Source organism: Shewanella sp. SG44-6 (genome assembly GCF_014164185.1).
GTDB lineage: Bacteria > Pseudomonadota > Gammaproteobacteria > Enterobacterales > Shewanellaceae > Shewanella > Shewanella vesiculosa.
The window spans coordinates 1-42,659 of the sequence record NZ_JACJER010000027.1; the positions used below are offsets into that span (position 1 = coordinate 1).

Annotated in this window: 42 protein-coding genes; 19 read left to right on the top strand and 23 right to left on the bottom strand. The window is 40.3% G+C overall.

Going from position 1 to position 42,659, the window contains the following annotated elements:
- Positions 1-1,044, bottom strand: a 1,044-nt coding sequence (locus H5185_RS06960; RefSeq protein ID WP_182741691.1) for a lytic transglycosylase domain-containing protein, incomplete at its 3' end; no start/stop codon positions are given.
- 498 nt (positions 1,045-1,542) lie between these two features.
- Between H5185_RS06960 and H5185_RS06965 the strand changes: the two genes are divergently transcribed.
- Both H5185_RS06965 and H5185_RS06970 read left to right on the top strand, forming a co-directional pair.
- Positions 1,543-1,902: a DUF2750 domain-containing protein gene (locus H5185_RS06965; RefSeq protein WP_182697124.1), complete on the top strand. Its 360-nt coding sequence runs from the start codon at positions 1,543-1,545 to the stop codon at positions 1,900-1,902.
- A gap of 238 nt (positions 1,903-2,140) precedes the next feature.
- The gene (locus tag H5185_RS06970) at positions 2,141-2,815 is read left to right on the top strand and encodes a hypothetical protein (RefSeq protein WP_165870077.1); all 675 of its coding nucleotides are present in this window, start codon (positions 2,141-2,143) and stop codon (positions 2,813-2,815) included.
- Positions 2,816-2,864: 49 nt separating this feature from the next.
- Here H5185_RS06970 and H5185_RS06975 read toward each other — a convergent pair whose 3' ends face one another.
- Positions 2,865-3,806, bottom strand: a complete 942-nt coding sequence (locus H5185_RS06975) for a chemotaxis protein CheV (protein ID WP_124015834.1) — start codon at positions 3,804-3,806, stop codon at positions 2,865-2,867.
- 258 nt (positions 3,807-4,064) lie between these two features.
- On the opposite strand from H5185_RS06975, the gene H5185_RS06980 reads away from it, so the two are divergent.
- The 5 genes from H5185_RS06980 (at position 4,065) to H5185_RS07000 (ending at position 7,620) form a co-directional block, all read left to right on the top strand.
- Positions 4,065-4,574 carry a lipocalin family protein gene (locus tag H5185_RS06980; RefSeq protein WP_220492705.1) on the top strand — a complete coding sequence of 170 codons (510 nt, stop codon included), beginning with the start codon at positions 4,065-4,067 and terminating at the stop codon, positions 4,572-4,574.
- 58 nt (positions 4,575-4,632) lie between these two features.
- Positions 4,633-5,223: an LON peptidase substrate-binding domain-containing protein gene (locus H5185_RS06985; RefSeq protein WP_124015833.1), complete on the top strand. Its 591-nt coding sequence runs from the start codon at positions 4,633-4,635 to the stop codon at positions 5,221-5,223.
- 159 nt (positions 5,224-5,382) lie between these two features.
- Positions 5,383-6,045 carry a sigma-70 family RNA polymerase sigma factor gene (locus tag H5185_RS06990; RefSeq protein ID WP_124015832.1) on the top strand — a complete coding sequence of 221 codons (663 nt, stop codon included), beginning with the start codon at positions 5,383-5,385 and terminating at the stop codon, positions 6,043-6,045.
- Entirely contained in the window at positions 6,038-6,724 is a 687-nt protein-coding gene (locus tag H5185_RS06995) for a ChrR family anti-sigma-E factor (protein WP_124015831.1), read from the top strand. Before H5185_RS06990 ends, H5185_RS06995 begins: the two co-directional genes overlap by 8 nt.
- Before the next feature lie 722 nt (positions 6,725-7,446).
- On the top strand, positions 7,447-7,620 hold the full coding sequence (locus H5185_RS07000) for a hypothetical protein (protein ID WP_124015830.1): 174 nt from the start codon (positions 7,447-7,449) through the stop codon (positions 7,618-7,620).
- Positions 7,621-7,846: 226 nt separating this feature from the next.
- Here H5185_RS07000 and H5185_RS07005 read toward each other — a convergent pair whose 3' ends face one another.
- A complete protein-coding gene (locus tag H5185_RS07005) occupies positions 7,847-8,818 on the bottom strand; it encodes a 1-aminocyclopropane-1-carboxylate deaminase/D-cysteine desulfhydrase (RefSeq protein WP_182741692.1) in 972 nt (323 codons plus the stop codon).
- Positions 8,819-9,015: 197 nt separating this feature from the next.
- Between H5185_RS07005 and H5185_RS07010 the strand changes: the two genes are divergently transcribed.
- Positions 9,016-9,429, top strand: a complete 414-nt coding sequence (locus H5185_RS07010; protein ID WP_182697118.1) for a YccF domain-containing protein — start codon at positions 9,016-9,018, stop codon at positions 9,427-9,429.
- Between the two features lie 156 nt (positions 9,430-9,585).
- Positions 9,586-10,053 (top strand): EVE domain-containing protein, encoded by a 468-nt coding sequence (locus H5185_RS07015; RefSeq protein WP_182741693.1) that lies wholly within the window; start codon positions 9,586-9,588, stop codon positions 10,051-10,053.
- A 149-nt stretch (positions 10,054-10,202) separates the two neighbouring features.
- On the opposite strand, the gene H5185_RS07020 is transcribed toward H5185_RS07015, so the two are convergent.
- Together H5185_RS07020 and H5185_RS07025 are read right to left on the bottom strand one after the other, a co-directional pair.
- Entirely contained in the window at positions 10,203-10,991 is a 789-nt protein-coding gene (locus tag H5185_RS07020; RefSeq protein WP_124015826.1) for a TIGR00266 family protein, read from the bottom strand.
- A gap of 187 nt (positions 10,992-11,178) precedes the next feature.
- Complete coding sequence (locus H5185_RS07025) at positions 11,179-12,108, bottom strand: LysR family transcriptional regulator (protein WP_124015825.1); 930 nt, start codon at positions 12,106-12,108, stop codon at positions 11,179-11,181.
- Between the two features lie 219 nt (positions 12,109-12,327).
- Between H5185_RS07025 and H5185_RS07030 the strand changes: the two genes are divergently transcribed.
- The 3 genes from H5185_RS07030 to H5185_RS07040 all read left to right on the top strand — a co-directional run bounded on the left by H5185_RS07030 (position 12,328) and on the right by H5185_RS07040 (position 15,319).
- Entirely contained in the window at positions 12,328-13,488 is a 1,161-nt protein-coding gene (locus H5185_RS07030) for a homogentisate 1,2-dioxygenase (RefSeq protein WP_182741694.1), read from the top strand.
- Positions 13,489-13,556: 68 nt separating this feature from the next.
- Positions 13,557-14,597: a 4-hydroxyphenylpyruvate dioxygenase gene (gene hppD, locus H5185_RS07035; protein ID WP_124015823.1), complete on the top strand. Its 1,041-nt coding sequence runs from the start codon at positions 13,557-13,559 to the stop codon at positions 14,595-14,597.
- Between the two features lie 104 nt (positions 14,598-14,701).
- Positions 14,702-15,319: a LysE family translocator gene (locus tag H5185_RS07040; protein WP_182741695.1), complete on the top strand. Its 618-nt coding sequence runs from the start codon at positions 14,702-14,704 to the stop codon at positions 15,317-15,319.
- A 45-nt stretch (positions 15,320-15,364) separates the two neighbouring features.
- Here H5185_RS07040 and H5185_RS07045 read toward each other — a convergent pair whose 3' ends face one another.
- A complete protein-coding gene (locus tag H5185_RS07045) occupies positions 15,365-16,537 on the bottom strand; it encodes a GNAT family N-acetyltransferase (protein WP_182741696.1) in 1,173 nt (390 codons plus the stop codon).
- Positions 16,538-16,649: 112 nt separating this feature from the next.
- Between H5185_RS07045 and ggt the strand changes: the two genes are divergently transcribed.
- The 5 genes from ggt to H5185_RS07070 all read left to right on the top strand — a co-directional run bounded on the left by ggt (position 16,650) and on the right by H5185_RS07070 (position 24,864).
- The gene (gene ggt, locus H5185_RS07050; protein WP_182741697.1) at positions 16,650-18,401 is read left to right on the top strand and encodes a gamma-glutamyltransferase; all 1,752 of its coding nucleotides are present in this window, start codon (positions 16,650-16,652) and stop codon (positions 18,399-18,401) included.
- 441 nt (positions 18,402-18,842) lie between these two features.
- On the top strand, positions 18,843-20,459 hold the full coding sequence (locus tag H5185_RS07055) for a methyl-accepting chemotaxis protein (RefSeq protein ID WP_182722744.1): 1,617 nt from the start codon (positions 18,843-18,845) through the stop codon (positions 20,457-20,459).
- 83 nt (positions 20,460-20,542) lie between these two features.
- Positions 20,543-21,766: a hypothetical protein gene (locus H5185_RS07060; RefSeq protein WP_124015818.1), complete on the top strand. Its 1,224-nt coding sequence runs from the start codon at positions 20,543-20,545 to the stop codon at positions 21,764-21,766.
- Between the two features lie 11 nt (positions 21,767-21,777).
- The gene (locus H5185_RS07065) at positions 21,778-22,173 is read left to right on the top strand and encodes a phosphate ABC transporter substrate-binding protein (protein ID WP_182722742.1); all 396 of its coding nucleotides are present in this window, start codon (positions 21,778-21,780) and stop codon (positions 22,171-22,173) included.
- 591 nt (positions 22,174-22,764) lie between these two features.
- On the top strand, positions 22,765-24,864 hold the full coding sequence (locus tag H5185_RS07070; RefSeq protein WP_182741698.1) for a bifunctional 2',3'-cyclic-nucleotide 2'-phosphodiesterase/3'-nucleotidase: 2,100 nt from the start codon (positions 22,765-22,767) through the stop codon (positions 24,862-24,864).
- A gap of 109 nt (positions 24,865-24,973) precedes the next feature.
- On the opposite strand, the gene H5185_RS07075 is transcribed toward H5185_RS07070, so the two are convergent.
- Both H5185_RS07075 and cobB read right to left on the bottom strand, forming a co-directional pair.
- Positions 24,974-25,423: an ATP-binding protein gene (locus tag H5185_RS07075; protein ID WP_182722829.1), complete on the bottom strand. Its 450-nt coding sequence runs from the start codon at positions 25,421-25,423 to the stop codon at positions 24,974-24,976.
- 31 nt (positions 25,424-25,454) lie between these two features.
- Positions 25,455-26,177 (bottom strand): Sir2 family NAD+-dependent deacetylase, encoded by a 723-nt coding sequence (gene cobB, locus H5185_RS07080; protein WP_182722740.1) that lies wholly within the window; start codon positions 26,175-26,177, stop codon positions 25,455-25,457.
- Positions 26,178-26,525: 348 nt separating this feature from the next.
- Here cobB and fur point away from each other — a divergent pair, with 348 nt between their 5' ends.
- Positions 26,526-26,957, top strand: coding sequence for a ferric iron uptake transcriptional regulator (fur, locus tag H5185_RS07085; protein ID WP_124015998.1), 432 nt, complete (start codon positions 26,526-26,528; stop codon positions 26,955-26,957).
- 161 nt (positions 26,958-27,118) lie between these two features.
- On the opposite strand, the gene H5185_RS23415 is transcribed toward fur, so the two are convergent.
- From H5185_RS23415 to sdhC, 10 genes are all read right to left on the bottom strand, one after another.
- Positions 27,119-27,715 carry an AEC family transporter gene (locus H5185_RS23415; RefSeq protein ID WP_404948447.1) on the bottom strand — a complete coding sequence of 199 codons (597 nt, stop codon included), beginning with the start codon at positions 27,713-27,715 and terminating at the stop codon, positions 27,119-27,121.
- 23 nt (positions 27,716-27,738) lie between these two features.
- Positions 27,739-28,044 (bottom strand): AEC family transporter, encoded by a 306-nt coding sequence (locus tag H5185_RS23420; protein WP_404948448.1) that lies wholly within the window; start codon positions 28,042-28,044, stop codon positions 27,739-27,741.
- Between the two features lie 117 nt (positions 28,045-28,161).
- On the bottom strand, positions 28,162-29,034 hold the full coding sequence (gene sucD, locus H5185_RS07095; protein ID WP_182741699.1) for a succinate--CoA ligase subunit alpha: 873 nt from the start codon (positions 29,032-29,034) through the stop codon (positions 28,162-28,164).
- Positions 29,034-30,200 carry an ADP-forming succinate--CoA ligase subunit beta gene (gene sucC, locus H5185_RS07100; protein WP_124015812.1) on the bottom strand — a complete coding sequence of 389 codons (1,167 nt, stop codon included), beginning with the start codon at positions 30,198-30,200 and terminating at the stop codon, positions 29,034-29,036. Before sucC ends, sucD begins: the two co-directional genes overlap by 1 nt.
- 75 nt (positions 30,201-30,275) lie before the next feature.
- A complete protein-coding gene (odhB, locus tag H5185_RS07105) occupies positions 30,276-31,469 on the bottom strand; it encodes a 2-oxoglutarate dehydrogenase complex dihydrolipoyllysine-residue succinyltransferase (RefSeq protein ID WP_124015811.1) in 1,194 nt (397 codons plus the stop codon).
- A 28-nt stretch (positions 31,470-31,497) separates the two neighbouring features.
- Positions 31,498-34,320 (bottom strand): 2-oxoglutarate dehydrogenase E1 component, encoded by a 2,823-nt coding sequence (sucA, locus tag H5185_RS07110; protein ID WP_182741700.1) that lies wholly within the window; start codon positions 34,318-34,320, stop codon positions 31,498-31,500.
- A 203-nt stretch (positions 34,321-34,523) separates the two neighbouring features.
- Complete coding sequence (locus H5185_RS07115; RefSeq protein WP_124015809.1) at positions 34,524-35,231, bottom strand: succinate dehydrogenase iron-sulfur subunit; 708 nt, start codon at positions 35,229-35,231, stop codon at positions 34,524-34,526.
- Between the two features lie 16 nt (positions 35,232-35,247).
- Positions 35,248-37,014: a succinate dehydrogenase flavoprotein subunit gene (gene sdhA / locus H5185_RS07120; RefSeq protein WP_124015808.1), complete on the bottom strand. Its 1,767-nt coding sequence runs from the start codon at positions 37,012-37,014 to the stop codon at positions 35,248-35,250.
- Positions 37,015-37,362, bottom strand: a complete 348-nt coding sequence (sdhD, locus tag H5185_RS07125) for a succinate dehydrogenase, hydrophobic membrane anchor protein (protein ID WP_124015807.1) — start codon at positions 37,360-37,362, stop codon at positions 37,015-37,017.
- On the bottom strand, positions 37,356-37,730 hold the full coding sequence (gene sdhC / locus H5185_RS07130) for a succinate dehydrogenase cytochrome b556 subunit (protein ID WP_124015806.1): 375 nt from the start codon (positions 37,728-37,730) through the stop codon (positions 37,356-37,358). The genes sdhD and sdhC overlap by 7 nt, the downstream gene beginning before the upstream one ends.
- A 429-nt stretch (positions 37,731-38,159) precedes the next feature.
- Here sdhC and H5185_RS07135 point away from each other — a divergent pair, with 429 nt between their 5' ends.
- Positions 38,160-39,446: a citrate synthase gene (locus tag H5185_RS07135; protein WP_124015805.1), complete on the top strand. Its 1,287-nt coding sequence runs from the start codon at positions 38,160-38,162 to the stop codon at positions 39,444-39,446.
- A gap of 124 nt (positions 39,447-39,570) precedes the next feature.
- On the opposite strand, the gene H5185_RS07140 is transcribed toward H5185_RS07135, so the two are convergent.
- The 5 genes from H5185_RS07140 to H5185_RS07160 all read right to left on the bottom strand — a co-directional run.
- Complete coding sequence (locus tag H5185_RS07140) at positions 39,571-40,155, bottom strand: hypothetical protein (protein WP_182741701.1); 585 nt, start codon at positions 40,153-40,155, stop codon at positions 39,571-39,573.
- On the bottom strand, positions 40,149-40,922 hold the full coding sequence (locus H5185_RS07145; protein ID WP_182741702.1) for a ChaN family lipoprotein: 774 nt from the start codon (positions 40,920-40,922) through the stop codon (positions 40,149-40,151). The genes H5185_RS07140 and H5185_RS07145 overlap by 7 nt, the downstream gene beginning before the upstream one ends.
- 52 nt (positions 40,923-40,974) lie before the next feature.
- Positions 40,975-41,418, bottom strand: a complete 444-nt coding sequence (locus tag H5185_RS07150) for a hypothetical protein (protein ID WP_182741703.1) — start codon at positions 41,416-41,418, stop codon at positions 40,975-40,977.
- Entirely contained in the window at positions 41,418-42,236 is an 819-nt protein-coding gene (locus H5185_RS07155; protein ID WP_182741704.1) for a TIGR02594 family protein, read from the bottom strand. Before H5185_RS07155 ends, H5185_RS07150 begins: the two co-directional genes overlap by 1 nt.
- 129 nt (positions 42,237-42,365) lie before the next feature.
- Positions 42,366-42,659: hypothetical protein (locus H5185_RS07160; RefSeq protein ID WP_182741705.1), on the bottom strand; the 294-nt coding region annotated here is incomplete at its 5' end.

Genomic DNA, 42,659 nt, shown 5'->3' on the forward strand with positions numbered 1-42,659 from the left:
TACTGCACGGGTTAATACCGCACCACCATTTATACGATCGGCTAAATGTCCCACTGAAATGGCATAAAATTCAGAACGATTCCAACGCATTATCACATTAAAGTTGTCATATCCTAAAAAAGCAGGCCCTGTGTGCCCTGCTGGCAAATATAACGCTGCTTGCATATCTGGTGTAGACAAAGGCTGACCATTAACTTGCTTAACATTAAGCTCACGCCACTTAACCAGTGGTAGAGGATGTTTACCGCCTAAGTAAGCAAAAGAATAATCGCTAGGAATCAACACTTCACGCCCCCATCGTTCATCTGCTTTCCAACCTAGATGCTGTAAAAAATTTGCCGCAGATGTCAGTGCATCATCAGTACTGTTCCATAAATCAGCAACACCATCGCCATCGCCATCTACCGCATACTTTCGATAATTGGTTGGCATAAATTGAGTATGCCCCATAGCTCCGGCCCATGAACCAACCATTTTACTGTCGGCAAAATTATACTGCTGCTTTAAGGTCAACGCTTGCAGTAACTCACCAGTAAAATAATCACTACGCCTTGGATCGCACGCTAATGTTGCTAATGAATCGAGCACAGGCATGCTGCCTTTATAACTCCCAAAATTAGTTTCTAGCCCCCAGAAAGCAACAATGTATTGCCCTGGTACGCCATACTCTTTTGTGAGCTTAGCTAATAATGATTTATGCTCAGCCAACATTTTTTTACCCTGCTCAACTCGCCACGCAGTGACACGTTTATCAAAGTAATCACCAAAGGTGGTGGTAAATTCAGGTTGCTGATTATCTAATTCAATCACTCTAGGGACATACTTTAAATTTGCCACTGTAGTGTCGATAATCTGTTGTGAAATCCCTGCGGCTTTAGCTTTTTGCTGTAACGTAACGACACAAGTGGCAAAATCAGCTTGCTCTTGAGCAGGAGCAACATCTGCAACAGGATCGGGTGATGCCGATACCGCACAAGCACTTAATAAGGTACTAGATAAAAACATTGAAGCAATAAACACAGATAAACGTCTTTTATGGGCCATGAACAACACTTAATTTACGCAAAATGAATATTGAATATCGTGACGCATCAGCCTTAAGGAAACAAGAGCTGTTAACATTAAACCCTGTTTATTTATGCTAAACCGAAGTGAAAAATGAAAAATCTGCTAACAAGTGCGCAATCATGGTAAACCGACTCAAAACCACAGCAGCATGTAAAATAGCCCCATGGTTTATCCATTATGAATACCTCATAAAACCAAGCAATCATCGCATTTAAACGTTAGTTTAATAAGAGCCATGCCATAAAGACTGGCAGCAACCACAACGAGCCACTAGCTATTATCACCAAAACACTTTTGATGTGTCTATTATCTATGCTGCTCTCATTTACCGCAGAGTCACAAGATAATGAGTCAATTTAGCCTTTAAACACTGCTTAAGTCTCCAGCTAAATATAATTGTCATTAATTAAGCCTTTTCCTTATTCAATGAGTCCGTATAATGACATTAATTCTAACTCATTTGAGCGATTAATCATGACAGAACAAACTGCAGCATTATCAAGCTTTATCGAAAGCGTAAAACAACATCAAGTCTTATGGGGCTTACAAGATGAAACTGGTGAGGGTTGGGTAGTATGTGACTCATCAGAATTTGAAGAAACAGATGTTATGCCACTTTGGTCAAGCGAAGCTGCAGCAAAAAGTCACTGCACTGATGAATGGGCTGACTATAATCCGGTTACTATTACGCTAACGGAGTTCTTAGAATACTGGGTGAGTGATTTAAATGACGATGGCGTTCTAATCGGTGTTAATTGGGAAGCAGAACAAGAGTGCTTAGAAATTGATCCTATCGTACTCGCTAAAGAATTAGTCGATTTTGAAAAAGAATAATCGTCACTAATTTAAGCTGAATAGGGAATAAAAAGCGCACTTTAAACAGCGTCTTTACCTTTTGTTAAGGTTATTCTTTACACTAGGTTCGACTTTGTCGGTCATTCAAAGAGCGCCATACGCAGCGATAACTCACAAGCCACAGCTTGGTGTTATCGCTGCGTATGATAATCCTAAGCTCAGATTAATTTACGCTTAGCCACTAAGTTCAGCCATCATTTCACTGCTCATTAATAGTATTGCATCCATGCCTACACAGATTGATATTCCTTTTGATAAACGTCATACATGTTGGTTTTGTAACGAGCCAAGTAATCAATTGTTTGATTATTATAGAATGACTCACACACCCCACCCCTCTTTAACGATTCCGGCGTGTAAAGAATGCCATATGCTAGCCAAGAAAAATCTGCTGACCTCTATTTGGGATTGTCGAGATGCAGTAAAAGACAATTTAATGCATTTATACCGTAAAGACTTGGCCATTGGAATTAACTGGACTGAAGAAGAACTCGAACAATCAGAATTTGACTGTATGATTTTTGGAGGCTTTAAAAAAAGTGCTTGGATGATGTACCAAATTGCACAAAGTCGAATGAATGCAAGAGGTTGGCCATTAAGTCTGGAAGGTATATTACTCGATGGCGAGATTGCTGGCGATGTGAGTCAATATCAAACAGGTTTTGAATTTGACGGCATTGTGTTTACGTCACTCACTAAAGCCATTAGCCACTACAGCCAAACATTGTCTTTAGACAGTATTTTTTTACAGCAGCTCATTACGCTATTGGGTAAAGCCCAATTTGGCCATGCGGTCAAAATAGCTCGGCTCAATATTGGTATTACCCCTGGAAACCAGCGTCGAATTCTTGATGAGTTGATCGAAGATATGGACCAAGGTGCGGCTCAATAACTCAATCCACTCTGGATACGTGCCTCTGGTTAACGATTTATGCTATTGCCTATGAAAGAATAGCACGTAAACGATCTTGAACAACACTCACTAACAAGTCGGGTTGAAATTTAGAAATAAACTCATTGCAGCCGACTTTTTTCACCATAGCTTGGTTAAAACTGCCGCTTAAAGAAGTATTGAGTGTAATAAATAATGCCGCCATTCGGGGATCATTACGGACTTCATGAGTCAACTTATAACCATCCATCTCAGGCATTTCTGCATCGGTTATCATCATAAGCAATTCTTCGGCAACGTTTTGACCTTTATCGGCCCACGATTGTAATAACCGTAACGCTTGTAGCCCGTCTGATGCCTCAAGGATCTCAATGCCTAACTTACTTAATGTGTCCCTCACTTGCTTGCGAGCTGTGGAGGAGTCATCGACGACTAATATCTTACGCCCTGGCATATGAGAAGTCAGAGATTCATCAAGCACACCATCTGACAACTTAACATCATAGCTAATGATCTCAGCTAAGACTTTCTCTACGTCAATAATGGATACTAATCGTGATTGACCTTGGTCTTCTATTTTAGTTATCGCGGTTAAGTAATTATGCCCTCCAGAGGTTTTAGGCGGAGGCATAATATCACTCCAGGTCATGTTAACAATATTCTCAACTTTACCGACTAAAAAACCCTGCACACTGCGGTTATATTCAGTAATAATCAAGTTACTGTCTTCAGTCACCGGCATAGGTGAAAAACCAATTGCTTCACGCAAATTGATCACAGGGATCGACACCCCTCTAATATTAGCGACACCATAGACGTTGTGGTTACTGCCAGGCAAGTTACTTAGCGGAGGTAACTTAACCACCTCTTTAACTTTAAATACATTAATGGCAAATAACTGGGTCGAGTTAATGCGAAACAGCAATAGTTCTAAACGATTTTCGCCAACTAGCTTAGTCCTTTGATCAACCGTATCGAGCACTTTTCTCATGGACGAGTCCCACCTACAAACAACGTAAAAATGTATTATTAACGCTAATTATACTTAAAAAAGATTTATTAACAGTGTTAAAACAAGATTTATCCCCCAAAAAAAGAAAAAACCTTTAAACAAGATCAAAAAGCGTCCTTAATTCGTATCATATTTTATTAGAGAAGCAAGCTGTTGCATCTCGCAAACTTTCAGCAAAGGTTATACATGATAAATATCACCCAACCTCTGAGGCACTTAAGCATATGGCTCTCAATAATGAGTTTATCTGCTTGTACCTTAATCGATAAACCGGTCACTGTTGTAAAACCGTTTGAACTAAATCTGTACTTAGGAACTTGGTATGAAATCGCCCGCCTCGATCACTCATTTGAGCGAAATATGTCCCATGTGACCGCACAATATACACTTCAAGGAAGCAAGGTTGTGGTGACTAACCGTGGATTTAAACAAGATGAACAGCAATGGGATGAAGCTAATGGTAAAGCTTATTTTATTGATGGAAGTGACCAAGGCTTACTTAAAGTGTCATTTTTTGGTCCTTTTTATGGCGCATACCAAATACATGACGTAATCCAAGCTCCTAATGGTCAATATACCGATGCTCTAGTCATTGGCCCTAACGCGCAATATGCATGGATCCTCTCAAGAACAGCTGTGATTAACTCCAACACCAAACAAGGTTTTATAAACAAACTCTCAGCATTGGGGATTAACACCAACAATCTAATTTGGGTGGATCAAGGCGCATTAAAAGATGATCGTTAAGCTCTTTTTACACGTACATTAAGTAAGTTTATTTGTTATATCTGATACAGGTGCCGTTATGAATATCCCATTATTTCCACTACCCGTTTGCTTATTGCCTCAGGGATATACCCAATTACGCATTTTTGAACCCAGATACAAACGCTTAGTATCTGAATCACTAAAGAGTGGTATTGGGTTTGGCTTATGTATGCTGGCTGATGATAAAAAAACCATTCTACCTATTGGTACGTTAACCCAAATTATTGACTTTGAGACGCTTGACGATGGCTTATTAGGTATCAGTGTTCAAGGAAAACAAACCTTCACCATTAACCACATTAGCGTTGATGATGACGGTTTGAAACGAGGTGACGTCAGCTTAATTGATTCTTGGCCAAGCGATATCATTGAACAACAAATTGAACCGGCTCAAAGCAATAAGATTAACCGAAAAAAAGATAAAATACTGAGTCAAACGTTAAAGCAAATTTTACAGCAGTATCCGCAGCATCTGGCCCATTACTCTGAAGAAAGTTTTAATGATATGTCTTGGGTATGCCAGCGTTGGCTTGAAATTATCCCATTGAGTTCAAAACAAAAATATCAGTGTATAAATAGTCATGACCACCAATTAGCTAAATCATTCTTATTCGATATCATAAAATAATAACAAGAGTGATCTTAATTAAGTGAGCTTTCGTATACATGATTATAGCTATTGTTTGTCAATGAAGTTGCTAATGTCTTTTTAGGCCACATTAGCAACTGCATGGATAAGATAATTAATTATGCTTAATGAAGTAATTATTGGATGCGAGTGAAAATAATGGAAAATATTCAATCACAAAGCGCACAAAATCGTTATGATAAGGGACATCTTGCACAGAGATCCCTAATTAAACGAAGCGGTGCTATGAAATCAGACGAACCAAATCCAATGGCAGATGAACTCGCTGCATTAATGATGAAAGTCGCTAATCATCGATGCAAGACTTCTTTTGCCAAACTCTTTTCGCATTTTGGCCCTAAAATTAATTCTTTTGGCGTACAGCGTTTAAGTCAACAGGGCTTAGCAATGGATTTAGTGCAAGAGACAATGACTCGAGTATGGACCAAAGCACATCTTTATAATGCAGATAAAGCAGCTGTAAGCACTTGGGTTTTCACCATAATGCGTAATCAATGCTTTGACATGCTTCGCAAAGTGCAACATAACCGCGAAGATGCATTTGGTGATGACATTTGGCCATTGTTTGAATCTGATGATGCAGAAAATGACGACAATGACTTCTTATTGTCGGCTTCTTTGTTGCAGCATGTAGAGGAATTACCTCCCTTACAACGCCAAGTAGTACAAGGTATTTATATGCAAGAGCTGACTCAACAAGAGCTTGCAGACAAACTTAATATTCCAATTGGAACGGTTAAATCTCGACTTAGACTAGGTTTAGAAAAATTGAAAAGCTTTATGGAGAAACACTATGATTAATTACCACCCTGACCAGCACATGCTGTCTCTCCATGCTAAAGGCGAATTACCGCTGTCCATGTCGATTGCAATCTCTGCCCATGCTGAGTTTTGTCAGCATTGCCAACAGCAGCTTGACCAGATGACAATTGCCATGTCTGAACAGCAATTTGAATCGGCAGTAGCACCACAATTCGCTAACAGTAAAGATAATGATCAGTTAGACGCATTATTGAGCCAGTTATTAAATTCAACTCTAGATACATTAGCGGCCGAGCAGCCGACGAATATCGACAAGACAGAAGATAACAGTGTCAACATCAAAGGTCAGCATTACTCTTTACCAAGAGCATTTCGCAATCAAATCAATGCATCATGGCAAGGTATTGGTAAAGTGAGTCGTTTAAGACTTGATACCGGAGAGCCGCAAGCAAGAGCGAGTTTGTTACACATTGCTGCTAATGGTGAAATACCTGAGCATACTCATAAAGGTGCAGAGTTAACCTTGTTACTGGCAGGAGAGTTTAGCGATTGCTATAACACTTATAAACCAGGTGATTTTATGTTGCTTGATAAAGCGCACCAACATTCACCTAAAACAATTGATGGTTGTTTGTGTTACACCGTAGTAGATGCGCCCTTATACTTCACTAAAGGTATAAGTAAGTTACTAAATCCAATTGGTGATCTAATTTACTAAATATCAATATCCTTGCGAGTTATTTACTGCTCGCTGCAAAGATAGCTTACGTATGCCAACTTATCACTTAGCTGATGATGGCGGCATAAGTTAGATTATTAGTTTAATTTCTTCTAAAAGAATGATTTAGAAGATGGATGATGAGGTACCTCATCATCCATTTTTATGAGCTAAACTGTATAACGCAGTGAAATTATCCTATGAATAACCAGTAATGCCATTAGGATTAGCTATTTTTTAATCGAAAAGCACATTAATTTGATTAAAAATTGAAAAAGACTATTGCCATATGCAAACACTCAGTATATTATCTACACAGATTTAGTTTTCTTGTTAATTTTGGTTACCTACCTGTAAGTCTGCTCAACTTCACTTCGTAAATAAACCCAAGACAAGCTTCTGTACATTGTTTTAAATTCAATTGATTTCTGTTGATATGATAATTTCTATTGGCGTAATCTTATTGTCATAAAACTATGTTCAACTTACAAATTAAGTGCTGTATGTATTACTGTGATTTTAGGCTATGTGGCAACATAAAAGTTGTAGACACAAATTAGACCTTAATCAACTATTCACATAACAACACTTGATTAGTGAGTAAAAGATAGGTTAAGTTAAATCTCGAAACATTAATCTTTTGCAACACTAAAAAATGCCAAGGATATTTTATTGAACAATTGTCTCACCTAATGGGTGAATATATAGAAGGAGTGTGGCCAATGTCATACAACATTAATGGACACGAAATTTCAGTTAGCTTTCCAGTTAATTCTATTTCGTCAAACAAAAACTCAATTGCTTTTACCGACAGCCTAGGTAAAAACAAAAAAACCTTTTCAAAGCGTATTGAAGCAATAAACTTCATGAAATGGTTATTATCAGCTAATAAGTAATCCCCCCTAACGCTTTGCGTTAATCATTTACTCTGTTATTTAATAAACTCATTTCTCGGTATTCTCCTCTCAATTACCGATGTTTATTAAAACAGAGTAAAATGAATAGCTCACTAGCTTATTTTCAAGTTACTCTTCAATTTTAAACCCCAAGTTAACCATCTAAAAAACCTATTTCTCTTACTATCAATACCTTGTAGCAAAAATGTATCCTGCACTGGTGTGATCAAACCGAGTGAGGAAATTTTCGTTGGTATCTTGGTAACATGGTTTTATTGCCTAAGGCTCCCCCCTGATGTATGTAAAGAACATTGGTGGCACTGACAGCCTGACTATTTAAATAATGTTGTAATACTAAAAAGCCAACCGGATCATACAACAATTCAAATTCAATTCCCGACTGGCAAACTGTTTTCCACATATCAAAACAACGTTGTGATAATTTCCCAAAATGATATTTATGACCATCATTAATAATTCTAGGAAAATAAATCTCATCAACTAATTGTGAAAACTGTTGGCGTAAATATTTATCTCCGCCAACAGTACTGCAAGTTAACACCTCAATAGCAAAAACTTCCGTTAATGATAATTGAGTCAGTTGTTGAATAATTTGTTTATTTAAATAAGCCGCAGTGGTCCCCGTACCTGAGGGGAGAAATACCATCAATTCATTTAGTCGTCGGTCTTGAGCCCATTGAATAATTTCACTGGCGAGTTGTGTTATCCCGGTTTCGGCATACCCACAACGTCCACCTTCGGGAATAAATAGTAATTGATTTTTATCTGTGTAATTTGGGTGCGACGACACAATGTATTGCATCGCATCGTCTAAATGCATACCTTGAAGGTTTTCGGCATCGGCCAAATGACTGACATCAATAATATTGGCACCATTTTGTATGGCAGCAGCATAGTTACCCTGAGCATGTTGTAACAAGAATGTGTTGATATGACTTACATAGTAATCAAATTTCCATCCTTGCAGCTTTGCAAGTACAGACAAGGAGTATAATGAGTTGGCTTGTGCCGAGCCCGATGCCACTAGCTGGGTAACGTGTGAATAATCATGATGGAGGAAATGATAAAATTTACGCGCTTTATTACCACTAAAATCAGCATGTAATAGATCATCCCGTTTAATATAGATGCTGCGTCCATCAAAGTTCATCGCTTGTACTGGGCTTATCGAAAACATACATTGCCTTAATCAACTGTAATATGAGTATTTTAACTAAAAAATGATAAATCTCATCGATTCATTTGTATTACTCATCACACACACCTAATCATAAAGTAAAAAATTAACATTTAACCTATTATAATCAAACAGTTAAAAAGATGGCATGAATATCGCTATATTCTAAGTAATATTGACTATTGATAGGATTGAAAATGTCACTTTTACGCTTAATCTTTAATATTGCTTGGTTTCTTATGGGTGGTTTTATCATGGGCCTAGCATGGTGGTTGGTGGGGCTATTATGCTTTATCAGTATCATTGGTATCCCATTTGGCCGTGCATGTTTTGTTATTGGCGAGCTAGCTTTCTGGCCATTTGGGCAAGAAACGGTTAACCGAAAACACCTTTCAGGCCAAGAAGATATTGGCACTGGCACGTTAGGTTTAGTCGGTAATGTTATATGGTTTTTATGCTTTGGTATTTGGCTTGCGATTGGCCATCTAGTCCATGCATTGGCTTGTTTTGTAACAATTATAGGTATTCCTTTCGCGTTACAACATCTTAAGTTAGCCTTATTAAGTTTAACCCCTATTGGTCAAACTGTTATTGCCAAACCGACTTATTAGCATTCATTAATAACTGTTGAATGACCACTGTTATAAAAAGCCGATAGCACAGTGCTATCGGCTTTTTATTTGCCTAATTGTCTTCGCAGCGTGTACATTGCCATAATCAAGCACAGAAAAGTAATTCACTCTCTTTAATGACAGTAATGGAATCGCATGAACTATTGGTTAATGAAGTCTGAACCAGATGACTTTAGCATTGATGATCTTCAGATGTGTGAGCAGCAAACGGTTGCTTGGCAAGGTATTCGTAACTATCAAGCACGTAATTATATTCGCGATCAAATCGCATTGGGTGATCTAGTGTTGTTTTACCACTCTAGCTGCAAAGTACCTGCCATTGTAGGTTTAGCCAACATTAGCAGTCAGCCTCAAATTGATGTCAGCGCTTTTGATGACCGCTCAGCGTATTTTGATATGAAATCTGACGCCACTGCACCTCGTTGGTGGCAAGTGCATATTCAATTTATGGCCAAATTCTCTAACCCAGTCAGCTTGAAGCAATTGAAGGCAGATCCCTTACTGCAAGATATGGTACTAGTGGCTAAAGGTACTCGCCTGAGTGTTCAGCCCGTCACACAAGAGCAATACCAACATATTATGAAACTAACAAACGTAGATTAATAACCTTGAATTAACCACTGGGCAGCTGGTCGCTAACAGGTAACTATTCTTTTAAAAGCCGCTTCCTAAAGACGGCTCAGACAATTAGCGCTAAATCGTCTGAGCATCTAACTGCGAACGAAAATGAATAAGATCAGCCAATGCCCAGATTAGTTAATCATCCGCCCTATTCCACCAAGCACAGATCCTTCACCCTGATCTTTGCCACCACGAGATGGTGCATGAGCAATAATTCTGTCAGCCATGCGAGAAAACGGTAAGCTTTGTAACCATACTGTCCCATGACCTTGTAAGGTCGCAAGAAACAAACCTTCGCCACCAAACACCATTGATTTTAAAGAACCAGCGCGCTGAATATCATAATCAATCCCGGGCGTAAATCCGACTAAACACCCAGTATCAACTCGCAATGTCTCACCACGCAGTTCTTTTTTTATCAGTGTGCCACCGGCATGCACAAATGCCATACCATCACCTTTAAGGCTTTGTAGAATGAAACCTTCACCACCAAAAAAACCGGTTCCTAATCGCTTATTAAACTTCATACTCACTTGCGTACCTAAAGCCGCTGCTAAAAAGCTGTCTTTCTGGCAGATAAGTTCGCCTTGATGTTGAGCTAAGTCGATCGCCAAAATAGTCCCAGGAAACGGCGCAGCAAATGCCACTTTTCGTTTATGTTGACCTTCATTGGTAAAGTGAGTCATAAAAATCCCCTCACCCGAAATGGCACGTTTACCAGCCCCCAGTAGCTTGCCAAAGAAACCAGATTCAGGCTCAGAGCCATCACCCATTTTAGCCTCAAAACTAATATCTTCTTCGATATAGGTCATCGCGCCTGCTTCAGCAATCACTGATTCATTTGGATCAAGTTCAACTTCAACAAGCTGCATACTAGAACCGATAATTTCATAATCTACTTCATGGCATTTTCTGGTCATTTTCATTCCTTAAAAATTTATGATTGATTGTTGTCGCCTAACATTGTTGTCGCCTAACAAAGCTAAATAATTTCCCTGTAACAATGTTATAAAATAACAAAAGGATCCGCAATTTAACACGACAACTTTTCACTATGCTAGGCTGCCCAATAAATCTGTTGATGGCTCTCCAGACGTATGCCAATGATTAACCCAATCCTGCACCACTTAACCCTAATTGTTGCTGCTGCTGATATTGGGCAAATTCTTGCAAAATTAATTCAGTAAATAATTGCCCTGCTCGACCAAGTGGTCGTTCTAAAGTTGATACTAGTTGCGGGGTAAAACTAAACCGATTACCACCAATAAAATCAACTTCAATAAGTTGTCCTTGATGTAATTCTTCAGTAATTAAAAAATCTGGCATCCAGCCAAAACCTAGGCCTTTTAGTAAGGCATTTTTTTTCATGATAAAGCCCGACAAATAAAAGACTTTATCGCCGCCAAACTGCATTTCATCGCGATCACGTTTACCAGGAGATGAGTCTTCAATGGTCAACTCTACATGCTGCTGTAACTCAGGCAAACTAATCCTCTTAAGCTGACTTAATGGATGCTGTGATGATGCCACCAGCACACTGGTAATGGTAGGCAATGCTTTAGGATGATAAGAGGGTCCGGTACGATAGTCTTTCACTAGCATTAAGTCGGCTTGATCACGTTCAAATCGATGCTGTACTCCGCCTAAAAACTCCATATTGAGTTGAATTTTAGTGGGTATGTTATGCTCCGACATCCGTTTTAAAGCCGTCATAATCGGTTCCATCGGCAGTGCGCCGTCTATCACTAATTCAAGTTTAGGTTCCCATCCTTGACTAAAGCGACTGGCAAGATGTTCTATATTGGCTAAATGCTGTAATAAGCGCTGCCCTTCGGCCAAAATCACTTTACCTTCGGGGGTTAATTCCGCTCGATAATGATCTCGATTAAATAATGTTACCCCCAGATGTTGCTCCAGTTTTTTAATCTGATAGCTTACTGCCGATTGTGCCTTGTGTAACCGTTCTGAAGCTTTTGCAAAACTTCCTTCTTCAACAAGTACTTGCAGTACATTAAAGGCATCTATATCTATTCGCATAAGATTTCCACTGTCCCGTTATCCATACACAAATGTAAAGCTAACATAACAATCAAAAAAGTCGATTGAGTTGAGTTATTTATTATTCTTTTTTTTGTTGATCTTTACCACTAAATTGTTAGTTAGATCACATATTGGTTTAGCCAATGAGATTAGGCCATAACAATAAATAACATAAACGCCACGACACTCGCAGTCGATTCACCATAGGACAATCACATGCCATTCTATGTTAAGCAAGGTCAGATCCCGACCAAACGTCACATTGCCTTCGAAAAAGATAATGGTGAGTTGTACCGTGAAGAATTATTTTCGACCCATGGCTTTTCAAATATTTATTCCAATAAATATCATCATAATATGCCAACCAAAGCGATCGATGTTAAACCTTACGCTCTGTCACATGGCGAACAATGGCAAGATCCGCTCATTCAAAATTACAAATTAGACTCGCGCCAAGCCGACTGCCAAGGCAATTTCTTTAGTGCTCGTAATAAAATATTTTTCAATAATGATGTCGCCATTTACACGGCTAAAGTGACTGAAGACACTAATGAGTTTTATCGCAATGCTTATGCCGATGAAGTGGTGTTTATTCACCAAGGTGAAGGGCAACTATTAAGTGAGTACGGTGTTATCAATACTCAGAAGTGGGATTATTTAATTATTCCGCGCGGAACCACCTACCAGCTAAAATTTAACGATTATCAAGATGTACGTTTGTTTGTGATTGAATCCTCGTCAATGGTAGAGGTGCCTAAGCATTTTAGAAATGAATATGGCCAAATGCTCGAGTCCGCTCCTTATTGCGAGCGTGATATTCGAACCCCAACCTTAACCGAGGCTGTGGTCGAAAAAGGCGAATTCCCGTTAATGTGTAAGTTTGGCGATCGCTATCAACAGATGACACTTCAATGGCATCCATTTGACTTAGTCGGTTGGGATGGTTGTGTCTATCCATGGGCATTTAACATCAGTGAATATGCCCCTAAAGTTGGCAAAATTCATTTACCACCATCTGAACATTTAGTGTTTACTGCACACAATTTTGTAATTTGTAACTTTGTGCCACGGCCATACGATTTCCACCCTAGATCAATTCCGGCGCCTTATTACCACAACAATATCGATAGCGATGAAGTGCTGTATTACGTCGACGGTGATTTTATGAGCCGTACCGGTATTGAAGCCGGCTACATGACCTTACATCAAAAAGGTGTCCCCCACGGCCCGCAACCTGGACGAACCGAAGCCTCTATCGGCAAAACTGAAACTTACGAATACGCGGTGATGGTCGATACCTTCGCCCCACTGAATTTAACCGCTCATGTAAAAAATTGCATGAGTGATGATTACAATCGCTCTTGGTTAGAAAACTAAGACCACATTTATATCAATCCTAAGTCATCTAAGAGTGATGGTGTTGACATAAAATAAAGGAAAAAAAAATGGCAAGCGAACTAAACCCACTGGGCCTGTTAGGCATTGAATTCACCGAATTTGCCAGTCCAGATACCGAATATATGCATCAAGTGTTTATTGATTTCGGTTTTTCAATGTTAAAAAAAGCCAAAAATAACGACATCGTTTATTACAAACAAAACGACATTAACTTTTTGTTGAATAAAGGCCGCGCAGGCTTTTCTGCAGACTTTGCTAAATCACACGGCCCAGCTATTTGTTCAATGGGTTGGCGGGTTGAAGATGCTAATTTTGCATATACCGAAGCGGTGGCTCGAGGTGCAAAACCGGCAGATGATGCCAACAAAGACATGCCGTATCCGGCTATTTATGGCATTGGCGATAGCTTAATTTATTTTATTGATATCTTTGGCGAACAAAACAATATTTATCAAACTGACTTTGTTGATTTAGAGCAGCCTATCGTCACACCAGAAAAAGGCTTTATGGAAGTCGACCATTTAACCAATAATGTCTACAAAGGCACTATGGAAAAATGGGCTAACTTTTATAAAGATATCTTTGGTTTTACCGAAGTGCGTTACTTTGATATTAGTGGCGCGCAAACGGCTCTAGTGTCTTATGCTTTGCGTTCTCCAGATGGCAGCTTCTGCATTCCGATTAACGAAGGTAAAGGCAACGACAAAAACCAGATTGATGAATACTTAGGTGAATACAATGGCCCAGGTGTGCAACATCTAGCATTTAGAAGCCGTGATATTGTTGCTTCATTAGATGCAATGGAAGGCACTTCAATTAAGACTCTGGATATTATTCCTGAATATTACGACACTATTTTCGATAAGTTGCCACAGGTCACGGAAGATCACGATCGGATCAAGCATCACCAGATTTTGGTTGATGGTGATGATGACGGTTATTTACTGCAAATTTTCACCAAAAATTTATTTGGGCCAATCTTCATTGAGATCATTCAGCGTAAAAATAACCTTGGCTTTGGCGAGGGTAACTTTACCGCATTATTTGAATCCATTGAACGTGATCAAATGAAACGTGGTGTGCTGTAATTTTATAGACACTAAGTGATACATAAAAACCAGCAAAGTGCTGGTTTTTATCATTTTAGGCCATTACACTCTGCCATCCATATTGCTAACCAAAGACGTTACCCATGCCAGATTATGCTGTTCTTGCGGTTTTTATCCCTACATTCTTTTTTGTGTCTATCACCCCTGGGATGTGCATGACATTAGCCATGACCCTCGGCATGAGCATTGGTGTGCGTAAAACATTATGGATGATGCTCGGTGAATTAGTGGGCGTGGCATTGGTCGCCATTGCTGCAGTACTTGGGGTGGCCAGCATCATGTTAAATTACCCACAAGTGTTCGATATCCTTAAGTGGGTGGGTGGTGCCTACCTGGCTTATATTGGGATTAATATGTGGCGCGCCAAAGGCAGAATGGCCATCATTACTGGCCTTGATGTGAAAACCAACCGAATCAGTTTAATCAGTCAAGGTTTTATCACCGCCATTGCAAACCCTAAAGGTTGGGCCTTTATGATTTCACTATTGCCACCGTTTATTAATGTCGATTATGCCGTTGGCCCACAACTTGCGGTGTTACTCGGGATTATCATGATCACCGAAAGTGTCTCTATGTTGGCTTATGCCAGTGGTGGCAAAAGCTTACGTTTATTCTTAAGCCGCGGCGATAACATTCGTTGGATGAACCGTATTGCTGGCAGTTTAATGATCGTTGTTGGTATATGGTTAGCATTAGGCTAACCACACAATGCCATTGACTTAGCCATTTCACTACCGATATGTCTATTATTCTATCGCCTTATACGGCAGTTGTTCGCACATTTGTTGCATGTAGATGTCAATGTGCGCGCGTTCTTGCTGACAAAAATGACCAATCGCATCATTAAAACCCTCATGAGCAATAAAATGACTTGAGAAAGTTTTGACCGGACGAAATCCTCGCATAACTTTATGTTCACCTTGGGCGCCAGCATCAAATACCATTAATTGATTGGCAATGGCAAACTCAATACCTTGATAGTAACAGGCCTCAAAATGCAATCCATCACATTCAGTTAATGCTCCCCAATAACGGCCAAATAAGTGTGTATCTGACACGAAGTACAGCGCCGATGCCACTAGATTTCCATCAACATCTTCAATAGTCAATAAACGTATCGACGCGCCCATCGTTGCTGCTATTTGTTCGAAAAAGGCAGGTGATAAATACCCTGTATGACCGGAACGTTTTAAATAGGTATTTTGATAACAGCGAACAAAACCCTGCCACTGTTCAGGACTGGCCTTATCACCATCAATAAAACTAAATTGTAGCTGTTGTCTTGCAATGGTTCGCTCTTTGATGATGTTTTTACGTTTACGTGACGTTAATCTGGCAATAAAATCATTAAAATCAGCATAACCTTGGTTGTGCCAATGAAACTGGCACCCCAAGCGTTGCATAGCATCGGCCTGAGAAAACTGATGCTGTTGCGCCTCATGGATAAATAAACAATGCCAAGATGACCAGTTATGCTCAATGACAGTCTGCGACAAAAAGTGCTGAATGCTCTCGATTAAAGTTTGCTGTGCCGTGATCGACAAAGCAGCACTAAAACCTATACGCTGACCAGTGGTAGGCGTAAAAGGAATACTCGCGACAAGTTTAGGATAGTATTCAATGTGATTACGCTCATAAGCCTCTGCCCAAGCCCAGTCGAACACATACTCGCCCCAAGAATGCGTTTTAAGATACAAAGGCATTAAGGCGATAACATTATCAATATCCATCACCACAAGATGCATGGGAGTCCAGCCCGTTTCAGCACTAACACAACCGCTCATTTCGAGTGCGGATAAATATTCATGACGGGTAAAAGGATGGGACACCCCAAACATCTCATTCCATACAGAAGGATCTATAGTATTAATACTATTAACAAATTTATATTGATAACTTTGCTTTTGTGCTTGTTCCACCCACACCTACCCTATAATAATTAACGTTGTAAAGTTAAAACACATACCAATTATTGTTATCATGTGGCATGTTCTATCACAATATCTTTTCCATTCACGCCAAGGATTAATCGTGACACTATTCCCTAAATTAACACCGCTTCTGTTGAGCTCAGCCTTAACACTAACACTTTGTTATCCCGCCATTCATATTGCTAACAGCCAAGCAAACGAAGCCTCAATTTTTAGTGAAATGGCAACGGCTCAGCCAATCTATGCTAAGCATGGCATGGTTTCAAGCCAAGAAGCATTAGCAAGTAAAATTGGCGTAGATATCTTAAAACAAGGCGGTAATGCGGTCGATGCTGCTGTCGCGGTAGCATATGCACTTGCCGTGACATTACCTCGTGCGGGTAATGTTGGTGGCGGTGGTTTTATGTTGGTGCATTTAGCCGAGCAACATAAAACCATCGCTATCGATTACCGTGAAACAGCGCCAGCTAAAGCACACAAAGACATCTTTCTTGATGAACAAGGTAATGCTGTCGATAAGCTCAGCCGTGAGCACGGTTTAGCTGTTGGCGTTCCTGGTACCGTCATGGGAATGGAACTGGCTCTGACAAAATATGGCACCATGAGCATGGAACAAGTCATAAAACCTGCTATTAAACTGGCTAAAGACGGTATTTTAGTCACCTCAGATTTGTCTAACTCTCTTGCCGGCCTTAAATCGCGCATTACACAATGGCCAAGTTCAGCAGAGGTTTTCTATCATGCTGATGGCAGTAATTATCAGGTCAATGAATTATTCAAACAACCGGAATTAGCACAATCGTTATCGTTAATTGCAGAGAAAGGCAGTAAAGGGTTTTATCAAGGTGAAACCGCTGAAAAAATTGTTTCTGCGGTCCAGAATGCTGGTGGGGTGATGAGCCTAACCGATCTTGCAAACTATAAAGTGATTGAGCGCCAACCGGTTCGTGGTCAATATCGCGGTTATGAAGTGGTATCAATGCCGCCGCCTTCTTCTGGTGGCATTCATATTATCGAAATGCTGAATGTACTTGAGCAGTTCCCAATTGATAAATTAGGTCACAATACCGCTGATACCTTGCATCTTATGGCTGAAACCATGAAATATGCTTATGCCGATCGGAGTAAATTTTTAGGCGACCCTGATTTTGTTGACGTTCCGGTTAAACAATTGATCAGCAAAGAATATGCTAAGAGTATTGCCAGTAAGATCTCCATTAATAAAACCACCCCGAGCAGCGAAATACTGCCAGGAAAATTGGCGCCATATGAGAGCGATCAAACTACCCACTTCTCTGTTATCGATAAATGGGGCAATGCAGTTGCCAACACTTACACCCTTAACTTCAGTTATGGTTCTGGCTTAGTCGCTAAAGGCACTGGTATTTTATTAAACAATGAAATGGATGACTTTTCGGTTAAACCTGGTACACCTAACGGTTATGGTTTAATTGGTGGTGAAGCAAACTCTGTTCAAGGGAATAAGCGCCCTCTTAGTTCAATGAGTCCCACCATTGTAATGAAAGATGGTAAGCCATTCATTGTGACCGGCAGCCCTGGTGGCTCGCGTATTATTAATATTACTTTGCAAATTATTATGAATGTTATTGATCATAATTTAAATATTGCCGAAGCCACTGCAGCAGCACGTATTCATCATCAATGGTTACCGGATTTTATTTGGGTAGAGCACACCTTGAATAAAGATACGATTTCATTACTTGAAGCTAAAGGTCATAAAGTCAAAATTCAAGAATCAATTGGCAGTACTCAATCAATAATGATGACAGAACAAGGTCTTTTTGGCGCATCAGATCCAAGACGTGCAGGCTCTGCCGCCATCGGCTACTAGAGCGCTAATCAGCAAGTATAAAGAGGCAGCGGCTTTACACCATCTAAAGCCGCTATTACATATAATTAATACCAAGATATGCATTGATATCGACTATCATTTTACGCTTAATATTCTACCACTGTACTGGTGAGCAAAATTTGTTCAAAAATTTCAAACCTCATGTCCAATAATACTCTAAACCACTCCCCAGCAAAGCAATCCCCTGCTCTGCAGGATAAACAATGGCAATAATTAAATATAAGCTTGAATGTTATTTAGTCAGACTCATGCTAATCCTCAAACTGTTTAAATATTATTAAGATTAATGAACCACTTTGCTGCATCTGCTATTATTGTTAATAATTATATATCTCGAGTTAATCAAACGTTAATATTCCTAAGTCACAATCTAAGTTGTTATTATCTTTTTTTAGCTTAACTAAATTAACAAAAGGCCTCATGCAACTCATTAATTTAAAAATCAAACATAGAATTGCCCTACTCACCTTTGTCGCTATCGTGTCGTTTGTCATTTCGATTATCATCAATAATCAAACAGGTAAGAATAATGAACAACGCTTAAATGGGCTCCAAAATCAACTTTATCCAGCCTTAAATCTTGCAACGATCAACCAAGGCTTAATATTACAATTGGATCAAACAATCCAATCAGCAATTACTACAGGTGAAGAAGATGCGTTAGATGTGGCCAATAACATGGTATTGCAAATCTCAACTAATTTACGCCAACTTATCGATCTACTGCCAGCAGAGGCAGCTGCGGCGCAAAAAATGAACCGCGATATGAACATCTACTATGATAATGCTAGCAGTTTAGCCGCTGAGTTTATCAAAGATGATGTCGATTTTAGCAAAATACAGCTGCAAGCTGCTGAAAATGCAAAGCGATACCAAACATTGGTCAAACAATTTGCTGAAAAAAAATCACTTTTGGCAGAACAATTTCAACAAAGTATTCAAACGACGATTACCAGTTCAAAAAATGCGGAAAATAGTGTTCTGCTTATTGGCGTGATTGCTACTGCACTGATGATCATTATGGGATTACTGGTTAATCGCTCAATCATTAATACCATAGACAATGTCACTCAATCTTTGCGAAATATTTCACAAGGTGAAGGCGATCTTCGCGCACGGATCCACTATGCGGGCAAAGACGAAATAGCACAGCTTGTTTACTGGTTTAACCAATTTGTCTCTAAACTTCAATCGTCTATTGCCGATACAAAGAACACCACAGAAAACTTATCTGAAGTAGCTGCAACCTTACTCAGCGGCAGTCAATACAGTGAGCTCAACGTAAAGCAGCAAAATGAGGCTATTGAGCAGATATCACAAGCGATGAAAGAGATGTTTGTTAGTGTGACTCACATTGCCGAGTATGCATCCAGTGCAGCATTAGAGGCTGAAGATGCCAACACAGAGGCAAAACAAGGCCTTGTCATAGTTAATGATGCCGTTTCTACCATTAACACCTTGGCTGACGAAGTGCAGCAAACAGCCGTCGTGGTAAATCAACTCGACGCATTTACCCATAATGTTAATGACATATTAGACACAATCCGCAGTATTGCAGATCAAACTAATTTACTGGCTCTCAACGCTGCAATTGAAGCCGCTCGTGCGGGGGAACATGGTCGTGGTTTTGCGGTAGTAGCTGATGAAGTCAGAACATTGGCTTCTAGAACACAAACGTCGACCCAAGAGATCCAGCAAGTATTACAGGAATTACGTTCTACTTCTAAACAAGCGGTTGACGCTATGGATCGCGGTATTCACACAGCGGCCAAAGGGGTGCAATCAACCTCTTTAGCCGGTGAAGCATTACAACGTATCACAGGTAAAGTCAGTGCAATCTCTGAAGTTAATGATCAAATTGCTACTGCGACAGAAGAACAACACACCACTTCGGTGTTAATCCAGCAATATATAACTGAAATGGAAACCGGTTCGCAAAAAGTAAGAGTAACGACTGCTGATATGGGAGGTATCAGTGTTGATATTCAAAATATTAGCGAAAGACTGCAATCAATTACCAACCAATTTAAGGTTTGAGATTGATTGCATAGCTAGTATTAAAAACCAAAAAATATAAGCCTTAATGGCGTATTGATGAGTGATGTTCAAGGAGTAAAACCATGCAATTTAATTTAAAAGTGTTATCTGTTGCGATATCGATGGCAATGGTCCCTAGCCTGGCAACAGCTGATGAAGCTGCTGATGCTAAAATTGCTAAACTAGAGCAACAAGTACAAACCTTGCAGGCGCAACAAAATGCCAGCTTAGCAGACAAGGTCAAATTTAATGGCTTTATTAGCGGAGCCTATATTAGCTCTGATAATGATGCGGGTTATAACGGTGCAGACTCAAGCGCTGACTTTAGTGAAGACAGTAAATTAGGTCTACAAGGTACCTTCAACATTTCTGACAACACTCAAGCGGTATTGCAGTTAATGATGCGCGGTAAATATGACTGGGAAGTTGAAGCTGAATGGGCTTATTTATCTCACCGCTTTGAAAACGGTATCAAGGTTCGTGGCGGTAAACTGCGTGTACCTTTGTTCATGTATTCTGATTACCTCGATGTAGGATATGCACAACCTTTTGCTCGTCCGCCACAAGAAGTTTACGGTGCCATTCCGTTTTCATCTTACACAGGTGCTGGTGTATCTTATGATGTTGAATACGATGACTCAACCCTAACAATGCAAGCATTTGGTGGTGAATCAAAAGTTAAAAACACAGCGGTTGAACTCAGTAATCTTATGGGTGCTAACGTGAGTTGGACCGACGAAATATGGACTTTACGTGCCGTATACGCACAAGCCCAATTAGACGGACCCGTTGTGACAGAAGTAACCGTTCCTTTAGCGCCAGGGGTGAATACTCAAGCTAACTATACCCTATTAGAGCTTAACGATGATAAAGGCTCTTTTGTTGGTGTGGGTGCCAGTTATGACAACGGTGAAGTTATTGCAATATCTGAATGGACTCGTTCAGAAATTGATAATGCCTACCCTGATATTGATTCAGGTTACTTGACATTAGGCTATCGTATTAAGGCATTCACGCCTTATGTCACCGTTGCTTACTCGAAGACTCAAGACAATGAAGATCGTTTACCGCTATCAACTGCTGCGGCAACACAAATGATCGCATTCAATGCTGAGCGTATGGCTTACAGCTTAGGTTTACGTTGGGATGCAATTGATAATGTCGCGATAAAATTTGATGTCACCTACGCTGATGACTTTGGCAATACATCAGGTGGATTAGATACCAACAGCTTCGACGCATCAACAGGTAAATTTGCCTATGATGACACCTTGATTTACACCGTTAAATTCGACGCAGTATTTTAAGGGGTATGATAATGAACAAGTTACTGACTATTTTAGCGCTAAGTTTAACAGCCGTTACCTCAGCTAATGCAGCGGTTGTTGTCATTGGCAATCCTGCTGCTGCAGATATTTCAATTAATGATGTTAAAAAAGCGTTTTTGGGTAAAGGGGATTCTTCAGTCGTCGTTTACGAATTAGAAGAAGGCAATCCTGTACGCAGTGAGTTTCATCAAGCAGTAACCGGTAAGTCAGATGCACAGCTCAAAGCATTTTGGTCTAAGCAAGTCTTTACCGGTAAAGGTACGCCACCACCAGCAGTTTCTGGTGCGGGTGCAATGAAATCTGCGATTGCAAGCAATCCAAATGCCATTGGCTACATTGATGAAGCTGATGTTGATGCCACAGTAAAAGTCATACTGAAGCCATAGATTGATTACTACTGTGATTAACTCACCATAAAAACGTGAGCACATAATCACCGATCTTAGTTAATTGGAAGATGAAATATAAACCGAGTAATGATATTTATTGCTCGGTTTTTTTATGACTAACCTAATAAAAAATCAGCACCAAAACTTGTTTGGTTTATAACCATCATTTATAACGTCGAATTAGATGATGACGAGCAAAAGCAATATATCGCACTCTATCCTTAATAGCTTATCGAGTTAAATTTAACAATTCAATATTAAGTAAATTCTGGCGAATATAAAATACTCAATTATTCGTTGCGTTATTTCGCCACATTTTTGCCGAAGTAAAATAACACCACTTATTAACATTTACACCGTAACATTAACATTGTGTAGCCTGTTATCATTTCTGATGATGATTAATTGCGCAATCTCACTCACGAATAGATTTTATTTAGCCTTGTATCACAATTTATTCATTTACTATGCTTATAATCACCGCTGTATTTTCATCTTATTATCAATTAGATAAAAAGAAGTTAACACTACGTAAGAGGTAAAAATAACAAATATACCTCAGGGTCAAATAAAAATAGAGAGTAAAATATGTTAAATAAAAAACTACTTGCTGTCGTTATCGCGGGTGCACTAGGACTAGGCGGTTGCAACTCAAATAACGACGACCAAACAAGTACTATTGCTGCAGATATTAATTTACGAGTGATGGAAACAACTGATCTTCATACTAATATGATGGATTATAACTACTACTCAGGTAAAGAAGACAAGACTATTGGTCTTGTACGTACTGCCAGTTTGATCAATGCCGCTCGCGCTGAAGTAACGAACTCAGTGTTAGTAGACAATGGCGATTTATTACAAGGTAGTCCGATGGGAGACTATATTGCCAATAAATTTAAAACTGACAGTAACACGCTTACCGAGACCCATCCCGTCTACAAAGCAATGAATACTTTAGACTATGAAGTCGGCAATATTGGTAACCACGAATTTAACTACGGTTTATCGTTTCTTGAGCAATCTATATCCGGTGCAAACTTCCCTTATATTAACTCAAATGTCATTTGTGCTGATAAAGACGGCTGCTGGGATAATGTATTATTTAATGAGAATATGTTCACACCGTATATTATTAAAGACAAAGTGGTCCTTGATGTCGACGGTAATGAGCACACCATAAAAATAGGCTATATCGGTTTTGTACCACCACAGGTTTTACAATGGGATAAAGCTAACTTAGAAGGTAAAGTTGAAGTATTAGGCATAGTTCAAGCGGCTAATAAATTTATTCCGCAAATGAAAGCTGAAGGTGCTGACATTATTTTAGCCATTCCGCATTCAGGAATTGGGTCAAGTGAAAACCCTGGGGATCCATGGGCTGAAAACGCAACTTATGCACTCACCAATGTTGCTGGCATCGATGCTATCTTCTTTGGTCACAGCCACTCGGTGTTCCCTGCTGCAAGCTACAGTGATTTACCTAATACCGACGTAGAAAAAGGTTTATTAAATGGTATCCCTGCAGTGATGCCTGGTCGTTGGGGTGATAACTTAGGCGTTGTTGACTTAGTGGTGCGTCAAGTCGAAGGTAAATGGACCGTAATCCATGAAGAATCAACGGCTAAAGCACGCCCTATTTACGACAATGCCAATAAAATTGCCTTAGTTGAAGGTGAAGCAAGCTTACGTGATGCGATTGAAATTGAACACCAAGGTACGATTGAATACGTCAGCCAACCTATCGGTGTTGCTGCCGCCAATATGTACAGTTTCTTAACACTGGTGCAAGATGATCCAACTGTGCAAATTGTTTCAGATGCCCAAATTGCCCGCGTTAAAACATTAATTACCGATGATCTAAAAGATTTACCTATTTTGTCTGCTTCTGCACCATTTAAAGCCGGTGGACGCTATGCTGAAGGTGATGCTAGCCAGTATGTGCAGGTTGATGAAGGTAATTTATCTTATAAAAATGCCGCTGACTTATATCTGTACCCAAATACCATGGTAGCAGTTAAAGCGACTGGGGCTGAGTTAAAAGACTGGTTGGAATGCTCTGCAAATCAGTTTAATCAAATTGATCCAACCTTGAGTGCTCCTCAAAACTTGATTAACCGCGCCGGCCACCCAACCTATAACTTTGACGTAATTGATGGTTTAACTTACAAAATTGATGTGACCCAACCGAGTAAGTTTGATCGGGATTGCAAAGTCGTTAACCCAGATGCAAATCGAATTGTTGACTTGGCTTATACAGATGCAGACTCAAAGGTTATCACCGGTGATGATTTGGCTGCTATGTCATTTGTTGTAGCATCAAATAACTACCGTGCATTTGGTGGGGCATTTGCAGGTACAGGTTCTGATCATGTAGTACTTGAGCTACCTGATACCAACCGTGATGCATTGTCTGCTTATATTACTGAGCAATCAAAGCCTAATGCTACTGGCGGATATGATGCTAAGGTTGATCCATCAGCTGATTACAACTGGGACTTTAAAACCATAGATAATGCCACCGTGGCATTAGACATTCGTTTTGAAACTCAAGACAGCGATGTTGCCGACAAGTTCGTTGCTGATAACCAACAACGAAAAATGGTCAAGTTACCTAAAACAGCTGATGTAGTGTCAGGATTTGCTATATACAGCATCGACCTAACAACGCCGGTTGCTGCTAAGTAATAATTAACCAATAAAAAAGGCGCTATATGCGCCTTTTTCTTAATACCATTGCAAGATATAAGCATAACGTTATCACATCAACTGTATTGTCAGACAATTATTGTTCAAATCACCACTCCTCAAACAACTGGGCCATTTTTTGGATCTGTATTAATGGAACATGATGCTGGTTTCGTTGAGCGCAAAGCTGTTGATGCGGCTCATCTTTAGGTTGTCCAACTAATACTACATTAACTTTATAACCTAATGCTTTAGCCGCTGCCTCATAAGCCATAAATTCCCACTTGGCAATATTGGTATTATCGCAAATCACAATCGGTTCACTTCGGGCTAATGCTTGGATAAATGCTGTTAAATTAGCCTGATGATACTGCGCAATTTTTTGCGGATTAAAGCGATATTCACCTTGATAATAAAAATAGCGATCTGTTGAAAAGTAACCGTGTTGTCGAATATGAATCGCCTGCTCAATACCTTGAGATATAATAAATTGTTCAGCCCAATAAGACTTACCACTACCAGGTAAGCCACGCATGATAATGGCTAACTTTGGCACTATCACCTCATTGTTCGTCCCATCAACTAACACTTTACTCACTACCAATCACCTTACCCGCTAAAATATCTGCCACTAAACTTGGTAAAATATCACCTGCTTTACCGGTAAAATGATATTGGAACTGACTGTGACGATCAGCAGGATCGAGATTAACTTCTACCGTCTGTGCACCATGATGATTAGCGCTATCGACAAAACCGGCTGCAGGATAAACGGTACCAGAGGTGCCGATGGCTATAAACAAATCACAATTATCTAAGGCATCGTGAATTCTATCCATACCAAAGGGCATTTCGCCAAACCACACAATATGTGGTCTTAAACGCTTACCAGGAATACAACAGGTACAGCAATTGTCAGCGCCAAATGGCTCACGTAAAATAAATGTTTGTAATGATTGTGGACAGCGACCTTTAGCAAGTTCACCGTGCATATGCAGCAATCGTTTAGAGCCTGCTCGCTCATGCAAATCATCAACATTTTGGGTTATAACTAACAACTCACCCGTAAATTCGGTCTCAAGCTTGGCTAATGCTAAATGTGCAGCATTGGGAACAACATCATCACTGTGTAATTGTTGCCAGCGACTATTATAAAAACGCTCAACGAGTTCAATATCTCTGGCATAGCCTTCTGGAGTGGCAACATCTTCAATATGATGCTGTTCCCATAAGCCATGCTGATCTCTAAATGTGCTCATACCCGACTCAGCAGATATACCCGCGCCGGTTAGCACTACAATTTGCCGGTACATTGTTTATCCTTTAGTGTGATGATGTAAAATATAATGCCATATACTTTCAATACGATATCAAAAATACGCCCTTACGTTTCAAAATGTTGTGACTTGACGGCCTAAAAAGCCATTTTATCGATAATATAATCATATCGAATTAGCCAAATGGCACAATAATCCCTTAGTATAAGTAAGTTTATTGAGAGATTAGTAACAAATAATATCAACTTCAGCGAGTGTTTTGCTAAATATGCTCCATATAGGTTGATTAAGCACCTTAAGAGGTTTATGTTTTTAAACTCAAGACATATAATGATTAGAATATCCACCGATGAACCGATTGGTTCTGCAATCAAGAGATTAGCAATGACAGATGGAAATCAAGCGCTCAAAAAAGCCGGATTAAAAATAACCCTGCCGCGAGTTAAAATTCTAGAACTGATGCAAGAACCAAATAATCAGCATATCAGTGCAGAAGACTTATACAAAAAGTTACTCGAAATTGGTGAGGAAATTGGCCTTGCTACTGTGTATAGAGTATTAAACCAGTTTGATGATGCTGGTATTCTTAATCGTCATCATTTTGAAAGTGGCAAAGCGGTGTTTGAATTATCGACTCAACAACACCACGACCATTTGGTTTGTCTGACCTGTGATAAAGTCATTGAGTTTTCTGATGATGTAATTGAGCGTCGTCAAGACGAAATCGCCATGCGTCATAACATCAAGTTAACTCACCATAGCTTGTACCTTTATGGTCGTTGCACCAACGACACATGTGATCACGCTGACGAATAGTCTATATGTGGGCAACAAATAAACCAGCAAATTTGCTGGTTTTTTATTGCTTGAAATTTATCATCTGCATCTCTTTTTGGGGTAAAAAGTATAGAACAGGGAGTCGTGCATAGCACACAAGTGCGGATGGCATTGTAAAAAGTCTTATTAAATAAATACGGTTAAATTAACAGTGTTAACCATAGACTGAAACTCAGCACAGATAACAAGGTCGATAATACCACTGTGCTGCCCAAGGTTGATTCATGCTGTTTAAGCTCTGTAGCAATTAAATAAGCATTAACACCTAATGGCGAGGCGCTAAGTAACACTAACATGGCCGTATTTTGTAATGTTAACTGAAACACAAAATGCGCCATCACATACACTAATGCGGGTAACAAGATAATTTTCAAACTACTTGCCACTAATGCTAAACGCCAATGATCGCCAATCCGATAGAAACTTAAATTAGCGCCTAGAACAAATAATGCACAGGCTAATGCCGGTTTTGCGAGTAATGCTAGCCCTGCACTAAGCTGTTCCCCCAAGTTAATACTTATCGCATTAGCTAAAATGCCCAAGCTAATGCTCATCACCACCGGATTGAGTAGCATAGAGCGAGTAAATCGACGCCACGAAAAGCCTTGTTCTTGCGCGCGTGCCGCTAAGATAAATGTCAACGCAAACAAGGTAGCACTGTGAAAAGTAATGATCATAAATACCTGCCCGATCATCGTGTCGCCCAAGGCGGCGGTAATAATCGGTAATCCGACCAATACAGTATTAGAATAACTGCTGCCTAGGGCAAAACGGCACTGGCATCTCGGCTTTGTTGTGCTACGGGACTACAATATCGATTAATTAGATAACCAATGGTAAATACCACCACGACCGGTATATAAAAAGCCAGCAACGCAAGTGGATCAATACTTTGTGCCAGTGGCGCAGCTAACATATTGATAAATAAAAATGCCGGAATGCTGACATAAAAAGTGAATTTGCTGATGCCTGCAATATGTTCTTGAGTAAAAAAGCCCACTCGGGTTAAGCCATAGCCTAGGGTGACCATAAACATTAACGGGAAAATAATACTCACTATATGCATAACAACCTTACTAACGCTGAGGTAACCTAAACTTATAATACGTGATAACAATCTCAACCGTACTGAGAAAAAAGCAATAAAAAAGGCGCCTAAGCGCCTTTTTAAGCCGAGTAAATATTACCAGCCAGTACGAATACGTAATGCTTTACCGATATCAGCTAAAGAGCGAACAGTCGTAACACCAGCAGCTTCTAAAGCAGCAAATTTATCAGCAGCAGTACCTTTACCACCAGCGATAATTGCGCCAGCATGACCCATACGCTTACCTTCTGGTGCAGTAACACCAGCAATGTAAGACACAACAGGCTTAGTTACGTGTGCTTTGATATATTCAGCCGCTTCTTCTTCAGCGTTACCACCGATTTCACCGATCATTACAATCGCTTCAGTCTGTGGATCGTTTTGGAACATTTCCAATACGTCAATGAAGTTAGTACCAGGAATTGGGTCGCCACCGATACCTACACAAGTAGATTGGCCGAAACCTTCGTCAGTCGTTTGCTTAACCGCTTCGTACGTTAATGTACCAGAGCGAGAAACAATACCAACTTTACCTGGCTTGTGAATGTGACCAGGCATAATACCAATCTTACATTCACCAGGAGTGATTACGCCTGGGCAGTTAGGACCGATCATGCGAACGCCAGTTTCTTCAAGCTTCACTTTCACTTGCAGCATATCAAGTGTAGGAATACCTTCAGTGATACAAACGATTAGCTGAATGCCAGCATCGATTGCTTCAAGAATTGCATCTTTACAAAATGGTGCAGGAACGTAGATAACAGTTGCTGTTGCACCAGTTTGTGCTACTGCATCTTTAACTGTGTTAAATACTGGAAGACCAAGGTGAACTTGACCACCTTTTCCAGGAGAAACACCGCCAACCATTTGCGTGCCATAAGCAATCGCCTGCTCAGAGTGAAAAGTACCCTGACCACCAGTGAAACCTTGACAGATCACCTTGGTATCTTTGTTAATTAAAACAGACATTATTTGCCCTCCGCAGCTTTAACAACTTGCTCAGCCGCGTCAGTTAGACTTGTTGCCGCGATGATATCAAGACCAGACTTAGCCAATACTTCACGACCTAATTCGGCGTTAGTACCTTCAAGACGAACAACTACTGGCACTTTAACGCCAACTTCTTTAACTGCACCGATAATACCTTCAGCGATCATATCGCAACGTACGATACCACCGAAGATGTTAACCAATACTGCTTTAACATTGCTGTCAGAAAGAATGATTTTAAAGGCTTCAGCAACACGTTCTTTAGTTGCTCCACCGCCAACGTCTAAGAAGTTAGCTGGTTTGCCGCCGTGTAGGTTTACGATGTCCATTGTACCCATTGCTAGGCCTGCACCGTTCACCATACAACCTACGTTACCGTCTAAAGCAACATAGTTTAATTCAAATTTAGCAGCATGTGCTTCACGAGCATCATCTTGTGATGGGTCATGCATCGCTTTGATTTTTGGCTGGCGATATAATGCGTTGCCATCAATACCAATTTTGCCATCTAAACAGTGAAGGTTACCTTCAGTAGTGATAACAAGTGGATTGATTTCTAATAATGCAAAATCATGGTCGTTAAACATGTTCGCAAGACCCATAAAGATCTTAGTGAACTGCTTCATTTGTGTTGGGTTTAAACCTAACTTGAAGCCAAGATCGCGAGCTTGGAAAGCTTGCGGACCCGTTAACGGATCGATGATTGCTGTATGAATAAGTTCTGGCGTTTCTTCAGCCACTTTTTCAATTTCAACACCACCTTCAGTCGACGCCATGAACACAACGCGACGAGTGCTACGGTCAACAACTGCACCTAAGTACAATTCGTTGGCGATATCAGTACAGCTTTCAACTAGAATTTTAGCAACTGGCTGACCTTTAGCATCAGTCTGGTACGTTACTAAGTTCTTGCCTAACCAGTTTTCAGCGAATGCTCTGATTTCGTCTTTACTACCGGTAACTTTAACGCCACCTGCTTTACCACGGCCGCCTGCGTGTACTTGACACTTAACAACCCATAAATTTCCGCCAATGTGGCCAGCTGCTTCAACTGCTTCTTGAGCAGTATCACATGCAAAGCCTTCAGAGACTGGTAAACCATATTCGGCAAATAAAGATTTTGCCTGATACTCATGCAAATTCATGATGATCTATCCATATACTTCTAATCAAATCCAACTGGCTCAATATGAGCCAGCGACGAGGGTTTATCTACTGACTTATAGATCAAGCAGCAGACGAGTTGGATCTTCTAAGAAGTCTTTAATCGCAACTAAGAAGCCAACTGACTCACGACCATCAACAATACGATGATCGTAAGAGAGTGCTAGGTACATCATAGGCAGGATTTCAACCTGACCATTTACTGCCATTGGGCGATCTTTAATAGCATGCATGCCTAAGATTGCGCTTTGTGGCAGGTTCAAAATTGGAGTCGACATTAACGAACCGAACACACCACCGTTGGTGACTGTGAAGTTACCGCCAGTCATATCTGCAACAGATAGCTTTCCGTCACGGCCTTTGATAGCCAATTCACGAACTGCTTTTTCAATTTCAGCAAGACTCATGGTATCGGTATCACGTAATACTGGTGTTACCAGACCACGAGGTGTCGATACTGCAATGCTGATATCAAAATAGTTGTGATACACAATATCATCACCGTCAATAGACGCATTCACTTCTGGAAAACGCTTTAACGCTTCTGTTACTGCTTTGATATAGAAAGACATAAAGCCTAAACGAATACCATGGCGTTTTTCAAAAATGTCTTGATACTGTTTACGAATATCCATGATTGGCTTCATGTTGACTTCGTTAAACGTGGTCAACATTGCCGTTGAATTTTTCGCTTCTAAAAGACGTTTAGCAATGGTTTTACGAAGACGTGACATTGGAACACGCTTCTCACTACGACCTTCAAGTGGTGCAACAGGTGCAGCTGGCGCGGTTTTAGCTGGTGCAGACTTAAGAAATGCATCAACATCATCCTTAGTCACACGTCCGCCAACACCAGAACCTTTAATTTTGCTGGCATCAAGATTGTGCTCTGCAATCACACGACGTACTGAAGGACTCAATGCATCGTTAGATTCATCAGTAGCCGCTTCAGTAGATGCCGCAGCAGAAGGCGCTGACGCTTCAGCTTTAGTCACTTCTTGGCCAGAAACTGCACCAGCGACAAAATTAGCAATCACTTGCTCGCCTAAAACGGTGTCACCTTCTTGGAATAACAATTCAGAGATTGAACCGTCTTCAGGTGCAACCACTTCTAAAACAACTTTATCAGTCTCGATATCAACTAAGTTTTGATCACGAGTCACCTGCTCACCAGGTTTAACATGCCAAGTAGCAATAGTTGCATCAGCAACAGATTCTGGTAATACGGGTACCTTAATTTCGATACTCATGGAAAGCTTCCCTTATATAAATTATCTATTACGACAGTTTTAATGCGCTATTAACTAATGATTCTTGCTGCTGTACGTGCAAGCCAGGATAACCACATGCTGGTGCAGCAGACGCTTCACGACCGGCATAAGTTAATTGACCACCTGCAGGAATATTAGCCCAGAAATGATGCTGACTACAGTACCATGCACCTTGGTTTTGCGGTTCTTCCTGACACCAAACAAAATCAGTAACATGTTGATAAGTTTCTAATGCTGCACGAAGTTCCACATCAGGGAACGGATACAACTGCTCAACACGCACGATGGCAACGTTAGTGATATTCTCTTTGCGACGTTTTTCAAGTAACTCGAAATACACCTTGCCACTACAGAATACAACACGGTCAACTTTACTTGCGTCTAAGGTATCAACCTCACCGATGATATTTTGGAAAGTACCTTCAGCAAGCTCTTCTAAGCTAGACACAGCTAATGGATGACGCAATAAAGATTTAGGCGACATTACCACTAATGGACGACGCATCGGACGAACAACTTGACGACGAAGCATGTGATAAACTTGCGCCGGAGTTGATGGCACACACACTTGCATATTGTGGTTAGCACATAGTTGCAAGAAGCGCTCTAAACGGGCACTTGAATGCTCAGGGCCTTGACCTTCGTAACCATGAGGTAGCAGCATAGTGAGACCACATAAACGGCCCCATTTTTGCTCACCAGATGATAAGAATTGATCAATTACCACTTGGGCGCAGTTAACGAAATCGCCAAATTGCGCTTCCCAAATGGTTAACCCACCTGGTTCTGCTGTGGCGTAACCGTATTCAAATGCCAACACTGAAGCTTCAGACAATACCGAGTCAATAATATCAATTGGCCCTTGCTCATCAGCCACATTACGCAAAGGTAAATAGGTAGTGCCGTCTTTTTGGCTATGCAATACCGCATGACGATGGAAGAATGTGCCACGACCAGAGTCTTGACCAGTAATCCGCACACGCTTGTTGTCTTCAAGGATAGAAGCATAAGCTAGCGTTTCTGCGAAACCCCAATCAAGTAACTTCTCGCCTTTTGCCATCGCAGTTCTGTCGCCATAAATTTTGGCAACGCGAGATTGCAGCGGATGATTATCAGGAATATCGACTAACTTATTGGCTAAGTTTTGTAGACGGTCCATCGACATCGCACCGGCATAATCTTCATCCCATTCACGATTGAGATAAGGTGTCCAATCAACCGTATGCAGCGTCATTGGACGCCACTCTTTAACAACACAATCCCCGGCATCTAATGCATCACGATAATGATTAATCAAACCAGTCACTTCATCGGCTGGAATACTATTTTCAGCGATTAACTTATCTGCATAGATTTTACGTGGCGTTGGATGTTTTTTGATTTTAGCGTACATTAGCGGCTGTGTAGCACTAGGCTCATCAGCTTCGTTATGGCCATGACGGCGATAACACACTAAATCAATAACCACATCGCGTTTAAACTCATTACGATAATCAACTGCAAGTTGCGAAATAAACGCCACCGCTTCTGGATCGTCAGAGTTGACATGGAAAATTGGCGCCTGAACCATCTTAGCAATATCAGTACAATATTCGGTTGAACGAGTGTCGGCATGGTTAGATGTGGTAAAACCAACTTGGTTATTGACCACAATCCGAATGCTACCACCAATGGTAAAACCACGTGTTTGAGACATGTTAAACGTCTCTTGCACAATGCCTTGACCCGTTATAGCAGAGTCACCATGAATAGTAATTGGCATCACTTGCAGGCCATCTTTACAACCACGACGATCTTGACGAGCGCGAACTGAACCAATAACCACTGGATTAACGATCTCTAAGTGAGATGGGTTAAAGGCTAACGCTAAATGGACATTACCACCTGGCGTTTCAAAATCTGATGAGAAACCCTGATGATATTTAACATCACCTGAACCATGGGTATCAGCGTGTTTACCAGCAAATTCGTCAAACAATTCAGCAGGACGTTTACCTAACACGTTAATAAGCAGGTTTAAACGACCACGGTGAGCCATGCCAACAACGATTTCTTTGGTACCCGCTTCACCGGCACGGTAAATGATTTCACGCATCATAGGAACGAGCGAATCACCACCTTCTAGGGAGAAACGTTTAGCTCCAGGGAATTTAGCACCAAGGTATTTTTCGATACCTTCTGCAGCATTCAACCCTTCAAGAATACGCTTTTTAACATCGTTACCGTATTGGGCTTTACCTAATGTCGGTTCAAGACGTTGTTGGATCCAACGTTTTTCATCGGTATCAGTAATATGCATGTATTCAGCACCAATAGAGCCACAGTAGGTGCTCTTTAATGCATGAATAATGTCAGCAAGCTTCATGGTTTCACCGCCGAGGGCGAATGAACCAGTATTAAACTGACGCTGCATGTCTTCTACAGTTAAGCCGTGATAAGCAGGATCTAACTCCTGAACAACCTCACGCTTCCACAATCCTAATGGATCTAAATTGGCATTTTGATGGCCACGGAAACGATGGGCATTGATCAATTGCAGGACTTTAACTTGCTTCGCGTCTAGCTCTGGATCGGTTACGCTGTTTGCGTTTTTAAAACGACCTTCTAGGGCTAAGCTACGGAAATAGTCACGGACTTTAGAGTGGGCTGTTTCGGGTACGTCTACTGAAGCACCGTTAACGGGAGGGAGATTATCAAAAACAAGCTGCCAATCAGCAGTAACTGATTGCGGATCTTCTTGATAGGCTTCATACATCTCTTCTACGTAGGTCGAGTTCGAACCACTTAAATACGACGACTCGAGCCAAGCTTTCATGATGCCTTGGTGCATTGTTATTCCTTTCAAACTTGATACACGTGCTAGCCATAAACATAACAGTGAGTAACATAAGTTACATCACACGTAGACTGAAACTATCTTAAAAAGCCTAATTTCAGGAGGTATTGCATAAACACACAAAAGAGCCATCCCCGTTATTGGAGATGACTCTTAATAGAGCTAATAAGTCAGACTATTTTGCTCTTCTTGGTGCATTAAACTGCCCGCTTTAGCAACATCGACTTAATATGACCAATCGCTTTCGTTGGGTTTAATCCTTTAGGACAAACATCAACACAGTTCATGATGCCATGACAACGGAACACACTGTACGCATCATCTAGATCAGATAAACGCTCTTCAGTTGCCGTGTCGCGGCTGTCAATTAAGAAACGATAAGCATGTAATAAGCCACTTGGTCCGATAAATTTATCCGGATTCCACCAGAATGATGGACAAGCAGTTGAACAACATGCGCACAAGATACATTCGTATAAACCATCTAAATGAGCGCGCTCTTCAGGTGATTGTAAATGTTCGCGAACAGGTGCCTTTTCATCATTAATCAGGAAAGGCTTAATCTTTTCATATTGCTTGTAGAACTGAGTCAAGTCGACGACTAAATCTCGAACTACTGGCATGCCTGGTAATGGACGGACTTCAATTTTCTTCCCTTTAAAGGTTGAAATTGGTGTAATACACGCCAATCCATTTTTACCATTCATGTTAACACCGTCAGAACCACACACACCTTCACGGCATGAACGACGGAACGCAAGCGTTGGGTCTTGTTCTTTCAGTTTAATTAACGCATCTAACACCATCATATCAGAGCCATCTGGCACTTCTAGGGTGTAATCCTTCATATAAGGCTTGGTATCTACATCAGGATTATAACGATACAATGCAAATGTTAATTTCATCTTTTGCAACTCCTGCCTAATAGGTACGTTTTACTGGTGGAAACGCATCGCGCAATTTAGGTGTCATGTTGACATCACGTTTACTCATAGCGGTAGTGACTGGGTCAAATATGCTATGACATAACCAATTATCATCATCACGATCTAAATAATCTTCACGAGAATGCGCACCACGGCTTTCAGTACGGAAGTTAGCTGCATAAGCCGTTGCCAGCGCGGTGGCCATCAAGTTGTCTAATTCTAAGCATTCAATACGTTGAGTGTTAAATTCTGTTGAATTATCAGATAACTTGGCATTTTCAAGACGCTTTTGAATTGCTTGAAGCTGTTCTAAACCTTCTGCCATGGCTTCGCCACTGCGGAAAACAGAGAAATTTAACTGCATGCACAATTGAAGGTCTTTACGGATAACCGAAGGATCTTCACCGTCTTTGTTGCTTTCCCAACGATTAAGACGTGTAAGTGATGCACTTATTTCTTCGTCTGTCGCCGCTTTAGGCTCAGGCGTTTCGTCTAACGCTTTACCTAAATGCTGACCGGCAGCACGTCCAAACACCACTAAATCAAGTAGTGAGTTACCACCTAAACGGTTTGCACCATGTACTGATACACAGGCAATCTCACCCACAGCAAACAAACCTAATACATCTTGCTCGGTGCCATCGTTATTCTGGCGAATAACTTGTCCACTCACTTTAGTCGGTAAACCGCCCATCATATAATGACAAGTCGGGATCACAGGAATTGGACCGTCAGCTGGATCAATGTGGGCAAAAGTACGGGATAATTCACATACACCAGGAAGACGTGCTTCAAGGGTTTCTTTACCTAAATGATCAAGTTTAAGCAACAAATGTGGACCTAATGGACCGTCTAAACCACGACCTTCACGAATTTCAGTCATCATTGAACGTGCTACCACGTCACGAGATGCCAAATCTTTCGCATTAGGAGCATAGCGTTCCATGAAACGTTCGCCATCTTTATTTAAAAGATATCCACCTTCACCACGACAACCCTCAGTCACCAATGTGCCTGCACCAGCAATACCCGTAGGGTGGAACTGCCACATTTCCATATCTTGTAACTGAACACCAGCGCGAGCTGCAATACCAACGCCGTCACCGGTATTGATATGAGCATTGGTGGTAGACGCGTAAATACGCCCTGCACCGCCGGTGGCTAAAATAGTGGCTTTGGCTTTGAAATAAACAATATCACCGGTTTCGATTTCTATCGCAGTACAACCGACAACAACGTCATCTTCATTTTTAACCAAATCTAAGGCATACCACTCAGAATAAACGTCAGTTTTATGTTTAACGTTTTGTTGATATAAACAATGAAGCAGTGCATGGCCTGTTCGGTCAGCAGCAGCGGCAGTTCGAGCGGCTTGCTCGCCACCAAAGTTTCTAGACTGACCACCAAACGGACGTTGGTAAATGGTGCCGTTTTCAAAACGAGAGAAAGGTAAACCCATTTGCTCAAGTTCGATGATGGCTTCGGGACCTGTTTTACACATAAATTCAATGGCTTCTTGGTCACCGATAAAATCGGAACCTTTAACCGTGTCATACATGTGTTGTTCCCAATGATCTTCGTGTGCATTACCTAATGCTACGGTGATACCACCTTGAGCAGAAACGGTATGTGAACGAGTAGGGAATACTTTAGATAACAGCGCGCAGCTCTTACCTTCTTTAGAAATCTGTAATGCTGCTCGCATACCTGCGCCACCGGCGCCGATCACAATTGCATCAAATTCGCGTACTGGAATACTCACTTAAACACCCCACACTATTACTATGCCTGAAGCTAAATAACTCAATGCGATAACAACAAAAGTAAACTGTAGTACACCACGCAACGCTGTATTTTTGACATAATCAGTCAACACTTGCCATACACCAATCCAAGCATGGATAAGCAAAGCAACCAACGTTATAAGAGTAAAGACTTTCATTGGAAGTGAACTGAATAAGCCACTCCAAATTTCGAAAGTTAACGGGGCACTACACGCGATAAAACCTACTAAGAAAATAGTATAACAAGCGAGGATCACTGCACTTGCGCGTAATAGAATATAGTCATGAACACCACTACGTCCAAAACTTGCTGCATTTGTTACCATACCCAAATCCCCGCTATGATTGATAGAACCGCTGCTAAAGCAAACGTAGCTTTAGCTGATGCTGTACCCGAAGCTAACTCTTCCCAGCGACCAGTATCCATAATCAGATGACGAATGCCACCTAACAAGTGATAACCTAACGCGGTTAGAATGCCCCAAAGGATGAACTTCATCACGAAACCATCGAACAAGGATTGTACGCTAGCGAACCCTTCTGCTGATGTTAAAGTCGAATTTAACAACCATAGAAGAATACCAATAGCAAATAGCATGATAACACCGGAAACACGGTGTAGGATTGACGCGATCGCTGTTGCAGGAAAGCGAATCGTCTGCAGGTCTAGATGGACAGGTCTTTGCTTTTTCACGTTCTGCTCACTCAGCTCCGTCGAGCATTATTTTTGTTATATATCTGTTATTTGTTTAACCACTAACGCTAACACTTAGCTTACGTTTTAAAACAAATAACAGATCACTCTAAAACATCTAATCAGTTGAGAAACCACTATTTAGTGCGTAAATTAATCGTTTCTAAACTGTGACGTTAGTCTCCCTTAGGGACGCAGGCAAGTATACTCGCGGGAATTGTCAAATACAAACATCACATTATGCAAAATAAGTTTTTTTACTGTTTTTTTAATTTAATTCAAGCCTAGAGCGGTTTACAGCAGACATATACCTTGGTCTAACGAATTTAAACGCTTATTTAAATTGATCTGTGATCCCGATCCACTGTAAAGTAATGACCGCTTAACATGCCGCACTCATATAGAAGAATGAAGTAAGGAGAACGGGGTATGGCTGATAATATAGCCAAATTAGAGTTACCAGGAAACGATTCAATCGACCTACCTATTAAGAAAGGTACTGAAGGTTTTGACGTTATCGACATCAGTACACTTGGAAAAAAAGGGTATTTTACCTTCGATCCAGGCTTTTTAGCTACTGCATCTTGTGAGTCAGCAATTACTTATATCGACGGTGAGCAAGGTATCTTGTTGCATCGTGGTTATCCAATTGACCAACTTGCTACTGAATCGACATACTTAGATTTATGCTACTTGCTATTGTATGGTGAATTACCGTCTAAAGCTGATTACGAACAATTTGTTTCCACAGTGAAAGAACACACTATGGTTCACGAGCAAATTGCATTCTTTTTCAGAGGTTTCCGCCGTGACGCACACCCAATGGCAATGCTATGTGGTGTAACGGGTGCATTATCTGCTTTCTATCAAGATTCTCTTGATGTTAACAATCCAAAGCATCGTGAAATTGCAGCTTACCGCTTAGTGTCGAAAATGCCGACAATCGCAGCGATGTGCTACAAGTACTCAATGGGGCAACCTTTTGTCTACCCACGTAACGATTTAAGTTACGCAGGTAACTTCTTGTCGATGATGTTTGCTACTCCTTGTGAAGAGTACAAAGTCAACCCAGTTGTTGAAAAAGCGATGGACCGTATTTTTGTATTACATGCTGATCACGAGCAAAATGCATCTACATCTACTGTTCGTTTAGCCGGTTCTTCAGGCGCTAATCCATTTGCATGTATTGCAGCGGGTATTGCTTCGTTGTGGGGCCCAGCTCATGGTGGTGCTAACGAAGCTTGCTTAGAAATGTTAGAAGAAATCGGCAGCGTTGATCGTATTCCTGAGTTTATCGAGAAAGCGAAAGACAAAAACGATCCATTCCGTCTAATGGGCTTTGGCCATCGTGTTTATAAGAACTTCGACCCTCGCGCTAAAGTGATGCGTGAAACCTGTCATGAAGTGCTCAAAGAACTGAAAGTGGTTGATCCATTATTAGACGTGGCAATGGAACTTGAGCGTATCGCTCTTGAAGATGAGTACTTCATCTCTAAGAAGCTATACCCGAACGTTGATTTCTACTCTGGTATCATCATGAAAGCCATTGGGATCCCTAACGATATGTTCACAGTGCTATTTGCATTGTCTCGTACTGTTGGTTGGATTTCACATTGGAAAGAAATGTTAGATCAACCAGGCCATAAAATCAGCCGTCCTCGTCAGTTATACACTGGTGAGTCTGCGCGTGATTTTGTGAGCGTTGATAAGCGTTAATCATCTGATTAACCAAACAGAAAAAAGCGCCGAAAGGCGCTTTTTTGTTACTTAAAGGTAATTTACAACATCTATATAAGGTTGTACTTGTTTGCTTGAGTTCGGAATATCATGACGGTTGATATTATTTCGATAATCTCTCGCGAATATAAACCATCTCTTCTCGAAAAAAATTTTTCTCAATGCCATTATCTTCATTATTGATAATATACTGCAAACTTTTTGAAGCGTCTTGCCAAAATTCCAATTCTTTGTATATGTTATACAGGGCTTTATGAACTGAAACTAACTGATGTTTTGTCAGTGATTTATTTTTTTTATGATTCAAGTAATCATTATAAAGCTTAATCGACTGACTAAGATCCCTTTCAACAAAAGACCCATTACTATAAATCCAAGCTAATATTTTGATAGCTTCAACACCATCGGCTTGTGCATTTTTTTTTGCTTCATTGACATAACGAGTCCCATCACCTGTATAGTATCCAATGTAAAGAAGTGATTTCCAACTTCCCATCGAATAAGCTTTTTCACACCACTCTTCTAGACTATATGGTGCAAACATTGAACTTTTTGCACATTGTTGTGCAGCCTGTTCTACTGTTAAGTTTGGATCGTTAATATCGATTGCATGCCATAAACTATTTGCTTGCACATAGTGGCAAATTGAGTTTAAAACTAACAATATAAAAAGACTTATCCTTACCATTGCAACTCACCATCTGAATTGACCCGTTTTTCAGGAATATGAACCTGAAAAGACTTGATAGCTGACTTATAGGGAAACCCTTCACGGTAAAAGTATTGCTGCTTAAGCGGAGTATCTTCAGCAGAGCCTTCTCTGCAATCATTTTCGGTTAGACACAATATACCTCCAATAAAGTCTACAAAGACAACATTATGTATCCCTTGCTTTTGGATTAAAGTATCAATACCTTCTTGATAAGATGCAGCTTCAACAGCATGCCACCGATGCATGAAAGCCAGTACACGATGTTGAGTCGATTCTTTTATGATACTCACAATATTATTTGTCCAGCTATCATTGCGTTTGCTATGAGTATCTTTACAAATACCCGCCTCGGCATTGTCAGACGAGCAAGCTGCATCAAGACTTGCCATTTGATCTAATGTCATGTCCAAAGCGACTATTTTCAAACCTGCTGTTCTTGCTGCTTTAACAAGTTCACCGTATGCATGAGGAACTAAATATCCCCATGCCCAATTATCATTAAAGTAACGCTGAATAACTTCAAATCCCTTACCTGTACGTTGATAGAATGCCACTTGCTCCTTCATTGATTGTGGTAACATCTCTATAGCAAAATGGGTAAAGCCAGCTGCTTTTAATTGTTTGATCGCTTTAATCGCTTCATATTTATATCCAGCGGTGTTGTGATTAGACTCACCTAGCATAACTAAGCGAGCATTACCTGCAATCGTTTTGTAATTTACATCCGTGTTAATTTTATTCATTATTTGTCCGTGATTTTTATTAAAACTTAACAGTCTAATTTTTGAAATAATACTACTTACACCAATCTGCTACAGAAACAATACCCATCAACTTTTCTTTATTTTCAGCTAACCATACATCGATCGCTGTTGAAGGTTTGAATTCAGAGCCAGTACCCGGCCAGTAGTAATTCCCAGCACTATCTAAACACAGCGCGACATAAACTGGAGTCGAATTAAAAACGACATCTTCACCTTGCTCGACAAGCATTTCATAGTTTATGTTTTTGTGAGATTCACCTTTATAAGTATCGAGGACTTCAGCAAAAAAAACCTGCTTTTCTAATCCATCATTCTGAGCCGTTACTTCCACTTTAGTGACTTTTAATTTAGCAAGATAATGTACATTTTTTATAGCTTGTATAAAGCCGTTTAATTCTGATGAGGCTTCGTTTTGAGCGAGCGCTGGATGGATAACACCTACTAACAAGAATAGGAGAACTATGATATTTTTCATTATGCTTCACTTCCTGCAATCGATGACTTTTGAGTATAAACAGGTAAACTGGAAGATGATGAGTCAAAGTTAGAAGGAACAACAAAAGCATCCCACACCTCTTTTTTATACTTAGAAACTTTCACACTATTACTTTGATTACCTCCGAGCATAAATAAATAATGACCATCAACGCTTTGCCCTACTACAAAAGCAACATGCCCGCCCCCTTGTCTTGATTTGATGCCTATAGCACCGTAAACAGGTTGAGTTATTGGTTTACCAAAATCAATCCACGATTTGGCTCTAAAAGCATTTTTTACAGGTTCAATATTATTTTGTTTCATCACCCAAGCAACAAAAGAGCCACACCAGGCATTTTGACCACCACTGTCATCACTTCCCCAAAACTTAGAAGCTTTAAAATATTCTAAAATTTTAGGGTTTGCTTTAGTACCTGCAACTTCGGATTCACCCACCTCATTAACAGCTGTTTTCATCCAAAAAGCATTAGTTACAGGCATTTTTAAAGAGGTATTTACATTAGGAAGTACGGCTACACTCAACAGTTTTTCATTCATCTTTCGATGAGTTCGACCATTAGCGTCAATTTTGCCATCTGGACGTACCATATTAAGTACTTTGCTTTGAAATAATCTAATCGCTGCAACAGTTTTAGAGTTTTCAGGCCTAGAGCCTAAACAGCCATCAACAATTAAAGGTTTTGTAGGGGGAATGAGTTTAAGTAGTTTGTTTAAACCGCTTTGTACTGTTTTTACATCGTTTACATTGTTAGCTCCACCCAGCCCGACAGCTTGAGTTATTTTTATTGATGACATCGTATTATCCTTGTCATTATTGGTGTAAAGCAGAAGTTAAATCTGCAGATTTAGTACTTAATAATATTCTGATAGTAATTAACTTTTTTCGCACCTAGATTGTGTTGGGCTAGAGGCTGAATACCTTCTTCACTGAGGAGCTCCCCAAACCTGCTCAATAATGACCATCGGATTAAATGGTTTTTTTAATGATTCGATACTTTCCAATTGAGTTTTTATATTTTCAGTAAGGTTTTCATACTCTCGAGCAGAAGCTACTGTAGATTTAGGAAAAACTAAAAGACGTATATTATTAATTTGCTCACTTATAGCCTGAGACTTTTCAACCTTATTCTGCTCTTGCAATATCAGTATAGCGCGAGCTAAATTAAAGACTTCAGGCTGAGCACAATTATATAGCGCATCATCAAAAAGCTTACCCAG

What these genes read in the sequence shown, in the direction of transcription:
- sucA (WP_182741700.1), bottom strand. Translation starts at nt 34,320, where the DNA reads ATGCACCAAGGCATCATGAAAGCTTGGCTCGAGTCGTCGTATTTAAGT.
- H5185_RS07150 (WP_182741703.1), bottom strand. Translation starts at nt 41,418, where the DNA reads ATGAAAAATATCATAGTTCTCCTATTCTTGTTAGTAGGTGTTATCCAT.
- sdhD (WP_124015807.1), bottom strand. Translation starts at nt 37,362, where the DNA reads ATGGTAACAAATGCAGCAAGTTTTGGACGTAGTGGTGTTCATGACTAT.
- H5185_RS07015 (WP_182741693.1), top strand. Translation starts at nt 9,586, where the DNA reads ATGAACTATTGGTTAATGAAGTCTGAACCAGATGACTTTAGCATTGAT.
- H5185_RS07140 (WP_182741701.1), bottom strand. Translation starts at nt 40,155, where the DNA reads ATGGTAAGGATAAGTCTTTTTATATTGTTAGTTTTAAACTCAATTTGC.
- H5185_RS07055 (WP_182722744.1), top strand. Translation starts at nt 18,843, where the DNA reads ATGCAACTCATTAATTTAAAAATCAAACATAGAATTGCCCTACTCACC.
- H5185_RS07060 (WP_124015818.1), top strand. Translation starts at nt 20,543, where the DNA reads ATGCAATTTAATTTAAAAGTGTTATCTGTTGCGATATCGATGGCAATG.
- H5185_RS07030 (WP_182741694.1), top strand. Translation starts at nt 12,328, where the DNA reads ATGCCATTCTATGTTAAGCAAGGTCAGATCCCGACCAAACGTCACATT.
- H5185_RS07115 (WP_124015809.1), bottom strand. Translation starts at nt 35,231, where the DNA reads ATGAAATTAACATTTGCATTGTATCGTTATAATCCTGATGTAGATACC.
- H5185_RS07135 (WP_124015805.1), top strand. Translation starts at nt 38,160, where the DNA reads ATGGCTGATAATATAGCCAAATTAGAGTTACCAGGAAACGATTCAATC.
- H5185_RS06985 (WP_124015833.1), top strand. Translation starts at nt 4,633, where the DNA reads ATGAATATCCCATTATTTCCACTACCCGTTTGCTTATTGCCTCAGGGA.
- H5185_RS07010 (WP_182697118.1), top strand. Translation starts at nt 9,016, where the DNA reads ATGTCACTTTTACGCTTAATCTTTAATATTGCTTGGTTTCTTATGGGT.
- odhB (WP_124015811.1), bottom strand. Translation starts at nt 31,469, where the DNA reads ATGAGTATCGAAATTAAGGTACCCGTATTACCAGAATCTGTTGCTGAT.
- H5185_RS07145 (WP_182741702.1), bottom strand. Translation starts at nt 40,922, where the DNA reads ATGAATAAAATTAACACGGATGTAAATTACAAAACGATTGCAGGTAAT.
- H5185_RS07000 (WP_124015830.1), top strand. Translation starts at nt 7,447, where the DNA reads ATGTCATACAACATTAATGGACACGAAATTTCAGTTAGCTTTCCAGTT.
- H5185_RS23420 (WP_404948448.1), bottom strand. Translation starts at nt 28,044, where the DNA reads ATGCATATAGTGAGTATTATTTTCCCGTTAATGTTTATGGTCACCCTA.
- H5185_RS06975 (WP_124015834.1), bottom strand. Translation starts at nt 3,806, where the DNA reads ATGAGAAAAGTGCTCGATACGGTTGATCAAAGGACTAAGCTAGTTGGC.
- H5185_RS07020 (WP_124015826.1), bottom strand. Translation starts at nt 10,991, where the DNA reads ATGACCAGAAAATGCCATGAAGTAGATTATGAAATTATCGGTTCTAGT.
- H5185_RS06980 (WP_220492705.1), top strand. Translation starts at nt 4,065, where the DNA reads ATGAGTTTATCTGCTTGTACCTTAATCGATAAACCGGTCACTGTTGTA.
- sucD (WP_182741699.1), bottom strand. Translation starts at nt 29,034, where the DNA reads ATGTCTGTTTTAATTAACAAAGATACCAAGGTGATCTGTCAAGGTTTC.
- H5185_RS06995 (WP_124015831.1), top strand. Translation starts at nt 6,038, where the DNA reads ATGATTAATTACCACCCTGACCAGCACATGCTGTCTCTCCATGCTAAA.
- H5185_RS07155 (WP_182741704.1), bottom strand. Translation starts at nt 42,236, where the DNA reads ATGTCATCAATAAAAATAACTCAAGCTGTCGGGCTGGGTGGAGCTAAC.
- fur (WP_124015998.1), top strand. Translation starts at nt 26,526, where the DNA reads ATGACAGATGGAAATCAAGCGCTCAAAAAAGCCGGATTAAAAATAACC.
- H5185_RS07065 (WP_182722742.1), top strand. Translation starts at nt 21,778, where the DNA reads ATGAACAAGTTACTGACTATTTTAGCGCTAAGTTTAACAGCCGTTACC.
- H5185_RS07040 (WP_182741695.1), top strand. Translation starts at nt 14,702, where the DNA reads ATGCCAGATTATGCTGTTCTTGCGGTTTTTATCCCTACATTCTTTTTT.
- H5185_RS06965 (WP_182697124.1), top strand. Translation starts at nt 1,543, where the DNA reads ATGACAGAACAAACTGCAGCATTATCAAGCTTTATCGAAAGCGTAAAA.
- hppD (WP_124015823.1), top strand. Translation starts at nt 13,557, where the DNA reads ATGGCAAGCGAACTAAACCCACTGGGCCTGTTAGGCATTGAATTCACC.
- H5185_RS07005 (WP_182741692.1), bottom strand. Translation starts at nt 8,818, where the DNA reads ATGTTTTCGATAAGCCCAGTACAAGCGATGAACTTTGATGGACGCAGC.
- H5185_RS07070 (WP_182741698.1), top strand. Translation starts at nt 22,765, where the DNA reads ATGTTAAATAAAAAACTACTTGCTGTCGTTATCGCGGGTGCACTAGGA.
- sucC (WP_124015812.1), bottom strand. Translation starts at nt 30,200, where the DNA reads ATGAATTTGCATGAGTATCAGGCAAAATCTTTATTTGCCGAATATGGT.
- H5185_RS07025 (WP_124015825.1), bottom strand. Translation starts at nt 12,108, where the DNA reads ATGCGAATAGATATAGATGCCTTTAATGTACTGCAAGTACTTGTTGAA.
- cobB (WP_182722740.1), bottom strand. Translation starts at nt 26,177, where the DNA reads ATGTACCGGCAAATTGTAGTGCTAACCGGCGCGGGTATATCTGCTGAG.
- H5185_RS06990 (WP_124015832.1), top strand. Translation starts at nt 5,383, where the DNA reads ATGGAAAATATTCAATCACAAAGCGCACAAAATCGTTATGATAAGGGA.